A 57671-nucleotide genomic window follows, 5' to 3' on the forward strand; every position below is an offset into this window, starting at 1 on the left:
TTATTTTCGCTGCAGTCAAAGATTTCTACAAAAAAAGTGCCGAGAAAAATTCTCGACACTTTTTTGTTATGGATAAATACGATTTAACAAACGTGGGAATGGAATGGCTTCACGCACATGGTCGATTCCTGCAATGAATGTAATCGTCCGTTCAAGACCTAAACCAAAACCAGCATGCGGCACTGTCCCATATTTACGCAAATCTAAATACCAAGAGTATTCTTCTTCATTCAACCCTGCTTCACGAATTTGTTCTAATAAGAAATCATAATCTGTTGCCCGTTCTGAGCCACCAATAATCTCCCCATATCCTTCAGGTGCAATTAGATCGGCACAAATGACGACATCTTCGCGAGTTGGATGTGGTTTCATATAAAATGGTTTGATTGCTTTTGGATAATTCAAGATGAAAACAGGCCGATCAAAAGAATTAGCGATAAATGTTTCATGAGGTGAGCCAAAATCATCGCCCCATTCGATATCCTCGAAGCCATTTTTCTTCAATAATTCAACGGCATCATCGTAAGAAATCCGCGGATAAGGAAGTTTTGTGTAATTCTTTAAAGTATCTTTGTCTCGTCCTAAAACATCTAAAGCATACTCACAGTTGTCTAGAACACTCTGTACCAAATATGCAACATACTGCTCTTGAACTTCTAAACTTTCTTCTTGGTGCATAAAAGCCATTTCTGGCTCGATCATCCAAAACTCAATCAAATGACGGCGTGTTTTTGATTTTTCAGCTCGGAAGGTCGGACCAAATGAAAATACTTTACCTAAAGCCATCGCAGCTGCTTCCATATACAATTGACCGCTTTGAGAAAGATAGGCCTTTTGATCAAAATAATTTGTTTCAAATAAATCGCTAGTTCCTTCTGGAGCCGAACCAGTTAAAATCGGCGGATCTACTTTTACAAAGCCATTGTTATTGAAAAATTCATAGGTCGCACGGATCACTTCATTACGAATTAACATGATTGCGTGTTGCTGAGACGAACGCAGCCATAGATGGCGGTGATCCATTAAGAAATCAACCCCATGTTCTTTTGGCGTAATGGGATAGTCATGACTTTCACCGATTACTTCGATCGCTTGGACACCCAATTCGTAACCAAATTTTGACCGTGTATCTTCACGAATTTCACCGGTTACGATGATGGATGTTTCTTGTGTCAATTCTTTAGCTAAATGAAAGACTTCTTCTGACACGTCATTTTTCACAACAACTGCTTGGAAATAAGCTGTCCCGTCACGTAATTGTAAAAAAGAAATCTTACCGCTTGAACGTTTATTTGCGACCCAAGCACCAATTTTTACTGTTTCGCCAACATGATTCTTGGCATCAATGATTTGAATTTGCTCCACAAATGTCTCTCCTAACTTTATTTATCCCGAAATGATGGCTTACTTCTTACTATTTTCAATAAAGCGGCGAATCCGTACAACGGCTTCTTCCAAATCCTCCATACGGGCTGAATAACTCATCCGTACACTATCAGAAGATCCAAAACCTTCACCAGTTACTAGCGCAACGTGTTCTTGTTCTAACAAATCATTTACCCAAGTCGTGACATTGTCATATCCGCCCATCGCCATCGCCTCTTGGATGTTTGGAAATAGATAAAATGCGCCTTGTGGTTTTTTCAATTTGAAACCAGGTAGATCAGCAACTTTAGGATAGATCGTATTTAACCGATCTTCAAATGCTCGACGCATTTTTTCAGCAGTTTCTTGTTCACCTGCCAATGCTTCAACTGCAGCTGTCTGACTAACAGATGCTGGATTGCTAGTCGCTTGAGAAGCAATCGAAGTCATGGCACCGATGATTTCAGCATTCCCAATCGCATAACCGATCCGCCAACCAGTCATCGAATAAGTTTTTGATACACCATTGATGATTACTGTATGATGGAAAATCTCGTCAGATAAAGAAGCAAGATGTTTTGCTTCGTTTCCATTATAAACAAGATGATCATAAATATCATCTGAAACAATCAGTAGATCATGGCCCACGGCCCATTCGCCAATTTCGCGCAATTCATTTTCAGTATAGATCATCCCAGTTGGATTTGATGGTGAATTGATAATGATTGCTTTGGTTTTTTCTGTTCGGGCTGCTTCTAATTGATCAATTGTAATCTTGTAGTCATTGCTTTGTTCCCCTTTGACAAAAACAGGATTACCTTGCGCCAGTTTCACTTGTTCACCATAACTGACCCAATAAGGAACAGGGATGATTACTTCATCGCCAGCATCCAGAATCGATTGAAACAACGTATACAAGGCAAATTTGGCCCCGCTGGTCACAATAATATTTTTTGGTTCAATCGTCAATCCATAATTTTTCTCAGTGAAATCAACAATTGCAGACTTCAATTCTGGCGTACCACCAGATGGTGTATAGAAACTGACTTTGCCGCTTTTGATCCCTTCAACCGCAGCTTGTTCGATATTTTCTGGAGTAGTGAAATTTGGTTCTCCGACTGTCAGATTAATGACATCCAATCCTTGTGCTTTCAATGCTTTAGCTTTGGCAGTGGCTGCTAAAGTGACGGACGGTTCTAGGTTTGTTACACGTTGAGATAATTTCATGACTGATAACTCCCTTACCAAGATTTGTTAGATTTATTACATTTTTTTGATGACTTTGATTGTCTTGCCGTCATCGAATGCCAGCAAATAATAATAGATTGCACCTTGCTCGTCTTTTGCGGTGATTTCCCAAGTGGTTTGCTTACGATAGATTCCTAAATTTGCTTTTTCAAAAATCAGATTAGGATGCTTTTTTTCAAAAGTTTGGCTCACTTGTTCTTTCGTCAAACCAGCTTTTTGATCCAATACACGGATTTTTTCTCCAGATTTTGGAACGATTACAATGATTGCATCCCCAGCACTGTTCTCACCGGTCACGGTAAAATACGTTTCTTCACGGTTAAACCAATAAAATTGGTCTACCGTCTTTAAATCGGCATATTTTTCTGCCATTTGCACAGCTTCTCTTTTGGCTTGCTGCATCGGACGATTTGATCGAATAAAGATCATCACAGATCCCACGATAATGATCAATAAAAAAGTCACGATTCCCAACAGCCACCGATTGAGTCTTTGTTGTCCTGCACTATTCGTATCCAAAATCATCCTCCTTCCAGACAAGCTACATTATACCAAAATACCGTCTCACCCTCATTAATTCTCTTCACTTTTGTCAGAATTTAAAAATTGGGCGGTCTCAAGTAAAATCTCTGCTAACGGTAATTGTTTGACTGGCAATTCTTTTGGTAATGCTTTACGCAATTTATCACTGTATTTAGCCGTGATGAATCGTTGATCCAATAAAAGCATAACACCCTTGTCTTTTTCAGAACGAATCAATCGTCCAAGTGCTTGGCGTAAACGCAACGAGGCATGGGGAAGTGCTTCTTGGAAAAAAGGATTGATCCCAGCTGAGGCCAAAAATTCATTGCGTGCTTTGACTTGCAGACGTTGAGGATTTTCAAATGGCAAGCGTGTAACAATTAAAATTTGCAGAACATCCCCAGGCAAATCGATGCCTTCCCAAAAGCTGTCTGCGCCAAATAGCAATGCATCTTTTGACAATAAAAAACGTTTCAATAATTTTTCGCGACTGCCACCAATTCCTTGAGCCAAGACATCTCTGCCTTCATTCAATAATGGCGCCCGGACTCGTTGATATACTCGATTCAAAATATCATGAGAAGTAAACAACACTAAAATAGGCCGTTGCTGGGTCTGGGCCATTTTGCGAACGACGGTTGCTACGTACTGTGCGTATTGATCAGGTGAAGATGTCTGAATACTGATCCCTTCTGTTGGTAGGTAAATCCTCGCTTGTTGCGCATAATCATACGGGCTGCTGATAATCTTCAACGCTGCTTCAGGAATTCCCCAACGTTTAGCAAAGTAATGCCGATCACTTCCTATTTTTAACGTCCCGCCTAAATAAAGAATCTGCTGATAACGCTCATACCATGCCGTTTCACTAATCATTGCAGCTTCCAGATCTTGGACTTTAAATGTTTTACGATTAGGATTGAACCAATGGATATATCTTGCATCCCATTTTTCACAAAAGGTCTCAAAAGCTGTTTTTTGTTGCAATAACTCGTCTAATAAAGCTTGAAGATCACTCCAGTGAGCTTGTTCTTTGATAGTGAACGTTTCTTTATATTGGAAGAAATACGTCTGCAGCTGTCCACCAAGTGTCAACGCATCTTGATACAATAACTCAATTCGTTGCAACACTTGTTCTCCTACTAAAGATAATTGATCAATCTGTTCTTTTGTAATCAATCCTTCGTCTACAATCGGGAACGTTTCTTTGAAGAGTTGATAAAAATCAGTTAGATCTTCATTCAACTCTTGCAAGACATCTTGGAAGACCTCCAGCGTATGTTGTGTCTGCTGATCTTTTTGGACGAGTTCTTGCCAAACAAGAAATTGCTGATCTTCCCATAAATGATTGAATCTTCGTTGAATCGTTATAAAATTAAATTGTTGCGTACTGGTTCTTTCTAATACATGATTCAAATGATGGGCTTCATCAATAATCAAGTAAGAACTTTTAGGCAATTGTCGTTCTCTTCGCTGATCTTCTTGTGCCAAATATGCATGGTTGGTGACGATCAAATTACTTTGTGCCAATTTTTCTTGTCGATGACGAATAAAATCGGCTTGATAAAAGGGACTATTGGCATTTAATGTATGCGTCCCTAAATGAGCAATTTCTTGCCAAAAAGGATGGTTCAAACTTGTCATATTCAACTCGTCGAAATCCCCGGTTTCAGTTTGTGTCAGCCAAACAAGTAGCGCCATTTGATAAAAAGTATATTGTTTTTGTTCTGATTTTTTTTCAAAACTTTGATAAAAACGATCCAGATCAATATAATGACGGCTGCTCTTCATCACCACCGCTTGCAATGGTTGATCCAATATCCGGTTGATTAGCGGCAAATCATGATTTAGAATCTGTTCTTGCAACAATAACGATACGGTACTGACTACAAGCGGATCTTCCGGTGTCGCTAAAAAACTCATCGGCAATAAATACCCCATCGTCTTCCCAATCCCGGTAGCGGCTTCTACTAAAACATTTTTATGGTCCTTTTTATTAAAAAAATCGAATACTAAGTTCATCAACCGAGCTTGTTCTTTACGAAAGTCTAATTCACCATGATAGATTTTTTCCTTTTCTTTACGAGAACGAGGATAGGCCTTCTTTCCAAAATAATTTTCAGAAAAGAGCGGGACATGCTTTTTACGCAGGGCTAAACCGTGAATAATAGCTAAATCTTTTGATAATGGTTTAGGATCTGCTTGCATTTTCACCAAACAATCTTCTAAATACTCTTTCGTTTGAAAAGCCATCTGGTCAGCTGTCGCGATGATCTTCTCCAGTGTGATAATCGGCAGCTCTATGATTTTTTTTTCTAAATGCAGCAACAGTTGGGCCGTTACATCTGCATCACTATCCGCTTGATGAGGATTTTCATGGGTTAGGTGCAGTTCTTGTGCTAAATCTTTTAAGCGAAAACTCAAAGAAGTAGGCATAAAGACTTGGGCCAATTCTACTGTATCGATACCAGGAATCGTTAGGGACGCCAGCCCGCATCGCTGCAATTCATTACTTAAAAAGGGATAATCAAAATGAATATTATGCGCTACAAAGACTGTATCTGCCAATAAATTGGCGATTGTCTGCGCCACATCTTCAAAATAAGGAGCTTTTTTGATCCGCTGATTGGTAATCCCAGTCAACGTTTGGATTTGTGTTGGGATATTTTGGTCTGGATTGATATCTGTCGAAAAATGAGTCACAATTTTTCCTTCTTCAATTAATACACAGCCAAATTGAATGATTCGATCCGTCTTTGGGTCTGTTCCAGTCGTTTCAATATCCACGACTGCATAACTTTTCTTCACATTCGCCCTCCTTTCTCAAACTAATGCATCTGCTTTTTAATATGAAAAACAGTTATTTTCATGAGCTGTATTTCTCAGTAACAAGAAGACGACTTGCTTATCCTCTTCCTCACGCATTATATCTGAATAGTACCACTTTCTACAAGAAAGTTCTTGGTTTAACCCGCTTTCCGTAATCCGTGAACAAAAAAAAGCCAGATGCTTTCGCACCTGGCTTAGAAGTCTACTAATTAAGCTTTGTTAACGTTTGTAGCTTGAGGTCCACGTTGGCCTTCTTCTACGTCAAAAGTCACTGCTTGACCTTCTTCTAAAGTTTTGAAGCCGTCACCTTGGATAGCTGAGAAATGTACGAATACGTCATTTCCGTTTTCAGCAGTGATAAATCCGTAGCCTTTTTCTGAGTTGAACCATTTTACTGTACCTTGTTCCATGTTAAACATCCTCCTAGGATAAAAATTAGTTTGTAATTACTTGAATGGTGAAATAGGAAAGATGTTGTCTGAAACAAACTTGCCAATATTACCGTACAAAAACTACAATTAGAATTATAGCATACATTAAGCGATAACACTAGGTTATCGCTTAAAAAGTTTTTTCTTAATCAATTTGAAATATTTAGCACTTAATAACGCAATACCGCCAACAAACTCTTCTCATCTGGCGCATCTTTTTGATCTAAAACAAAGACTTGTCCGCCATTTCTGATAACATTTTCAGCGATCTCATTCAAAACTTGACGACGATCGTATTCAACATCTGGGTCTGCGCCAAAACCATTCGTCAAATTAGATGTTGCAATAAATAAATGGGAAATTTTCCCTTCTTTTGCAGCCGGTACGATATCGACTAATTGATCCACAAATTTTCGATCGATTAGTTTTTGATAGGACTGTGTTTCCGCTTCTGTTAACTGATCCGTGATTTTTTGCGTCGCTTTTTTGATGTCATTAATTGTTACTTGTGCTGGCGAACCGCTGATTGCTGCTTTATCTGAATAATAAGGATTTTTTGCGACTTTTTTAAATTGAGTCTGATTTTCTGGTAAAGCAAATAGATACAGCGGGAGTTGGTCTGGATTGTCTAAGTCTTTCAAGAAATTATCGACAGCTTGGTAGTAATTCACCCAATCGATTTCAACTTCTTCATCTTTAGTGTTCACACCATGGAAGCTTCCGGTTTCTCCGCCACGAGCCGAGACATTTAAATTCCCGCCGGTCAATTCATCTCCCAGTGCGGTCACCATATCTTTTGGTGCATCTTCTGGAAGTTCGATTGCAGTGACTTCTTTGTTACGAACAAAATAAAGCTTCATCGAATCACGATTTAACGCCATCAAATAATATGGATAGTTGAATTGAGTATTTTTGATGATCGCTAATAAGTACGGCAGATCACTCACGTAATACTGGTCATCGACTGTGATGCTCAATCGATGAATATATGCTGCATCAGCGGTTAAAATCACCGCAGCACTTTTTGTTCCGTTACGCCAAAAATCACCATCTGCTAATAATTGATCAATTTTTTCTTGGAATGGTTCAAAGCTGTGATCAGTGTATTTTTTTTCAAAGCGTCGTTTCGCTTCTTTAGCAAAGTTTTTAAACATGATTTGGTCTTTTTCAACAGCTTGATGCCCATGGTGTGTGTTCAACATAAATGTAATAAACGGACCTGTTGCTTTTTCTGAAGTCAATTCAGTTAGTAACTTTTTACTGATATTTGCCATAAATGTACCCTCCTATTTAGATCTTCCAATTTAAGTGTAACATAGCTCTTAAATTCCTCGAAACAAAATGCAACCCTTACATTATGTAAATATAAAGAAAATTTCTACAGAAAATTGCATAAGTTTTTTCTAATTCATTTCTTAGCGATTAACAAACAGCCATTCATGAACTTAAGACGTATTTGTTTTATCATGAAAATATACCAATTATCCCGAATTGGTTTTTCATACTTACTCCTACCAAGAGTAAATAACAACCTTCATTTCCACCATAGTGACGGCTATGGTGGTTTTTTGTTCTTTAAAAATCAGCTGCTTTTTAAAACTCTGCTTCTAGTCGATTGATCTGCCTAAGATTTCTTTTCTTCAATAAAAAACCGGCTGATTTCTCAGCCGGTTTTTTATTGAATTGCTGCTTTTCCCGTTTCTCTTGTGCGAATCCGTATCACTTCTTCAATCGGATAGACAAATATTTTCCCGGTCCCGCATTCTTCGGATTGACAGATTTCCAAAATCAGTTCAATGACTTGCTTTACTTCTTCATCAGCTAAGATAAAACTCACTGAGACTTTAGGTAATAGTGTTGTGATAACCTCTTGTCCTCGTACATGACTTTTTTGGCCTTTTTGCAAGCCACAACCTAAAACTTGGCTGACCGTCATCCCATTGATGGTCACTTCTTGATCGATAGCCGCTTTTATTTCCTCTACCTTTTCTTGTCTGATAATCGCTTCAACTTTTTTCATTGCGCTCTCCTTCCGTTACTTTCTAAGAGTCCATCCCCATAAATGTTGGATAAGCATTTTCAGCATGTTCGATTTGGTCTAAGCCTAATGCTTCTTCTTGTTGTGAGACCCGAATCGGTATAAATCTTCGAATCAGCGAGATGATCAAGTAACTAGCGATACCTGCAAAAAACAGCGTAAACAGGACACTTACGATTTGTGCGATGAATAGCTGCGTCTCCCCATAAATCAAGCCTGTCCGCCCACCCAGTGACGGATCAGCGAAAATCCCCGTTGCAATACCACCAAAAATTCCGCCGACACCGTGACAGCCAAAGGCATCTAATGCATCATCAAAGCCCAGTTTTTGCTTAATGACCGCAATAAAGTAATAACAAAATGGACTTACTAACGCACCAATTAGAATACTTGACCAGATCGATACAAATCCTGCACCAGGTGTAATAGCAACTAGTCCTACAACTGCCCCTGTACACGCACCGACAACTGTTGGTTTACCATTTAAAACTTTTTCAATCAACATCCAAGACAACATTGCACAAGCAGCGGCAGTATTTGTCGTAATGACCGCATGAATGGCTAATCCATTTGCTGCTAAAGCAGATCCCCCATTAAAACCAAACCAGCCAAACCATAAAAGCCCTGTCCCTAAGACAACAAAAGGAATATTATGCGGGCGATAATTACCGATATGATATTCTCGACGACGTCCCAATACGATTGCTAATACTAATCCTGAAATTCCCGAACTGATATGAACAACATTCCCACCAGCAAAATCAATCGAGCCGATTTTATCAAGAAAACCACCGCCCCAAACCATATGAGCCATCGGAAAATACACGATAACCAACCAGAGGGCGATAAATAAGAAAATTGCTGAAAAACGCATTCTGCCAGCCACTGATCCCGTCAAGATAGCAGTTGTGATCAAAGCAAACATCATTTGAAAAAAGGCAAAGAGTCCTTCTGGAATCCCCTCTCCTTTTACCATCGAGACATTGTTAAAAAAGAGTTTGTCTAAATTTCCAATAAAGTTACCGTCACCACTAAATGACAATGAATAACCAACCGCCACCCAGATTAAAGAAGCCAATCCCATCGTACAAATGACCATCATCATCGTGTTCAAAATGTTTTTCCGCCGTTCCAATCCGCCATAGAAAAAAGCTAATGCGGGAGTCATAAGAAAAACGAATCCTGAACAAATCAAAATAAATGCACTATTTGCTGCCATCGAACCACTCCATTCTATTTATGTTATGTATTCTAACATTAAATTAAAATTAAAAAAGTGTTTTAAGCAGTTTTTATCATCTTTTTCTAATTTAATAACTTTTTGTGTTATAAAAGTTCACACGAAAAAAGCAGGAAGAAGTTCTCCTGCTATAATTCGTGGTATTCTTTGTACACTTCTTGTTTTTTCAATCCATGTCGTTTTGCGATTGATTTGATTGCTTCTTTCGAAGATTGACCAGCTAAGATTAATGTTTCTACTTGTTCTTTCAATGTTCCTTCAAAAACTTCTTCTTTTTCAACTTCCTCAGCACCAGAGACTAGCAAACAGCACTCACCTTTTAATGGGTGCTCTGTTACGTACATAATCAGTTCTTCTGCAGTTCCTCGCAAGTATTCTTCGTACACTTTCGTTAATTCCCGACAGACCACTACCTCACGATTGCCAAAAATCTCTAAAATATTTTTGAGGGTCTCTTTTACTCGGTGAGGAGATTCATAAAATATCATTGTCGCTGTTTGGTTTTTTAAGTCAGTCAACTCTTTTTTCTGGCTATTTTTTTTTCGTTGTAAAAAACCATAGAAATAAAAGGGTTGCGGCAATAAGCCTGAAGCAATCAGTGCGGTCATTCCCGCTGTAGCACCTGGCAGCGCAACAACTGGGATATCTTCTTCAATACACGCTACAACAAATTCATGGCCTGGATCGCTGATCGATGGCATCCCGGCATCGCTAACTTGTGCGATTGAGTTGCCATTTTTTAAAAATGCTACTAATTCTGGGATTCTTTCATTGTAATTATGTTCGTGTAAGCTTTTTTGCGGTACCTTAATTTCAAAATGATTCAATAACTTCTGTGTATTGCGTGTATCTTCACTGGCGATCAATTCAACCGTCTGCAACGTTTTGACTGCCCGAAACGTCATATCTTCTAAATTGCCGATTGGCGTTGGGACTAAGTATAATGTGCCGACATCTTGTGCAAAACTTTTTTGGATCTTCACAGCTGTTTTCCCTCTTTTCCTGTGATTTATTTTGTCTCCCTTTATCTAATCAATTGGTGTTCTTAGATCAAGAAACTTACAAAAAAAGCAGGTGTGACAAGTTGTCATACCCACTTTTTGAAATAAACAGTATTTTAGAAGCAATACTTTTTGTCACAACGGTTACTTTTGCTTGCTCTCGCGATAGATGACATCTAAACAAAACGCACAAGGTTCGTCTTGCTCCCGTCTAGAACCGTAGAGTAAATTGCAAACGTGAAAGCCATCTTCGTATATTTTTTCAAGATTTAATCGAGATTCCGATAATTCTTGTCGTTCATCTAAGACGGGGGATTTTTTTTCATCAATGGCACGAATGCGTTCCCGCAAGCGTTCATTTTCCATTTCTAATGTGGTATTTTTTTCAACGAGTTCCAGCAATGTCTCTTTCATCGTGACTAGATCTTCAAGATTTTTATGCATGTCTTGTTCTAATTGATTCAAGCCATCATACAAAGAACGACGATCCATCATGCCAGATCACCTGCTTCAACTAATTCTTGAAAATCAAAATCAACTGTTGCATCACGACCGAACAATCGAACTTTCACAACTTGACTTAGTAAGTTCAAGCCGATCACTTTTCCTCGTCCTTCCGGTGTGTTAATCTCTTTTCCATAGTCAGGCATCGCTTTTTTAGCCGATTCATACTCACTATTTTCATATTTCAAACAACACATCAAACGGCCGCAAAGTCCGGAAATCTTTGTTGGATTCAATGATAATCCTTGTTCTTTTGCCATTTTGATAGAAACAGGAATAAAGTCGCCTAAAAAAGTCGAACAACATAACGGCCGACCACAGGGTCCGATACCACCGAGAATCTTGGCTTCATCCCGCACACCGATTTGGCGCAACTCGATCCGCGTACGGAAAATTCCCGCCAAATCTTTGACCAACTCACGAAAATCTATGCGGCCATCAGCAGTGAAATAAAAGATCATTTTACTGCGATCATACGTATACTCCACTTGGATTAATTTCATCTCTAAGTTATGAACACGGATTTTTTCTTTGGCAGTTTTAAACGCTGCCTCCGCATCTGCTTCATTTTGCGCTACTTTTTGTAATTCTTTGTCTGAAGCTTTATGTAAAATATTTTTTAAGTCATCAGACAGATCTTTTTTTGAGATCTCTATTTTTGGAATTGCCACTGTCGCAATCTGGTGCGCCTGCTGTGACTCGACCAAGACTTTATCATTATAAAAATATTCGTTTTTACCTGGCGCATAATAATAGATACGGCCAGCGTCACGAAAACGAACACCCACAACTTCAACCATGGTTTTCCCTACTCTCTTAAATAACGTTAAGCAAAAACGATGTGCAACGTTATTTGTTCTGCGATATTTTGAAATGACACGTTCGCTTCTAGTTTCTGACTGGCTGATAAGACTTCTTCTAACAAGCGGTTGTAATTTTCTAAACCTGACTGTTTCTGTCCCATCACTTGATTGCGTTTTTCTTTCACAAAATATGCCAACAACTCAAAAGCAAATTGTTGTTGTATTTTATCTTTAAACGTCTTCACCAATTTTTTTTGAACATAGATAAACGCTTGCGGATCATTTTTTTCGAGATAATTAAACCATTGAATAACAGCATCTCTAGCTTCATTAAACCATTCATCTTTTGATATTTCAACAGCTTTTCCATAACTATTTGTTAAATTTGCTAAGAGTTCCGCCGTTTTTGCTGGGATTTGTTCTGCTTCTAATCGAGCCTGCAACCGTTTGGTAGACAGACCTTGGAAATGGATGATCTGACAACGGGAGCGAATCGTTGGCAAGATTTTCCCTAACGATTGGGTCTCTAAAATAATCATAAAATTAGCTGGCGGTTCTTCTAAAAATTTTAATAAGCTGTTTGCTGAGCTTACATTCATTTTCTCTGCTTGATGAATGATCACGACCTTCTTCGCAGATTCAAAACCGCTTTTGGCTAACTCACCTTGCAAAGCACGGATCTGATCGACTTTAATAGACTGGCCATCCGGTTCAATCTCGACTACATCGGGATGATCTTTACTAGCAATCCGCAGACAATTATTGCATTTTTCACAAGGCATTCCATCTTGCAATGCCAAACAGAATAGGTGTTTTACAAACCATAACGCCAATTCAGCCTTGCCAGTCCCTTGGTCTCCTTCAAAAAGATAAGCATGGGCCAAACGCCCATGCTCAAAACTGTTTTGTAGTTGGCGAAAAACGATTGGCTGAATTGTCTGAAGTTTTTGCGCTTCGTTCATCTTAATATTGATGGAAGCCTTCGACTGGTAAGACAAAGACGGTTGCGCCGCCGACTTCAACTTCAACCGGATAAGGGACTTGTCCGTCTAAAGAGATGTCTAATGTCACAGGTGTTGTAACATATTGTGTTCGTGCTTGGCAAGTTTCTTTGATCAATGCCAAAGCATCTTCCACACGTTCATCCTCAATCCCAATGATAAATGTGCTATTGCCTGCTTTCAAAAAGCCACCAGTGGAAGAAAGTTTTGTTGCTCGAATATTGGCGTCAATAAATTCATTGGCTAAGCGGTTAGAATCTTTGTCTTGAACGATTGCTAAAATAAGTTTCATAGTTGGCCACCTCTCATGATTGAAAATAGTTTGGATAACGCGTCAACAACTCGTAAAAACAATCTCTCACGACTTCGTCTAAACGTTTCCGAGCGTCGATTTTTATAATTCGATCGGGATTTGCGTCTACCAATTTTAAATACGCATGACGTACCCTCTGATGAAATTGTAACCCTTCTGAGTCCAAACGGTCAATTTGATTGGTCCGATTCTTCATGATTCGTTGCAACCCGGTATCTGAATCAATGTCTAAATAAAGCGTAACATCTGGAATTGTCCCTTCCACCGCAAACTCATTGAGCTTAGCCACTTCTTCGATACCGATCTTGCGACCAGCACCTTGATAAGCTAGCGAACTGTCGGTAAAACGATCACACAAAACGATTTGATCCGCTTCAAGTGCCGGCCATACTTTTTCGACAAGATGCTGCCGCCGTGCAGCTGCGTATAGCAACGCTTCTGTTCGATCATCCATTTGATCATTGCCGGGATCAAGGATCACGTGACGAATTTTTTCAGCGATCGGGATGCCTCCAGGTTCTCTTGTTTTGACGATAGCTCTTTTCGCCGTTAATTGTAATCTAGGATATAGCTCATCCAGCACACTGGTTTTACCCGCGCCATCTGGTCCTTCAATCGTAATAAATAATCCACTCACGTTTTTGTCCTCCAAAATCATTATGCTCTCATCTATCTTTAAAAAAACACCGCGAAATATTTATAATTCACGGCGTCCTTCCACTGCTTTTAACAAGGTAATCTCATCAGCATATTCGATATCGCTACCGACGGATAATCCATGGGCTAATCGCGTCACTTTGATCCCAGCCGGTTTGATCAGACGTGACAGATACATCGCAGTGGCTTCACCTTCTGTCGTGGCATTTGTCGCAATAATGACTTCTTTGATTTCATCATCATGCAGACGTTTGATTAAAGGTGCGATATTGATGTCTTCTGGTCCAGTCCCTTCCATCGGTGACAATACCCCATGAAGTACATGATACAGACCGTGATATTCACGAACTTTTTCCAGCGACATAACATCCTTAGGTTCTTCCACAACTAAAATCGTACTGCGGTCACGAGTAGTATCTGAACAAATATCACAGGGATCTTCCTCTGTGATATTTCCACACACGCTACAAAATCGAAGATCACGTTTGACACTAATCAATGAACGTGCAAATTCATTGACTGCTTCATCTTTCATATCAATCGTGAAAAAGGCCAAACGAGTCGCAGTCTTTTGTCCGATACCCGGCAATTTCATATAACTTTCAATCAGTTTAGCAATCGGTTCTGGATATTGCATTTCTGTTCATCCTCTCTGAACAAAGTCGCTTACATTCCAGGAAGTCCCTTTGTATATTTCCCCATTGTTTGATCTGTCTCTTTTGTAATTTTTGTAATTGCGTCATTGACTGCTAAGACAATCATGTCTTGCAGCATTTCAGGATCTTCTGGATCAATCAATTCAGGGTTGATCGTCATTGCCTGCATTTTTTTATCACCAGTGAATGTTACTGTGACCAAATCATTGGTTGAACTTCCAGTGAATTCTTTTGCATTCAATTCATCCTGAGCTTTAACCATCTCTTTTTGCATTTTTTGCATTTGTTTCATCATGCCTTGCATATTTCCCATTCCACGCATCATTTTCTTATTTGCTCCTTACTCTTTAATCATTTTTTATAGTTACTAAATCGCCAAATAGACTTTTTGCTTGTTCAACGACCTCGTTGGTTTCTTCTGGTACCAGCTTGTTTTCTGTCTCCGCTTCTTTTGCTACAGAGTGCCCATGTTGCTGACTGACAAATGCTTGGCGCAACCGAGGCCAGCTTTCACGGGTAATAAAAACGAATTCAGGTGTATAATCTCTGATTATCATACTTAAACTGTTTTGCATATTCAAGCGCAATTCATCACTGCCATCTGCTCGTTGACAAACAATCTCATAATCAAAAGCAATCAACATCAACTCAGGACCGGCTGCTACCGGCTCACTGGCTTTTAACATAGCTCGCTGTGTGACTGGCAGTGCCATCAATAAATCTTCCCAAATATTTTTTACACTTAATAGATGCTCTTTTGTCGCTTCACTTAACACTTGATACACACGCTCAGTCGGCACTCGATAACTGCTAGTGTGTTTTTTTGGTGCTGTTTTATGTTCTTCTTTTTCAACAGTTGGGTTTGCTTTTAATTGCTGCATCTCAGTTTGCAGTTGTTGGACTTGCTGTCTTAATGTTACTAATTCCGATTGATCCACTGCTTGTGTCGATGCAGTTGCAGCTGAATCTGCTGCCGGATTTTTTCCTGTTTCAGCTGGGGATGTTGTCGCTAATTTCACGGTTGCAACTTCCAAATAAACATTGGCGTGATTCGTAAAACGAATCTCATTTTGCGTCTCGCTTAAAATTTTGATCATAATATATAATCGTTCAGAGGCGGTATCCTTAGCTAATTGTTTGAATGTATCTGTCACATAGACAGCTTGAGTGGCTAAAAGTTGCGGTGCTTGTTGATAAATCAGCAAATCGCGACAATACAGCAATAAATCTTCTGTTAAACGCCGCGCTTCTTTACCTTCTGCCAACATATTCTCTAAAATCTCCAAAGCATTGCTGACATCTTGTTTCAGACAAGCACTAATAAAATCATCCATCATCTCAGTAGTCAAACTTCCTGTCACTGCTAGCGCATCGGCTAAAGTGATTGTTTCATTACTAAAAGAAATTGCTTGATCTAAAATACTCAATGCATCCCGCATTCCACCTTCTGCTGCGCGTGCAATGACAGACAAGGCTTGTTCTTCATAAGTCTGGTTGCTTTGTTCCAAAATATAAGCCATCCGTCCAATAATCGCTGGAACATCGATTCGTTTGAAATCAAAGCGTTGCGTTCGTGAAATAATCGTCGCTGGAATCTTGTGCGGCTCAGTGGTCGCTAAGACGAAAATCACATGTTCTTTAGGTTCTTCTAACGTTTTTAGCAATGCGTTGAAAGCCCCAGTAGAAAGCATATGGACTTCATCAATAATATATACTTTATATTTAGCCGCAGTCGGTGCATAGTTGGCGCGCTCACGAATAAATCGGATTTCTTCTACGCCATTATTACTCGCCGCATCAATCTCGATCACATCTTCTTGGCGTCCTTCGGTGATTGAACGACACATCTCACATTCATTGCAAGGTTCCCCGTCAACACTGTTAGGACAATTGATGGCTTTGGCAAAAATTTTTGCCGCACTAGTTTTTCCTGTTCCGCGGGGACCGGTAAACAGATAAGCATGAGACGTTTTCTGTTGTTGGATCGCATTTTTCAACGTCTTTGTGATTGCTTCTTGTCCGACTAAGTCATCAAACCGTTGTGAGCGCCAAACGCGGTAAAGTGCTTGATATGCCATAATTCTCCTCTTTTCTTTCAAAATCACTGCTTTTTATTATACGTGATTTTTTGCAAAAAAACTATAAAAACCAATTGTTAAAGCTAATTGTTTAGCGTCTCTTAATCTGTATAATTGTATCCTTTCTAGTTCAAAAACGCTCTATGGTATAATGAAAAAAACGTTTTTATGGAGGGATATTCATGGGTCTATTTAAAGCAGCAACAAGCAGTCTTGGCGGTGGTCTAGCCGATCAATGGTTAGAAATTATCGAACCAGCCGATATGGGACAAAATACCGTCATGACAAAAGGTGTTGCAGTGCGGCAAAATGATAAACGCGGCAGCAATAAAAAAGGAACAAGTGATGTCATTACGGATGGTTCAGTCATCCATGTCTATCCAAATATGATGATGCTTTTAGTTGATGGAGGAAAAATCATTGACTACACCGCTGAAGAAGGTTATTACACGGTGGAAAATAATTCCGCACCATCGATGTTCAATGGTTCGTTAAAAGAAGCCGTTGCTGAAACCTTCAGTCGTTTCAAATTTGGCGGTGTCACGCCTCAAAAACAACAAGTTTTTTATATTAATTTACAAGAAATCAAGGGAATCAAATTTGGGACGAGTACGCCGCTAAATTATTTTGATAACTTTTACAATGCAGAGCTATTCTTACGAGCCCACGGTACATATTCCATCAAAGTCACGAACCCAATTTTATTTTTTGCTAATGCGATTCCACGGAATATGAATCAAGTCGATATCAGTGATATCAACGAACAATATTTACAAGAGTTTTTGACAGGCCTGCAAGCAGCGATCAATCAAATGTCTGCTGACGGTCAGCGCATCTCTTACGTTCCATCGAAAAGTCTGGAATTGAGTAACTATTTATCCGAAGCCTTAGATGACAGCTGGCGAGAATTACGCGGGATGGAAATCGTTTCAGTCGCTGTTGCGAGCATTTCTTATACTGATGATTCTACAAAACTGATTAACATGCGCAATGAAGGTGCCATGTTGGGCGATCCAGGCGTGCGAGAAGGATACGTTCAAGGTTCTGTTGCTCGCGGAATGGAATCTGCTGGTAAAAATTCGGTGGGGGCCGCTACTGGTTTCTTCGGCATGGGAATGGGAATGAATGCCGGCGGGGATTTTCTCAATCAAGCTTCACAAAGCAACCAGCAGCAAATCCAACAAAATCAGCACGCGAACCAAAAATCAGCAGAACAATGGACTTGTCCAACATGCGGTGAAGAAAATACAGGCAAATTCTGCAGCAACTGTGGTGAGCCCAAGCCTGCTCCTGCAACAGCAGCAAAAATCCAAATGAAATGCAGTGAGTGTAACGAAGTAGTGGACTTAACTAATGGTGTTCCAAAATTTTGTCCCCATTGCGGCAAACCATTCAAAGCAGTTCCGTTAGACTAAAAAATAGCGGTGACAAACATCGAATTTTTACGAAATAGGAGGATCTGCAAATGGCAGATGTACTAACACATCATTGTCCCAATTGCGGCGGTCCTTTAACATTCAATCCAAGTGATCAAAAATTTCATTGTGATTATTGTTTAAGTATTTTTACAGTGGAAGACATTGAACAATTTGAAGCAAAAGAAAAAACAACTGCAGAAGCAACTAGCTCCGAAACAGACAGAGCTAAAGACGTTGATTTGTTCCTTTGCCCAAGCTGCGGCGCTCAAATTGTTACAGATCACACGACCGCTGCAACTTATTGTTACTTTTGTCATAATCCCGTCGTGTTATCAGGCCGTCTAACCGGCGCGTTTTTACCTAATAAAGTCCTGCCTTTTAAAATCGATCGAAAAAAAGCAGTCGATGACTTTTTAACTTGGTCTCAAAAAAAACGGTTTGTTCCAAAAGATTTTTTCAACGAGCAACAGATTGAAAAAATGACCGGCGTTTACTTTCCTTATTGGGTAGTTGACGCTGAAACTGCAGGATCTTTGACCGGTAAAGGCACTTCTCTACGAGTTTGGGTTGTTGGAGACATCGAATATACTGAAACAAAAGTTTATCAGATTTTTCGACAAGGAAAAGCAAAGATCCATCAGCTGACCAAAAATGCTTTGACTAAAAATCTCCAACAGAAAATGGTCGAAGGGGTTCAACCCTTTCCGATTGATCAAGCAGTTGATTTCCATACAGAATATCTAGCCGGTTTCCAAGCAGAAAAACGTGATATCGAAATCACGGAACTTGCAGAGCAGATTGACCATGAATTAACTGAATACACCAAAGACTTATTGCGTGATACGATTGCTGGCTATACGACATTCACCCCAAACAATCAGTCAGTTACTGTCGAAAAACAGGACAATCACTATATGCTGCTTCCTGTCTGGTTGGTGACCTACCAGGATTCAGCCAATAAAACTTATTATTATGCTATGAATGGTCAAACTGGCAAAGTCAGCGGGGTATTGCCGATCAGCAACAAACGTTTAGGTTTGTTTTCAGGTGGAATCTTTTTCGTATTATTGATTATTGCTTTGATCGTGGGGTATTTTATATGAAAAAAATACTTTTATTTATTGGTTTTCTAGCACTATTTTTTCCACTGAAAGTTTTTGCTGCTTCAAACACCATAGATGATCAAGCGAATTTACTGACACCAACAGAACGAACAGAACTTTCAAATCAAGCTGATGCAATCAATCAACAAATCAAAGGTGAGATCTTTATCCTCACCACAAATAACAACACCGAAGAACCTCGAACTTTTGCCAATGAACAATTGATGGCCCGTGTTGGTAAAAATAATAATGGCGCTTTACTTTTATTAGATATGAATCAGCGAGAAATTTATTTAACGACCTCTGGCAATATGATCGATTATGTGACGGATAAACGGCGTGAACAACTTTTAGACGATGTAGAAGCTGCCATGAGAGTCGGAGATTACTCTCAAGCAGCCTCGGATTATTTGACCAATATTCAAAAATTCGTAGACGCCGGTATCCCAAGTGGCTCTTATCGTATCGATGAAGAAACTGGGAAAATCACTTATTACAAGTCAATCACTTGGTTGGAATTGACAATCAGTTTGATCGTTGCAACAATTGCAGCAGTCGGATTCTTTCTTTTTATTCGTTTGCGCTACCAATTAAAAATCGGAACATATCGTTATCCTTACCGGCAAAACGCTCAATTGGATCTGACCGAACGACAAGATCAACTCGTCAATTCTTTTGTTACGACACGGCGAATCCCCAGACCTTCCAAACATAACGGCGGTGGCGGTAGTACGACAAATTCCAGCGGCGGCGGAACCTTTGGCGGCGGTGGACGCGGTTTTTAACTAACTATTCATTAAAAATTCAACACCAGAGTTTGAAATTTTAAGAAACTCTGGTGTTTTCTTGTGCTTTCTTGAATTTAGCTAATGATTTTGCTAAACTTTCAAGGTTAATAGAAATAAAGGAGCGTATCGATGAATAAAAAGAACAGATTCCCTCTTATTTTGGTTGTGCTGGTGCTTTTTTTCCAAAGTCTCATAGGAATCACCGCTCAAGCTGCAGACGAATTCACAGTCAAGGCAGATGCGGGATTTGCTATTGATGCTGATTCAGGGAAAGTCTTTTTTAATCAGAACGGAGATACCCCAAAAGGCATTGCATCGATTACTAAAACAATCACGGCCTACCTTGTTTTAGATGCGATTAAACAGCAAAAAATTACTTGGGAACAAGAAGTACCAATCTCAGCCTATGCTGAAAAATTAAGTACCGTCCCTGATTTATCTAACGTAACTTTAGTCCAAGGACAGAAATACACCGTCAGAGATTTATTTGAAGCTCTGATTGTCCAATCGGCTAATGCTTGCGCTGTTGCTTTAGCAGAATTGATTGCAGGCAATGAGCACACCTTTGTTGATCAGATGCGCGAGCAATTGATCAAATGGGATATCAAAGACGCGACTATCATCAACTCTTCTGGTTTGAGCAATGTATTTTTAGAAGATCAGATTTATCCTGGGACTCAAAAAAATGATGAAAACTTGATGTCTGCTCGTGATGTAGCCATCGTAGCACAGCACTTGATCAAAGATTTTCCTGAAGTTTTAGAGGTTTCTAAGATCAAAGAAAAGAAATTCGCTCCAAATACGACTCACCCTGATGAAATGAAAAACTGGAACGTCATGTTATTTGATGGGCCAAATTACAAAGCTGGTGTCGATGGTCTGAAAACTGGAACCACTGATCTGGCAGGAGCGTGTTTTGTTGGAACAATCCAAAAAGATGGGCGTCGAGTGATCACAGTGATCTTAAAGGCTACTGATCAGGAAAAAGATGAGAATGCTCGGTATGTTGAAACGAGTAAATTGATGGATTACTGTCTGAATAATTGGAGCCAACAAGATATCATGGTCGCAGGTCAAGCACCAAGTGATCAAAAAGAATTGGCTGTTACTGACGGCAAACAAAAAACAGTCCCTTTAGCTATGGAATCGACTGTACGACTATGGATCCGAAAAGACATGGATCCGAAAAATCTGACCTTTAAAACGACTCTAAATCACTCATTATTAGACAATGCGGCAATTAGTGCGCCCGTTTATAAGAGTGAGAAAATTGGTCATGTTACCGTCTCATTGACTCAAGACACACTTGGTTACGTTCAAGCAAACGAAGGTGCTTCAACAGAACTTATCACCACAAAAGCAGTAGAAAAAGCCTCTACCTCGGAATTAATCTGGCGAAAAGTGGTTCATTCAGCTAATTCAATTTGGAAAGTTACTGCTCAAACAGCTAATTCAATCTGGCAAGTTATTGTTCAAACAGCTGACTCGGTTTGGCAAAAAACGACTCAGCTATTTAACTAAAAACAAATAAAAAACTTTCGACGACTGTCGAAAGTTTTTTATTGTGCTGTAAAAGGAAAGTACAACTCTACTTCACCTTCTGCAAAATGCGGCAAGTAGTGCTCCTGAATCGCTCCGGCAAGAGTCACTTTCTCTAAGGGAAAAATTTCACCCAACATTAAATTTGTCGCTGCTTCGATTTTTTCTGCACTAGCCATCACTGTCAAATAACTCATAGGCGGCAATTCCCAACGAACCCACCCTTCAGGAGCTTCGATCGTTTCAGGTACTTGGACGCCTGCTAAGTAGCGTCCTTCTTCTTGCCAAGGCGCTAACCAGTCTTGACCATCACTCATCAATCCCCACAAATGTAGTTCATTGATTTCTTGATCGTTTAAAACCTCAGTCAATTCCTCAAAATGAACATTCACTTGATCCCATAATAACGGGACCCAAGATGCGCCTTCTTCTGCCAAACCACGTCCTTCTTTACCAATGACAAAAAGTGTTGGTAAATCTACTCGATTGACTCCTTTGATCTTCATCCAACTCCTCCTTACCTATAATTAATCCGCTAACTCAAGATTAATTTTACTAATCTTTTCTAATAAAACCAACTAATCCTTCTTAGCTGCCTATTTCCTACTTTCTTTGCTATACTAAAAGTATTCCAAAAAGCTAAATGATTGCTCGACAACATTGTAGATAACTGGAAAATCGGAATAATTTTTTATGAAATTATTTACTTCTAATTTAGGAAAGATGTGATAAGGTGGATATACCACGAGATTTACTGGCTTTAGTGATCTATTTGATTGTTTTGATAGGCGGTCTGGTTCGTTTCAAACACAAAAAATTTAAACACTTTTCATTATGGACTGGTCTGTTTCTAGTCCTCTATTTTTGTGTACTTGAAATCCAGAATAAAACTTTCTTTATTTTGATTCCGCTCTTCTTTTTTCTTTTATTTTGCTATTTCTATTTTAAAGAAAAGTGTCGCTTACGAAACGGCTGGCTGCTGAATCTCTTCCTCATCAGTTTTATGGGTTACGTAGCACTTGTTACATTTTCTTCTATTTCTTTGATTGGAATAGGAATTCTTGCGATTTTGACTCTGCTGCTCTTTTTAACAGTACTATTTGGTTTATATGCTGCAATTATTTTTTTGATTGGTAATAGTTTCATTGTTTTACGTCACGAATCTCGCAGACTGCCAAATCTTTTGACCTTAATTTTAGCTTTAGCCATTCTCGCTTTAGTGATTTTACAAACTTTTGGCCCTAAAATTTTCCCTGGATGGGCAGTTATCTTATTATCGATTCCAACAACGATCGCCTTTTACTTTTTTGTTGTCTTTTGGAATTTTTTATCCATCTCACTGCTTTATCAGATTAACCAGCCAAAATACAATCAAGATTTTGTGATTGTTTTAGGTGCTGGATTGATCGATGGTCGAAAAGTGACCCCGTTACTAGCCAAACGAATCGACCGAGCGATCCAATTTTATCGCAAACAAAGTGAAGAGACTTCCTCCCCGCCGCAACTTTTAATGTCAGGTGGGCAAGGTTCCGATGAAAAAATCCCTGAAGCACAAGCGATGCGAGAGTACGCACTAGAACAAGGGATTCCTGCTGAAGACCTACTTATGGAAACTCAATCTACTAATACCTTAGAGAATATGCAGTTTAGTAAGGAAATTATGGATCGGAAAAAGCCAGCTGGCTATCATGCGATTTTTACTTCTAACAACTATCATATTTTTAGAGCTGGGATGTACGCTCAAAATGTCGGATTAAACATCGACGGAATCGGTTCAAAAACCGCTCGTTATTATTTGCCAAATGCCTTTTTAAGAGAGTTCATTGCCGTAGCATTAATGAATAAACATCTTCATCTTATTATTTGCGGATTGATCACCTTAGGCTTTGTTGCGTTATCCTTTGTCAGTTATTTCTTTGTTCGCTAAAAAAAGAACGCCAAATTGGCGTTCTTTTTTATTCTGCTCGTAAAGCAATTGCGGCATCTTTTTTCGCTGCCATTCTTGCTGGGATATGTCCGCCGATCATCGTTAATACAGTCGAAACAAGGATCAAAACAATGCCGTGAACAGGATTTAATTGTGCGACATTTTTTAATTCTGTCATATTATACAAGATCGCATTGATAGGGAACGTTGCTAGATAAGCAATCACGACTCCTAATGTTCCTGAAGCAACTCCTAAGATACACGTTTCTGCATCAAACACACGCGTAATATCTTTTTTACGTGCACCTAGAGCTTTCAAGACACCGATTTCTTTTGTCCGTTCAATGACCGAAGTATAAGTGATAATACCAATCATAATCATGCTGGTCACAAGAGAAATGCCCGCAAAAGCTACTAACACATACGTAATTGCATCCATCAAACCACCAGTCAATTCTGTCATCGTTCCAGCTAGATCTGTATAGATGATTTTATCTTCTTTTTGCTTGCCTTTATTGTAAGCATCCAGATAATCTAAGATTTTGTCTTTATCTTTGTAGTTGTTTGGATAGATCATGATATTGCTAGGGATGCTATCGCCGCCTAAATAAGCAAGCGTACTGTCTTTTGTTGCGGCATCCAATTTTTCATTGGTCATCACATTTGTCTCAGTTTCTTTTTGCGCTTTCACGATTTCAGAATCTTTGTTATCATTCACGATTTTAGCAGTCAGTTCGTTGCTATAAGCGATCCCTGGTGCTAACAAGTTCATCGTTGATGATTGTTTCACTCGTAAGATTCCTGCGACTTTCAAGACTTCATTTTCCGCATTAGCATACATTGCTTGGTAATCATTATTTGGAATAAAATTGCCCGTTGGTAACTTTGTATAATACTCATTGTTGTTGATTAATTTAAATTCTGTTCCGACAATTTTATCAAAATCTAGCTTGTCGCCATCTTTTACATCAAAACCTAAGTTTTTCAACGAATTGATATTGGTACTATTATTGGCATCTACAATCAATACAACATCTGTATCGGCTTTCGGATAAGATCCTGACAACAGCTTATAATTTTCTGCTAAAAAGTTGCCTGACTGTTTATCTAACTGTGTTGGAAAAGAAGAGACTCCCATTCCCGTCATACTAGACATGGCACTCATCATAGATAGACTGCCATCTGATGCTTCATTAGATAGTTTTACTGGTTTGATTTCCCCATTTATATCGCGTAAAAGATTCATTCCCACCACGCGAGTAAAACCAATATTATTACTTAGTTCCGGATTAATATCGTTGATGTAATCTACATACTCTTGATCGATTTTATTCGTGTGCTGTGCTTTGTCTTCATCACTGATTTTGGCAACAATCTTATTTTTATTTTTTTGACTTGTTTTAGCCGCCTTGTCTGATCCGAGTGCCTGATTTTGATTGGCTGTTTGATCAGTTGTTGTTTTAGCAATCGTAATAGGATATTTCGCCATTGCCTCAGCTTGGGTACTGTCAATTTGTTTTTGAAAACCACTCGATAAGGAAAGCACGATCCCGATACTGATAATCCCGATACTTGAAGCAAATGCCGTCAAAAATGTCCGGCCTTTTTTAGTACGTAAATTATTAAAGGAAAGTTTCAATGCCGTCGTAAATCGCATTTTCGTACGCTTCAATTGAAAATCTTCGCCTTTTTTCCCTTCGATATGAGGATTAGAATCATCCATAATCTTACCATCAGAAAATTCAATGATGCGATCGGCATACTTATTGGCCAGTTCAGGGTTATGGGTCACCATAATGACCAATTTTTCTTTTGACAATTCTTGGATCAGATTCATAATCTGAGCACTGGTCTCGGTATCCAAAGCTCCTGTTGGTTCATCACAAAGTAAAATATCAGGATCATTGGCTAACGCTCGTGCGATTGCAACTCGCTGCATCTGTCCACCAGAAAGTTGATTCGGTTTTTTATGCATATGTTCGGCTAGACCGACTCGCTGCAAGGCTTCTTCTGCACGGTGTTTTTTTTCTTCTTTTGACACACCGCTTAGTGTCATCCCAAGCTCCACATTTTCGATAATGCCCAGATGACTGATCAAATTGTAGCTTTGAAAAACAAAACCAATCGAATTGTTACGATAAGCATCCCAATCGGCATCTTTAAACGTCTTTGTTGACGTGCCATCGATAACCATGTCACCTGAATCGTAATTGTCCAATCCTCCAATCACATTCAACATCGTCGTTTTCCCAGAACCACTGGCTCCTAAAATCGCAACAAACTCTTGTCGACGAAATGAAACAGATACGCCATCTAGTGCTTTGGTCGTTGTATCCCCAACATGATAGTGTTTCTTTATGTCTTTTAACTCTAACATCGTGTCACCTTTTCTCTATTAATTTACTTTACTAAGATAGCATGGCATTATTAACTCAAAATGAACGAAAATTCATAGTAGGTTCATAGTGATTTGCTACTATTATTGAGCAAAAAGGAGGGCAAAGCAAATGAATCGGATACTTATCGTAGAAGATGATGAAAATTTATCATTACTTTATCAAACAGCGTTAAAAAATGAACATTTCGAAGTGTTTCCTGCAGCAAACGGTATCGAAGCCTTAGAAATTTTGGACAAACAATTCATTGATTTGATCATCAGCGACATCATGATGCCAGAGATCGACGGATATGAACTAGCCGAGAGTCTACGGGATACAAATTACACGCAACCGATTTTGTTTATTACAGCCAAAGATTCTTTTGAAGATAAAAAACGCGGCTTTACAATCGGCGTTGATGACTATATGGTAAAGCCAATCGATGTGAAGGAAATGATCTTGCGGGTAGAAGCCCTACTGCGTCGAGCACAAATTGTCCATACTAAAGAGCTGGTCGTCGGTCAGACTCGGCTGAATCAGGAAACTTATGAGATTATCAGTGCTGGTGTCAAAGAAACACTGCCTCAAAAAGAATTTCTACTTTTATATAAATTATTGGCTTATCCCAACAAGATCTTTACACGCCAACAATTGATGGATGAGATCTGGGGCATGGATTCTGACACAGATGAACGGACAATTGATGTTCATATCAAACGATTACGGACACGTTTAGAGAGTACTTCAGATTTTTCAATCGAAACGATTCGCGGATTGGGTTATAAGGTGGTCATCCACTCATGAAAAAAAAATTATTTCCTCAACTTTGGATGTATTTTGTCGCTATCACTTTTTTACTGATGGTGATCGTATTGACGGTCTTTGTCTGTCTGCTGTTTCTCATCAATCATTTTCATTTATTATCACCAGAACGTGACGACCATCTTTTTCCCTTTTATTTCATCATCTTCTTAAGCTTAGTCATCGGTGCTGTTCTATCAATTTTTGTCGGTAAACGAATTTTGCAGCCGATTGGTGATCTGCGCCAGGCGATGAGTAAAGTGGCCAAGGGCGATTTTTCGATGCAGTTGGAAGAAAAACATCAAATAGAAGAGGTTGCAGAACTCTACCATGATTTTAATGTCATGGTAGAAGAACTTAGTAGTATCGAAACTTTGAGAAACGATTTTGTTTCAACTGTTTCCCATGAATTCAAAACGCCCTTAGCAACGATCAAAGGCTATGTACAACTTTTACAAAATGAGGCCTCTGAGAGCGAACGCCAAATTTATTTAGAACGTATGTTGGATGGGACCCAGCAACTGACCCATTTGACGGAGAATATTTTGAAATTAAGCAAACTTGAAAATCAAGGAATCGGACTAGACTTTCAGATATTTCGTTTAGATGAACAAATTCGTGAAGTAATTTTATTTTTACAACCGAAATGGGAACAATTAAATCTGACTTTAGATCTGACCTTGCCTCGCACAGAATATTACGGCAATGAAGAATTTCTTTATCAAGTGTGGTTGAATCTAATGGATAATGCCATTAAATACAGTCAAAAAAACGGCAGTATCCATATCCACTTAACAAACGATGCTCTAGGACCAACCATCATTATTTGTGATGAAGGAATCGGGATGACTAAGGCAGTCACTGATCGGATCTTTGATAAGTTCTATCAAAGTGACACTAGCCGCAAAACTTACGGAAATGGTTTGGGGTTAGCTTTGACCAAACAAATCATTTTACTGCACCATGGAACCATCCAAGTCAAGAGTACACCGGAACAAGGCAGCAGTTTTAAACTATTTTTGCCAAATGACCCAAAAAATTCATAATTATTTGGGAGAAAAAACAAATTAATTCATTATTAGTTAATATTTCTTTTGTAAGCTATGAATAACTTAAAAAAGGAGTGACCTATATGATGGAGAAACAAAAAGTTACCAAATCGGTGTACTTTGTAGAAGAAACACAAAATATCGAAGGTGCATACGTTGAAGTGAATACACTTTTTGTTGCTGACAATCAAAAACAAGCAACTGAGGTCTATGAAAAGTTAGTCAAAGAACAGCCAAAAAAATCATTTGGTCTTTTATTAAATGAATACACCATCAACGCAGAAGGGGGCTTTTTTTATAATCTATTCAAATCATGGAAAAATCTGCCAGCTGAGTTTTATCGTAAAATGCAAGTCTTGACGTATCGTCCGATTGCAGAATATCAAAATTAAAGGACTGCGGCCAAATTTGGCCGCAGTCCTTTAATATAAGGCTTCAAGTAGTTCTTAGTAAAAAATACAATATTTCCTAAGTTTTTGTTTGATGTACTATTTTTTAAATCAACGACAATAAAAACACAGCGGCTAATCCAGTAATGACTGAGATCGCCATCGAACGAGTTTTATACGCCACTCCAGCTACTAAAAACATCGCAATGATTCGGACATTGCCGATTAGTTCGAATTGATTGTCACTGATGAATACATCTTTAAATACTAGCGCCGCAAATAATGAGATCGGTACATATTTCATCCAATCACTAAACCATTGAGGGACTTGTCGTTGCGAAAAATACAACATGGGAAAAAGTCGTGGTAAATAAGACGCACCAAACAGACATAAAATCAGCAGCAATAAAGAAGTATCACTCATGATGGACCTCCCCGCCAGTCAGATCATAATGATCCGGCCCATCGTTTGTATTGGTATCTGCTGTTTTACGTATCCGTTCAATCAAGTAACCCACAAACGAAGCCAATAGCGTCGCTAAGATCAAACCAAAAGTATTTTTAAAGACCAACATAAAAACAATCGCTAGACCACCTGACAGCAAACCGGTAATCAATAACAAACCGTTGTTCAACTGCATCATAAACATAAAAATAAACATCGCAGTCAAAGCAAAATGAACCAATTCTGTATCAACGTGGATGACTGATCCAAAAATCGTACCTATTACTGTACTTCCCGTCCAAGAAGCCATCGAAAACCAATTGACCAACAAGGCTTTTTTACGATTCCACTCAGGATCAGTAGAATATTTCAAATAATTTACTGCATAGTTCTCATCATTCATTGACTGCGAGAATAGTGCAATAAATGATCGTTTTTCTTTTTTAAAAAATTGTGACAAGCTGGAACCTAGTAATGCGTAACGCAGTTCCAAGAAGAAAACCATTAAGATTGTGGACACAAATGATGCATGAACACTTATCATCGAGACGACTAAAAATTGCGCGCCTCCTGAAAAAACAAGTATCGAAAGCAAGGCTGTTAAACCGATGTTAAATCCTGCCTTTTGCAAAAGCATGCCACATGCTAAGCCGACTGGGATATAACTAAAACAAAGCGGCATAGCCGCGTATAACGCCTCTAACCATGGTGTCCTTTTTTTTACAGGCATGGTATGTTCTCAATTCCCTTCACGTTCACAGGATAAAAAGCATTTTCATTCTAACACATTCCTGTAAAAAAGATAATATTCACTGAATCATTTAATCTTGGCTGGTTTTTTTCTAATCATTCGTAAAACCAGTCTAATTTATTCTATTTATGAGAATACTTCTACTAGAATGCTGATTAACACGAATTATCTTTTCACCTTAAACATAAACATCTGTTTTAAACAAATAAAAAAAGGAAAGTTTTAAAATTTTCTTATGAAAACTTCATGTACGTTTTCAACTATTTCTTTTTTTCAACACTTGTCGAATCATTCGCAGATCACGAGCATCGATGGTGGAACGAACTTGCACTGATTTGGCATAGTGTGTGGGTAGATTGGATATGGTCAAATCTGCCGCTTCTTCTGTTTGAACAAATTTGATTCGATAGTCATTACTCAAACCGGCAATCAACGCTTCTTTTTGCATCGCTTCAAACGCATCACCCAGATCTGATAAGATGTGCACTTTTACGATGGGACGATAGGCTAAATAAGAAACGATTGTGTTAGCCAACAACAGTGAAAAAACCTCCGTTATCTTAGGATTACGCGGACTAATCTCAGCAAATAATTTTTTGCTGAAAAATGAAAAATCTGCCATGTATTGCGGGGCTGTTTTTTTCAGACGTATTTCATCTACTATCGGGAAGATTCCCGTCAATGCGTGGACTTCTAACAAGTAATGATTAAATAAAAACAAATGATTCAGCTGGTCAGCAACCTTTTTTTTCTTTTCGATTGAAACAGCAAACGTCTCTTCAAATAATTTAAGCCAGATAGCACTTTGTTCCACGGCTTTTTTTTGAACGGTTGGCGGAATGATCACCAAAGTTTTATTCTCACTTAATTCAAAAAAGAGCGGGAAAAGATTCAAGAAAAACAATAACATCCCCCAGTCATCTTGCTGCCAATGACTAAACAAAGAGGGAGCTTCATAAGCTGGACGCACACTGCTTTCATAAGTAGGTTCGACCTTAATCCGGCATTCAAAAATAAATAACAATACCCCTAATTGACTTCGTTGAACATTGGTAAACTCAAAATCAAAAAGAGCCGCTAATTGTTCGATAGGATAAAACATCTGCTCTTCAACTTCCCAAGGCAGTTCCTTGATGCCCCGATAGATTGTCCAAAGGTATTGAAAAAAAAGATACCGAATTTGATGTTCGGGTCCAATAATTCGAATCATTGTGCCTTTTGTTAGCCACAGACCCAACGGTGCCAAATTTTTTTCCAATTTATGAATATTTCTACGCAAAGTCGATGTACTAATAAAATGTTCCTCACAAAAAATGCGTATATCTACCTCTCCTAAAAGCAATAGATCCTCAAAAAAAGGCGCAAGAATACTTTGTCGAATAACTGCACTGAACAAACGTTGTAAGGGAAAGTCTGATTTCCGATTAAGCAGTGCCCCGTAATTTCGATGTTTTTCTAAAGAAACATCGGAGAAACTTTGGATGATTTTTTGCAAATGATCCAAATATTTTTGGACAGTATTCACATTTAAGCCGCTTGCTTGGGCCAGCTCTGCTCCACTGCACCAGTCATCTCGTTGTTCCAACAACATTAAAAGTTTCAGTTGCCCAGCTATTTCTTTAGTAAACACCCTATCCCTCCATTGTTTTAATTATTAGTTTCAGCTGACTGAAAAATCGACATGCCTTTTCGATTTCCCACGTTATAATCCTAAATAGTTTATTTTAGGAGGAGAAAAATGAAAAAAATTATTTATTGTCTTGTGGCTCTTTTGTTTCTTTTTCCAATGACTACAATTGCCACTTCAAATCAGCCGACACCTGCATCCATAGATGTTAACACTATTAATGTCTCATCCGCTGATCAAAACGTCAACTCTGGAAGTGTTGATGTCACTCCCGGAGAGCAATTACAATTGCATGTTTCTTTCAATTATACCGGTGGAGCCATTACTGATTATTCGGCTACGTATCTCAAAATAGATGCTGGTGATTTTAATGACGTTATCCAGCAAGTATCCCCTCAACATTTTGAGAAAAGTACGGATACACAAGCATTTACCAATGCTACACTCTCAATTTCACCAACAATCAAAGTTGGCACTGTTATTCCGGTAAAATTTACTATCGTAGGACCTGATATTAATAGCGTCAGCTACCAGACGATCACTTTTACACTCGTTGATTCTTCAACTTTGCCAAGTTCATCGACTGATTCCAGTTCGTCAATTGATTCCAGTTCGTCAATTGATTCTAGTTCGTCAATTGATTCCAGTTCATCGACTGATTCCAGTTCGTCAATTGATTCCAGTTCGTCAATTGATTCCAGTGAGTCGACTAAACCTAGTTCATCAACTAAGTTAAATTCTATCAATGTCCCTAAATCGGGAGCTAATGAGTCAAAAAAATCGTTGAAAAGTAACTTCTCAACTACTAAAAAAATACCGCAACTCCATTGAACCGAATAGTAAAATTTTTACCAAAAACTGGGATGGAAAACTCCTCGCTTATTTGGTTAGGGCTTGGTATAACGAATGTTATCGCTGCGGTTTATCTGTTACGTAAAAAATAATCGTGAAACTGTTTGCCTATTTTCTGAAAAAATATGGTAAAATAGTCAGCGAAAAGAGTTGAGTTACAGATGGATAATAGTTTTCATGAAAATCGTTCAGTCGGTCTGCTGCTGACTTTTATTGGCGGTATGCTCGATAGTTATACATATATTCGTTATCAAGCATTTGCTTCTGCTCAGACAGGTAATTTGATTTTAGCAATCATTCAGGCCTACGAACGAGAATGGAACATGGTTGGGAAAAAATTACTTTCCACCTTATTCTTTTTTATTGGTATTCTTTTAGCAAAATTTATGATTGATTATTTCAAAAGAAAAGAGCTGCATTTTTGGCGCTTGTTCCTGCTTTATTTTGAAGCAGTGATCTTTTTTGTGATCAGTTTGCAATTTTTACAGCCTCATCCAGCGATTATTACGATCATGATTGCATTTACCGCTGCAATCCAATGGATCTCTTTTGATAAGATTAATGGTCTTGCTTATACAAACCTGTTTACGACAGGTAATTTAAAGGGCGTAGCAACCAACCTTTATGACTACTTGAGTACTAAAGATCACGGAGCAAAGACCCGTTTTATCCACTTCCTTTTAGTCGTTGTGGCATTTATTGCTGGAGCTATTGTCTCAGTTTTTGCTTACCGAATACTGAAAACGAAGGCGATTTTGATTATCGCTGGATTGTTTCTTTATTTAGCACTTTCTGAAACATTTTTGGTTTGGCGGTTCCAACGAAATACGAATATCTTGCAAAAAAAATAAGAGATTTATTGAGATCACAAAAAATATCCGAACGGCAGCTGTCGTTCGGATATTTTGTTTTCTCTTTTTCTATCTTTGATTAATGGGGGAAGAAAAACATTCTTAAAATCATTCCCAGATAAAAGATCCCCATAACCATACCGATGATAATCAATCCCTTATCCACTTTTGTTTCGGGGATCACTCGCGTCAATCCATGATAGACACAAAGACCTAAAAATCCACCACTAAAATTCATTAGCAAATCTGTCACATCGGTTACTCCAATTCCTAAAAGAAATTGTAAGACCTCAATAGTCAGTGAAAATGTAAAAATAAACATGCTTTTCTTTATAAACGGCAGATTCTTTGCTGAGATTCCTAAAAGAACACCCAATGGGATAAAAATGATTCCATTTAAGATGATTTCATTCAAGACGATTTTTCCATCCACAACGGCCGATCCTTGAAAAGGAATGAGATTGACCGAACGGGTTGGATGAGCAATACGGGCTGCGATATCAGAAAAAGATAATGAGAATTTGAATAATAAAATCCAAATCAATAGTAGTAAATAAATAACAAGCAAGATTTTGCTCAGCTTTTTACTGACCATTTCTTCTCCTCCTTGAAGAATTTATTTAATGAACGATCCCGTTTTTTTGATCCAGTCTGGTTAGTAAGTAACGTTCATCCATATTTTTTATTATAAAAAATATCCTGCTGGTTTTTATCGGACAAAAGACTGATTTCATTACTTATTTCGATGAAATCCGGCTTTGATCTCGATAAACTCTTGAAATAAACGAAAAAGTTGAAACAACATGGCCCGCTCTTCAAAAGCTTGACGATCCTCTGGTAATTTTTTCTGTTGGTAACGCTGATCAAGTTCAGCAATTTTAGTTAAAATCTCTGAGCCGTCATTCTCTTCTGCCAATGTTTGCGCCGTAAATTCAAATAGCTCTTGCAGTTCTTGTACATCATCAGGTGAAGCCTGTAATTGATTCAATAATTGCAACATATCTGACACTACATTTAATTGCAGACGACGCATCGCAAAATACTCAAAATAATAACTATTTCCTGAGAAAAAGCGATTCTCTTCAAATTCTTGAGCGCGAATTTGGGCCTTTTTTATAAATTCTCGTAAAGACAAACATTCGCTTCGCAGTTGCCCGTCTTGATCTAATTGATTTAAACTGTCCGACATTTTACTCAACATTTTTTTTAGCGAAATTTCTACTACCGCCTGATCTTCTTGAATTTTTTTCTCGGTATTGGGCATATAGAGATTTACCGCCAAGGCACAACCGACCCCAATAAACATCAACAAATATTCATTAAAGACTAAACTAATCGGCATGGCACCAGCCACTAAGTAATGTGTGACTAAGACTGAACTGACCGCGATTCCTTCGGTCAGATCAAATCGAATCGATAAAGGAATGAAGGCTAAAAGATACAAACCAAAAACCAACGGATGAAACCCAAAAAGAAAGAAACAACCAGCTGCGATACTTGTTGCAAGTGTTAAAGAAAAAAAGCGATTGATAGCTGTCTTAGCAGTGGAACGCTTCGTATTTGTCACGGTTAAAATCGCAATAATCGCTGCCGAAGCAGCTGATTCTAGCTGAAAACTACTAGCAATCAATAGCGCAATTGGCGCTGCTGCTGCTGTTTTGATTGTCCGTAAGCCGATTTTCATTTGTCATCCTCCCTATTTTTATTAAAAGTTGTTGCTGTTTCTGATTCAAATGAGACATTTGATCCATCTCTTCCTTTAAATTCAAATTATTAAAACTATTAAGAGCTTACCTTAAAATCGCTTTTAAAAAAAGTCGCAACTTCTTGGATTATCTTGTATAGTAGATACGATGTGCATATACTTATCGACTAACTGATCATTATGTAAAAAAGGAGAGCAAAGATGGAGAGTTGGCTTTTTCTAGGCGTCATTTTATTGATTGCCTTTCTTGCAAAAAATCAAAGCCTTTTGATCGCGACGATCGCGATCTTGATTTTAAAATTGATTCCTGCTTCGGATAGATTGTTGTCCGTTTTAAATAAACAAGGGATCAATTGGGGCGTTACGTTGATCTCAGCGACGATCTTAGTCCCCATCGCAACCGGGGATATCGTTTTGAAAGATCTTTTGAACACCTTGAAATCACCGCTTGGCTGGGTAGCGACGATCTGCGGCGTACTTGTAGCAGTTCTTTCTGCAAAAGGAGTCGGATTGATCAATCAATCGCCTGAAGTTACTGTTGCGTTAGTTTTTGGGACGATTATGGGCGTGGTTTTCCTAAAAGGAATCGCAGCAGGACCAGTGATCGCTGCCGGTATTACTTATTGTATCATGCAAGTGATTCAAATCGTGACTGCTAAATAGAACAGACCTCTAATTCTTTTTAAAGCGATTAGAGGTTTGTTTGTATCTTGTAAAAATCTTTTGTAAGATAGAAATGAATGGTTCGGCTATTATTACAAGGATACTTAGGAGATGAAAGCCATGCGCGAACAGACTAAGACTGCCCGTTTACGACAGATTATAAAGATCCTCAATCATTATCATGTCGTAAAAAATATCACACAACAAAAAAATCCAGCTGATGTTCGCAGTGCTTTTGAAGAATTAGGGCCGACGTTCATCAAAGTTGGGCAAATGATGTCGGTACGAACAGATATTTTCACTTTGGCTTTTACTAAGGAATTGCGCAATTTACAAGACGATGTGAAGACGGATTCTTTTGCTTCTGTAAAAGCCTTAGTTGAAAAAGAATTAGGACTGCCTTTAACAGAAATCTTTGACTCATTTGATGAACAACCTTTTGCCTCTGCTTCGATTGCACAGGCGCATCATGCACGTTTAAAAAATGGACAATCCGTTGTCGCTAAAGTACAACATCCCGGGATTGCCGCTGAAATTGAATTGGATCTATCTTTGTTTGAAAAGGCGATTCCTCTTGCTAGCTGGGTTCCTGAAAGCAATGTGATCGACCTGAAACACATTTTAAAAGAGATCCGCGAGTCTTTGCAAAATGAATTAGATTTTCAAAAGGAACTGCTGCTAGCAGAAAAATTCTATCGCTTGAATGATGGCTGGAAAGAGATTCGTGTACCGAAAATGGAAGCCGCTTACTCTACTAAAAAAGTCATCATCATGGATTTGATGCCTGGCACGAACTTAAAAGAGTTAATCAGTGCCCCAGATGATACACTTGTCCAAGAAAAATTGACTTATAAAGAACTGAAAAAAACGGTCAGTGAATTATTGATTGAACACTTCATGAAAGAAGTATTTGAGGATGGATTTTTCCATGCTGACCCCCATCCAGGCAATATTTTACTCCAGCTGCTGAGTGATGAAGAAAATCAACAGACTGCTCCAGTAAATCAAACCAAACGCCAAGGCACGATCGGTCACGTTCCATATACAATCAACTACACTAAAAAAACAGCCCTGCGTCCGTTTCGTTTGAATTTTATTGATTTTGGAATGATGGGGACGCTTAATCGCGAGATGCAAGCGAAGATGAGCAATGTAATCATCGCAATTTACAGTAAAGACAATCAACGGATCACTAACGCTGTACACGCAATCTGCAAACAAGTCGGTAGTTTTGATGAAGAGAAATTCACATATGAATTGGATGATTTTTTGAACCGTTATTTGAATCTACCGGTAAAAGAGATTGATCTGCAAAAGGTATTCTCACAAGTTGTTGTCATTTGTCATGACAACAATCTCCAAATCGATGACTCCGCAACGATGCTGATCAAAGCATTTGGTACGTTAGAAGGCGTTATCGAAGATCTCAATCCCGATCTATCTTTGTTTGAAGTTATTGCACCTTTTGCCCAAAAATATTTTATCCAACAACTGAATCTAAAAGACGAACTGCAAGAAACAGGGCTGGATTATTTATCCACCTTAAAAGCTTTACCAAAGATTCCTTCCCACGCACTGAATGTGCTGGATACTTTTGCTAAAGGAAAAGGAAAATTAAATCTCGAATTGAAAAACCAACGAACTCTGTTGGAACGTGCTGAAGCGATGGTCAATCGCTTAGTCATCGGCTTGATACTCTCTGCTTTAGTCATTGGCTCGTCGATTCTAGTCCAGACATCGCCAAAAGGACATACTTTGATTTCTAATTTAGGAATCTTTGGTTATTCTGTCGCGGCACTTTCGATCCTCTTTTTGATCCTTGAAAGCCTCTACCGCCGTTACCGCAAATGGAAAGATCGTTAGCACATTAAGCTATGACAGCTGTCATAGCTTTTTTATATAAATAAAATCTCTTTCAAAAAAATTACATACCCTCTTATCCTCGAATGATTCAGTGACTCTCCTTCTGAGCAGATTGATTTACTTAAAACGAGGATTATTTTATCATTTTTATATAAACTATTTTATTTTTTTGATTAAAGGCGGTGTGTTATGAATAGAGCTTATAAAATACTCTTAATTCTTTTTTCACTCGTACTACTCTCCATTTTTCTTTCTGTTATCACCATTTATTACTTCATCGCTTCACATTCACTGACTTTCGATTCAGTGCAACAATTTGTACTGACAAATAATTATGCTCAACGTTATTTATTTTGGGTGAGTGTGATCTTTGCCGCTTTAACAGTAATTGCGCTCTTAGTGATTTTATTTTATCCAAAAAAAGTCACTAAATTTATCTTACAAGAAAAGCGCGGACAATTATCTTTAGACAAACGAGCGATTGAAGGGTTTGTTCGAACAAGTATCAAACAGGAAGATTTTATGGACAACCCCAAAGTACATGTTACAGCCACAAAAAAGAAGTTGAATGTGCAAGTTCGCGGGCAATTGAAAAAGACTTCTGGTTTAATCGGTCAAACAAATCATTGGGCTCAAAAAGTAGAAACAACAATCCATAATTTATTAGGCCCTGAAGAAAAGGTAACGATTCAAGTGACACTCCAAACATTTGAACCTGTTCCAACAAAAACAACGATGACTCGGCCACGAGTAGAATAGGAGGGACAACGATGCAAGAATTTTTGACCCGGGAAAAACTACCTGTGATCTTTGGCATCATTGGTTTCATTTTAGCCGTTCTATTTTTTTCTATCGGCTTTTTCAAAACAATTTTACTCATCTTGATCACGACCTTTGGGGTAGTCATCGGTATTTATCTAAAAAACAATCATATTTTAGATGATTACTTAAAAAAATAAGAAACCTGACTTCAGAGTTTCTTTACAAAACAAATATACTCAAAAGGAGCGAAACTATGGAAAATACAACAATCAAACCAACCGAATCAACAAAAGAGATCAATGGTGAATTGACTTATGAAGACAAAGTCATTCAAAAAATTATTGGAACTGCTTTAGAAAATGTTGATGGTCTATTGACCGTAGACGGTGGTTTCTTCTCTAACATCAAAGACAAATTAGTCAATAGTGGAGATATGACTTCCGGCATCAGTACCGAAGTCGGCAAAAAACAAGTTGCCGTAGACATGGATATCATCGCCGAATATGATAAAGACATCCATGTTATCTATGAACAAATGAAACATTTGATTGCAGAAGAAGTTCAAAAAATGACTCACTTAGATGTGATTGAAGTCAATGTCAATGTAGTGGATATCAAGACTTCCGAAGAATACAAAGCAGAAAGCAAAACTGTCCAAGACAAAGTTACCAGTGCTGCTCACACGACTGGACAATTTGCTTCAGAACAAACAAATCGAGCAAAAGACATCTTGAACAGTCAAACAGATAAAATCAATGATGACTTAGAAACAGAACCACGAGTTGAATAATTTTCTAATTAATCGATAGGATAAAAAAACAGCTGGGATATGCATCCTAGCTGTTTTTTTCTATATCTTGATAAGCTAAATAATTTCCATAAGTTGTTGCTGCCTTGGTTCCTTTTACAATCGCTTGTCGAACAGCTTCGACTGCTAAAATCGAGACTGCTTCAAAACTTGCTTCAATTTGATTGGCACCTAGAACAAACAATGTATCCCCGTCATATGTCGTGTGAGCTGGACGAATCGCTCGAGCGATCCCATCATGACTGATATCGGCTAATTTATTCATCTTAGCTTTCGAAAAAGTCGCATTCGTCATTACACAACCAATTACCGTATTGCCATCAAAAAGTGCTTGCTCATTTTGATAATGTTCAAGAAACAACTGTTCAGAAAAACCAACACGACTCTCACCAGGTTTACGAGCTCCCGCAATGATTTTGCCGATTGTCTCATCATAAACATCTCCAACGGCATTGACTGCGATCACAGCCGTTACCCAAAGTTTTTCATGACGCATCGTGTGCAGACCAATTCCGCCTTTCATGGCATTTTTTTCACCATTGATTGTACCAACGCTGCAGCCTGTTCCTGCTCCATAATTTCCAGATTGAAAAAGTTGCCCACTAAATGCCTGTTCACATGCTTTACGTCCTGCTTGACTATCTGGACGAACATCTGATTGTCCGATCCGAAGATCAAATAGACTTGCTCCAACAACATTCGGAACAAAAGTAATTCCCATATCTCGTCCAATTTTATTTTCTTCTAAAAATTCTACTACTCCAACATTAGCAGCCAAACCAAATGCACTGCCTCCCGATAAAGTCACTCCATGAACAAATTTCCGATTGTTTTCTGATTTCAACGCATCTGTGTCTCTAGTATTCGGTGAGCCACCGCGGACAGAAACACCGCCAGTTACTCCATCTTCACATAGAATCACAGTACACCCAGTCATTGCTTTTCCATCGGTATATTGTCCAATCCGAAAAAATTCTTGATATTCTTCCACGTTGCTTCCTCCGACGATTTTTTCTTGTCTAAAAGTAGTTTAACTTTTGAGTGATTATTTTTAAATAGAAAAACGTCCTTTTATTGACTGCGTGCAGATTCCTTATCACTGACCTTCAATCAATAAAAATTTTTTATAAGCGATTGATTACCTCATCAACATTTTTGATTGTCACTGAGATGGTCCCGTCAGGATTATTGATAAACTCGATTAATTCGGGATTTCGATACACTTCTAGTGGGACGATTAATTCGATACCATTGGATAATTTCAATTTTTGTTTACCATATTTTTTTTCAGTGATCTCGCGAACTTCTCGCAAAAGCGGGGCTTGATCGACATAACCTTTTTCCGCCACTTCTTCTTGAAAAGCCAGTTGTGCCGATACATTGTCTTTGAAAACTTTTTGAGCGACGATTTTGGCATCGATTTGACCACTTTCTTCCACCACATCATACACTGCTTCTTTTACATCAGCGATCACATCATGTTTTTGATTTTCAAATTTTGCCCCGATTTTTTCTGCGGCTTTTTTAATAACTCGAACATTTTCTTCCAACGAAGGTGCCGGGCGGCTTTCAATCACTTGCGTAGAAAAATACAAACGTTTTTCACCAGAAAAAGGATATTTTTTCTCGATCAACTCATAACTCAGATTGCTCAAATGAACAACGATACCTTCGTCGGCTTTTTGTGATTTATTTGATAACAATGCGCGGTGTAGGATCAATTCATTTTTTAGTCCTTTTTCATCTGAATCGACTAGATGAGTATATCCTTCATGATAATTTACTTTTAAAAAAGCAAGATACATTTGCGTGTCTTCTTCATACAAAATAACAAACGCATCCGCACTAGGAGCCTCTTCACTTTCTTTATACGCTTCATACCAACGCGTCACGATTTTCTCACTAGCTGGTAAAAAATCATGTTCTGCTTGTTGGCTCAATAATGCGAAGTGTGAATCTTCTGTCAGTGTCCCGGTTTTTGTTTGTGCCGAAGATAATTTCTGCACTTTTTTTGTTAAATAGTCTCGAATATAGTCCTTCGTCAAATCCAACTCGCTCTGACTATAAATTGGATCTCCTGATTCTCGATCAATGATATGAAGGGCGGCTTTTTTTAAATAGATATCCATTTGTTTCCTGCTTTCTAGCTGAATTCTTTCATTTCTGTAGAACAAAACAAGAGATTTATTGTTTTTTTCTACAGTTAGTTTCTTCATACTGCAACTAGTTTCAATCCAAAGAGCTAGTAGCAACCTAACTATCATACACAGGAAACCAGCGATTTAGCAACTATTGTTTCAGTAATAATTCGCCGTCTTTCATTTGATAGATTTTATCGCTCCACTGTGTCATCCGTTCATCGTGAGTGACCATGACGATCGCTTTGTTGCGTTCATGGGCCTCTTTTGCTAAAAGTTTTACTACATCATATGCATGATCCGAGTCGAGGCTAGCGGTTGGTTCATCGGCTAAGATTAATTGCGGATCATTGAATAACGATCGCGCAATCGCGACGCGCTGCCTTTCACCTCCGGACAATGCTTTAGGGTATTGTTCACGTAATTCCCAAATGTCTAAAGATTTCAGCAACGCGTCAATTTTTTCCGGATTTTTTTCTTGCTCGATTTTTTCTACTAACTGAAATTGTTCTTGAACTTTTAGAAAGGGAATCAAATTAGCGCTTTGTAAAATAAAACCGATCTCTTTGAAACGTGCCTTTGATCGTTCTTTTTCATTCATTTGACTAAAATCTGAGCCATTGATGATGATTTTGCCTTCCGTTGGTGTTTGCAAGCCGCCGGCAATCGTTAAAAAGGTACTCTTTCCTGAACCAGATGGTCCGATCACACTGACAAATTCTCCTTTTGCAACAGCAAAATCAATCTGCTTTAATGCAGTGACTTCCGTGTGTCCGTGACCAAATCGTTTAATAATTTTTTCCATCAGCAAAACATTCTTCATCTTATTCTCCCCCAATCGCTGTTACTGGGTCTACTTTTGTTACAGTACGCATTGAGAACAATCCGCCCAGCATCGCAACAAAAACTAAGATCACACTGTACAATAGCCATTGAGTATGATGGATTGCAAAAGGCATCGCACTTGGTAATACCAAACTGGTAAGGATACTCAATCCAACAGCAATCACAACACCGATTATTCCTACGAGAAATGCTTGTGCTAAAATCGAACGTACTAAATAACTCGTCGCTACTCCTTGCGCTTTCATCACACCAAAAATCGCCGTTTTTTGCAGTGTAATTACATACATAAAAATCCCAATGATTGCCGTCACAACCACAAATAGAAAATAAATCATCGTATTCAACGTCAATTTTTCTGGCGTATAGCCTGGAATATTTTCAATAAAAGTTGCTGGAGTCATTTTTTCCAATTTGGTTTGGCCTTTTTGCTGTGTGATAGTTGTCTGGCCTTTTGTTGCAATCATATTGATTGGTTCCGCTCCACTAGAGTGATCCCCATATTTCAGTGTTTTGAACGCGGTCGGATTTAAATAGATCACTGGAGCGATTGTGTAGGTCGTTGCTTTGCTGATACCTACGATTTTCAATAGTCGATCGTTGATTTTTATCAACTGATTCAAGCGATACCCTTCTGATAATAGATTTTCAGATACGATCATTTCATTATTTTTTTGATACAGACGCCCTTGAATGATCTTCGGTACGACAAAAGAAGCATTGGCTGTCCCAAAAATCGAAACATTGGTTTTTTCGCCGCCGCTTTTTTTCTCAATTGCCGTCCCATAGACGCCTATTCCTGCTTTTTCTTTGGCAGTCACTCGATTCATATCACTTTGTTGTAATTGTGAAGCATTGACAACTTTATTACTGTCTTCTGACAAAATAATCGTAGTTGCCTCCCAATCATCGATTGCTTTACGATTGCCGTCAGCTAATCCGTTAGCTAGTCCCGACAGCATAAAAACTACATACGCAACTAGAATCATGATTCCTACGATCAAACCGTATCTCAATTTCGCATAGCGAATTTCTTTCCAAGCTAAAAACATTTTGCTCACCCTTCCTGAAACTAGAATACACTTCCGGTGACAAAATGTCACCAATTATGTTTCTATGCTATAATAGAAAAAAGCAGTGTTAGGGGGTGCCAAATGCCTAAAAAAACGTTTCTAAATCTACCAAAAACACGTCAAGCTGAGATCCGCGAGTTGCTATTGACTATTTTTTATGAAAAACCTGTCAGTCAAGTTAAAGTCAGTGAGATCGTAGAGGCGTTGCAGATGTCGCGTGGGATTTTCTATAAATATTTTGAAGATTTGAATGATGCCTATGATTATTTGATCCACTTTTATGCTGGTGAGATTCACAGCGAGATTATCACCTATATGACAAAACAAGAAAGTGATTTTTTTCAAGGAATCGAAGCCTTTTTATTACTCTATGTCGACTTGGATCACTCTTCTTCTCGTTATCGTCAGTTAGTATTGTTGGCACAAAACAGTCATCTTTTTTCCTATCGTTCAGCGGATGAACATGGGATCACTGCATGGAAACAACTTTTAGCAGAAAATCAATTTGTGATGTCCACAGTGGAGGAACAAATTAGTTTTTTATATTTTTCAATGAAATTAGTTATCGATTCGTTGACAGATATGTTGGCAAATCACTGGGGAACAGAAGAGTTGTTAAAAGATTTCCGTTTTAAGACTCGTTGGCTGTTTGAAGGAATCAAAAAACGCTGAAAAAATTTCAGCGTTTTTTTACTTGATTGATTTAATAATATTGATGGTTTTTCTCTTGGATCTGTTGCTTCAAAAGTTCCATGAATTCTATTTTAGTCAGTTGTTTGACCCCATCACTGCCATGTTTGCGTACTGCAAAGGTCCCTTCTGCCAATTCTTTGTCACCGATTACTAAAATATAAGGGATTTTCCGCAATTCAGCTTCGCGGATCTTTTTGCCTAATTTCTCATTACGTAGATCTTTTTCCACCCGAATTCCAGCAGCATGAAATTCTTGGAATAATTTTTCCACACCATTTTTATGTGTCTGAGCAACACTGAGTAAGGCCACTTGTTTAGGCGCCAGCCAAAGTGGAAATGCTCCGGCATAGTGTTCAATCAAAATTCCTAGGAAACGATCCAGTGAACCAAAAACTGCTCGATGAATCATGACTGGTTGCGCTTCTTGATTATTCTCATCTATATAACTTAAATCAAATTTTCCTGGCATTTGGAAATCCAATTGGACAGTCGCACATTGGTGACTGCGATTCAATGCATCTTTAATATAGATATCGATTTTAGGACCGTAAAAAGTGCCATCCCCCTCGTTGATATTGTATTTATACCCAAGGTCTGTCAACACTTTACCTAGTGAGGCTTCCGCTTCATCCCACAGCTCAATCTCTCCCATAAAATCATCGGGACGAGTCGACAATTCGACCGCATATTCAAACCCAAAAATCTTATACACTTCATCAATGATTTTTAAAGCTAATGCAATCTCTTGTTCGATTTGATCGCGCCGAACAAAAATATGGGCATCATCTTGACAAAAGGTTCGGACTCTAAGCAAGCCGTTCAATGCCCCACTAAACTCATGACGATGAACTTGGCCAAATTCAGCCATTCGCATAGGCAGATCCCGATAAGATCGCTTGCGATCTTTGAAGATCAAACAATGTCCTGGACAATTCATCGGTTTTAATGCATAGTCTTCATCTGCTACTTTTGTAAAATACATATTATTTTTATAATGATCCCAATGACCAGAACGTTCCCATAAACGCTGATTCAAGATCAACGGTGTTTTAACTTCTTTGTAATCATATTTTGCTTGTAACTCACGCAAAAATTTCTGTAATTCATTACGAATGATCAGTCCATTTTCTAAATAAAAAGGCATTCCTGGTGCTTCTTCAGAAAACATAAATAAATCGAGTTCTTTCCCCAATTTTTGATGGCTTCGTTTTTCTGATTCTTCCAAATAATCCAAGTGAGCTAACAGTTGGGCCTTCTCAGCAAAAACGACCCCCGTTACGCGTTGCAGCATTTCATTATCTGGATTTCCTTGCCAGTACGCCCCAGAAACTTTCAATAATGAAAAATAGTTCGCCGCAGCCACTTCTAGTGCAGCTGGTTCAAGGAAAAATTCTGTCACATCTCCAAAAGAATAAACAAAAATAATCCGATCATCTGCTAATTCAGATAACGCAAAAAGTTTCAATTCATTGTCTTTGAAGACTTCTTTTGCTTCTGATACAGTCAATGCCGTACTTTCGATTTTCGCATCTGCCTTGATTTTCTGTTTCATATGATGTTCCAGATCTTTTAAAATCAATGCACTTAACGGCTTATCTACTCGCAGATCAATCCAGATTGTTTGATCTTCACGTTGTGATTTTGCAAAAAGAGCCTCTGGATAATTAGATTTGATCGCCTCTTCCAGTAAAAGACTGACCAATTGACAAATGGCTGTCGTCCCTTCTGAAGTAGAGCAGTCATAAAAAGCAATCTCTGAATTTTTTTTGACTGGAGTTGATAAGTCAACAAGCACGCCATCAATACTGCCAACAACTGCTTCTTCCAGCAATTGATTTTTTATTTCAAACAAGGTGGTATTTTCTCTCACCTTTTGTTTGCTTCCATCCGGTAAAACAATTTCGATTTCTTTTGACATTCAACTCAACTCCGATCCGCTTTTTCACTAAAAAAATTATTCTTGCGTACCTTTTCTTAATTAATTTTAACAAAAGGATGGATGGGTTTCCAATAAAAAAACGTCCCTATAAAATAGGGACGTGAATAAACGTGTTACCACCCAAGTTTCCAAAAAGTTCAGCCTTTTTGGCTCATAAGATACATAACGAGTATCGATCGGACCGTTTGCGGCCACTCAAAGGGAGTAATCTATTTTTCGCAATCAGAAGCTTCCAGCCTCGGCTTCTTTCTCTTGTGATGACTAATAAAATCAGATCATATCCTTCTCATTGCATTCAACTATTGATTAAATCATAGACTGGCTAAAAATGTTTGTCAACGCTTTTGTACGCTTATTCATTTGATTTTAAGGCATCGATCATATTAATATGCCGCAAGCGAAAATGTGTAGCAACCATGACGATTGCTGAGAACAAAATCGTTAGTCCGCCAGAAACAAGATATGCCCCGGGACGAATGACCAATGGGAAGGTGATGGATTCCATTGACGCCTGATCCAAAATAAATTTGGTCAAAATAATTCCCAGACCGTAACCAAATAAAATACCCAAGAAGGTAAAGACAAAGTTCTCACGGAAGATATAAGAAGTAACTTCTCGATCATAAAAACCTAACACTTTAATTGTGGATAATTCGCGTAAACGCTCAGAGACATTAATATTCGTTAGATTATACAACACAATAAAAGCCAATAATCCCGACAAGACTACAAAGATCCACACGATTCCATCAAGATTTTCCATTGAATGTTCTTGTGTTTTGATCTGAGTAGACATAAACGAAGTATTCATTACTTGTTTTGTGCTCAAGAGTTTCTGTGCCAATTTTTTTTCTTCCGTTTTAGTCATTTTTTGACTCTTTAACAAATAGCTGTTCTTGATAAATTCTTTCGTGCGAACTTGTTGATAATATTCTTTTGACAAATAGAGGAAATTCCCTAAATAGTTATCAGCAATTTCAGCGATTTTTACCTTGAAAGTCTGCTGATCTTCATCATAAATCGTTAACTGTTCTCCTTTTTCTAATTCAAACAGCTCAGCCATTTTTTGTGTAATCACAACACCGTCTTCTGGTAATTCGAATGTTTCACCACCGGTTTTCAGATGAAGATAGTTTTCAAATTTCTGGCGATCTTCTGGTACCATCATCGTTAATTTTTGATTGGCTTGGCCTTTTTGTTTTAATTCGACTGTCTGATTCATGGTAGCCAAATAACTTGTGATTTTTTCATCCTGAGAAATGACTGAACTTACTGCAGCATAATCCGGCTGTTCTTTCAACGTAACGGTCGCCCCATAATCAATAATCGGTCCAAATTGTTTATCTCCAACAGAGCCGATAGAATCTTTCAATCCTACTCCTGCAACCATCAAAGCCGCACACCCCGCAATCCCGATTACTGCCATGACCATCCGTGACTTATAGCGAAAGAGATTCCGATAACTGACTTTTGAATTAAAACTCATTCGTGACCAAATTGGAGTGATTCGTTCTAAAAAGATCCGTTTTCCAGGTTTTGGTGCCTTGGGTTGCAAAAGTACTGCCGGTTTTTCATGGAGTTCTCGTAATAAGACAAGTAATGCCGCACCCAAACTAGCAAACAAAAAGGCAATCGTTGCTTGAATGATTGGACGTGCTAAATAAAAAGCTTGTACTCCTGGGAAATTATAGCGGTCGCTAGAAAGAACAAAAATCAAACGCGGCAACGTATGCGTCCCAATTAAACTTCCTAAAACAATTCCCAATGTCGCAGCTGATAAAGCATAAATAATGTATTTGATTGAAATTTCAAAACGGGAATAACCTAATGCTTTCAGCGTTCCAATCTCTCGCCGATTCTCTTCGACCATTCGAGTCATCGTTGTAAAGGTAATCAATGCCGCGATAAAAAAGAAAAAGATGGGAAAGACATTGGCAATCGCCGCGATACGCTCAGAAAGATCACCGTATTCTTGAAACCCAGGATTATCGGCTCGCTGAGTATACGTATAGCTAGGTGTTTTTAGTTCATGGAGTTCTTTTTCACTTTTAGCAATTTCTTCTTGGGCAGACAATAATTGTTCCCGATTGCCGTTGAGTTCTTTTTGTTGTGCTGCTAATTCGGCTTGAGCTTGAACCAATTGAGGATTCGGAGCTGTCTGAGACTGCTGCTCCAGCTGCCTTTGGGCCTGATCCAATTCTTTTTGACCAGCGTCAAGTTTTGCCAAGTTAGCTAGTACTTCTGATTTTTGGGGCAATAATTTCTTCTCAGCGTCCCTTTTGATTTCTATCAATCGTTCTTTAGGACGATCGGCAAAGATTTCTTCCGTTTTTTCGACGTTTTCATCCATTGTTTTTTCATAATCTTTACCGTAAGTCTCTTTGTTTTGAACATTTGTAAAGCGAACATAAAGTACCGATTTGATGTCACCGGAAAAATTACTCTCTGGTACGTAAGCAAAAAAATCTACACTGCCATTGCCAATCGTTGAAAGACCACGTTCTTCTGTATTGATATAGAGTGGTGACTGAGCAAAACCTACAATTTTAAACTTTTTCCGCTCCAACTGATCTGGCTGATCGATTTGAAATATCTGATTTAACCGATAACCTTCTTTTTGGGCTTTTTCGTCTAAAATAATTTCATTTTTCTGTTTAGGCAGGCGGCCTTTTTTTACGATCAATTGATTTTGTTGATTTTTTTTAGCATAGGAATACAATTTGATGACTTCGTTTTTCTCATGATCGGCATAAAACAGCTGATAACCACTTTCAACTTGCGCATGTGGAATCTTTGCTGCTAACTGTTCGTCTTCTTTTGTCAGACCACCGGTTGAAACAATCTGCAGATTAGCTAATTTTTGTTTATCCACGTATCGGCTGGCTGAATGATTTAAGATTGGACCAGTAGCTTTAATCCCCACATACAATAAAGTTCCTAATAAAATAATTAAAACGATCGCAATAAAACGACCTTTTGAGTAAAAAATTTCGCGCAAACTTGCCTTTAGATATGTCTTATTTTTCATCTATCTACTCCTGTTTTTTCGTCCACTTCATTCTAACACAAATTTTTTTCATATCTGGCACGAAAATTTCTGACTAAATAAAAAAAGACGACGCAAAAAAATTTGCGCCGACGATTATTCCTAGCTAAGTAAGATGTTCTTATCCAGAAGTTACTCGTAAATACCTAATTTTTAAATGAATGAATCGGTGCTGGGATTCGTCCACCACGAGCAACAAAATCAGCAGAACCAGCTGAATTGACCGCCATCACGGGTGCTCTTCCTAGTAATCCGCCAAATTCCACCATCTCACCAATCTTTTTCCCTTTAGCTGGAATGATCCGTACAGCAGTCGTTTTGTGATTGATGACTCCAATTGCTGCTTCATCTGCGATCATCGCTGAGATACTGCTGGCAGGTGTTGCGCCAGGGATTGCAATCATATCTAGTCCCACTGAACAGATTGCAGTCATCGCTTCAAGTTTTTCGATTGATAAAGAACCGTTATTGACCGCGTCAATCATTCCGGCATCTTCAGAAACTGGAATAAATGCGCCTGACAAACCTCCCACATGGTTGCAAGCCATCACGCCGCCTTTTTTCACAGCGTCATTCAAAAGTGCTAACGCAGCAGTTGTCCCATGCGTTCCGACACTTTCTAATCCCATTTCTTCTAAAACATGCGCCACTGAATCCCCGACTGCCGGCGTGGGAGCTAATGAAAGATCCACAATCCCAAATGGAACATTTAATCGTTCAGAAGCGATTTTCCCTACCATTTGTCCCATTCGCGTAATTTTAAATGCAGTTTTTTTCACGACTTCTGCGACTACATCGAAGGGTTCTCCTTTAACTTTTTCTAAGGCACGTTTTACTACACCTGGTCCACTGACTCCAACATTGATGACACAATCTGCTTCACCTACGCCATGGAAAGCTCCAGCCATGAAAGGATTATCTTCTACTGCATTTGCAAAAACAACAAGCTTAGCACACCCTAAATCCGATGCCTCTGCTGTTTTCTTTACAATCTGCCCCATATGTGCGACTGCATCCATATTAATCCCCGCTCTTGTTGAACCAATATTAACTGAAGCACAGACAAAATCTGTTTCTGCTAATGCTTGTGGAATCGAATCAATCAAAATCTTATCGCCGTGTTGATAGCCTTTTTCGACTAAAGCAGAAAAACCGCCAAGGAAATTTACTCCCACAGCTTTAGCCGCTCTATCCAATATTTTGGCAAATTTCACATAATCAGTATCCGGTGTTGCGGCAGCAATAATACCGATTGGTGTGACCGAAATCCGTTTGTTGATGATTGGAATCCCATATTCCGCCTCGATTGCTTCTCCTACTTTAACTAAATCTTGTGCTTTAGTTGTAATTTTTTGATAGATTTTTTCACATGCGCGATCACTGTCACTATCAATACAATCTAACAAAGATATTCCCATCGTAATCGTTCGAATATCTAAATTCTCCTCTTCAATCATTCGAATCGTTTCCAGTATTTGCTTGGTTTCCACGAACAGACCTCCTTATAATTTATGCATCGTATCAAAAATTTCTTGGTTTTGGATACTGATTTTCACACCCAATGTCTTACCTAATTCATGAAGCTGTATTCGGGCTTCTTCAAAATCAATAGTCGTATTAGACAGATCTACTGACATCATCATCGTAAAATATTCCCCCATGATTGTTTGAGAAACGTCAAGGATATTGATTGTTTGTTCCGCTAGATTTTGACTGACACCAGCGATGATACCAACTTTATCTTTTCCAATAACTGTTACTACGCCTCGCATTTGCATAACTCCCTTCAAATAATTGTTTTTCATTATAGCATAAAGATGATAAAACAATTAGATTTTTATTATTTAATCAGGATTTTTCTAATCAAACGTTCGTGTTTTGTCGATTAGTCATTAAGTTCTTTAGCCTGTTTTTCCTAGTGTGTATTATTTAAAATAATATTCTGCAAAAATTGAGTAGAAAGTATAGCTTGGCAGCGTGATGTGTGCTCTTTCTACTTTACTTCTAGATTTACCAGCATTATGCTTTAAAAAAAGGAGGTTTTTTAATGGAACTTTTTGAAACAATGATCCAACATACTTCTGTCCGCTCATTTACAGCACAAAAATTAACATTAGAACTAAAACAGCAATTGATCTTAGCGGCTCAAAGTGCTAGCAGTTCTAATTTTTTACAAGCCTTCTCAATAATTGCGATTACCGATAGCAAAAAAAGAAAAACAATCGAACAGCTCGCACATTTTTCTGTCGACAATGGAAACAATGGTGAATTTTATGTTTTTGTCGCTGATTTAAATAAGCATGCACAAGTCCTGGCTCAGCATAATGAGCCCAGCGATCATTTACGAACCATAGAATCGCTGATCGTAGCAACAATTGATACCACTTTGGCTGCCCAATCAATGGCTGTCTTTGCTGAATCAGAAAAATTAGGTGTCTGCTACGTTGGCGGGATTCGAAATGATTTGTTCAAAATAAAAGAATTGCTTGATTTACCGCCATTGACTTATCCGATATTTGGTCTGTTCATCGGCTATCCTGCAGAAAAAAATGAAGTCAAACCGCGCTTGCCTATCGCTGCAATGCTCGGGACCAATACCTACCGTGCATTGACTCCTGCATTGATTGCTGATTATGATAAAAAAATGGCGGCTTATTATCAGCAACGCACAACAAATAATCAACAAGCTGTGTGGTCAGAAAAGGTTCGACACCATTTTGACTCCCCACGCCGCCAAGATACTGGCGATTTTCTAAAAGAACAGGGATTTCTTTTTTAAAAATCAGCTCAAGATACTAAAAACCCTCTAAGTTAGCTGTTGAACTAACTTAGAGGGCTGATTTTTTATTTATTTGTCAAAACAATTTTTCCTTTGGCGTGATGAGTCGCACTCAATTCATGAGCTGACCTCACACCTGACTCTGTAAGTGGATATACCTGTCCGATGATACTCTTGACTTTTCCTTCAGTCATTAAATCGGCAATCTCTTGTAATTGTTTTCCATCTGGCTGTAACCAAATACTTTCTGCTACTGCAACAGTCTCAGCTAATTCTTCTGCTGGTTTATTGACGATTGAGATCAATCGGCCATTTTCAGACAATACTTTAAAACTATTCGTCTGTACATCGCCGCCCATTGTATCAAAAACTAAGTCGACATTTGACAATACTTCTGAAAAATCCGTCGTATGGTAGTCAATTACTTGATCCGCCCCAAGTTCTTTTAACAGTGCATGATTTTTTTCACTTGCCGTAGTGATCACCGTTGCACCTGCATTTTTAGCTAATTGAATGGCATAAATTCCCACACCGCCAGCTCCTGCATGAATCAAGACTGTTTCACCAGCAATCAATTTCCCGTGAGTAAATAATCCTTGATAGGCTGTTAGACCCGCTAAAGGAACGGCCGCGGCTTCTTCAAAGGAGACTGATTCTGGTTTGCTTGCTAATAAATGAACATCAACGATTGTATAATCAGCATAAGTTCCAAAACGAGTCGTCTCTGGTCGAGCAAAGATTTCTTGTCCTACATGCCACTTAGTCACTTTTGAACCGGTTGCTACGATTTCACCCGCAACGTCCCATCCTAAAATAATTGGAAAATCCCAGGGCATCATTTGTGCCAAATAACCTTCACGTAGTTTCCAATCAATAGGATTGACTGATGTCGCCTTTACTTTGACTAATACTTGCTGCTCACCTAACTCAGGTAACGATACGTTACTTTCTTTCAATTGGTCTGCATGACCATATGCTTCAATGACAATTGCTCTTGTTTCCATTCGTACATCCCCTTTCGTCTTTGTCATTATAAAAGGACAAGCAAAAAATCGGAAATGATTTGTTTTGAGCTATTCATTTCTCTATCTGACAAAAAAAGACTGTAAACCTCGTCTGTAATTAGACGTTATTTACAGTCTAGATTTATTTCATAAATCAGTGATCGTTGTTCCTTCGCCAAAAATCACTTCCCAATCACCAGTAAAATCACTGACTGCTTGAGCGATTGATGGCATTGCCAACGCTTGTTGAATAATATCCACGCCCATTGTCGCTGCTTGGCTGCCATTTTCTAACGCTGCATTGACTTGACCGACATTTTTGAAACTAGCAGCTAAAATTTTTGTCTCACTCTTTGTCCGAGCAATTTCTTCTGCCATTTCAAAAATTGCTTCACGAGGGTCGATGTTCAAGTTTTCCATTCGGTTAAAATAAGGCGCGATATAATCTGCCCCTGCAGCGATCGCTAAATATGCTTGAAATTTTGTATAAATCGCAGTCGCTGTAACATTGACCCCACGACGTTTCAACTCTTTGATTGCTTTTAACCCAGGTTCATTTACAGGAATTTTGATAAAAACTTTTTGATCAATCTTGGTTAAAATAGTTTCAGCATCTTGAATAATCCCCTCATAATCAGTGGCGACGACTTGCACATGCAGCGAGCGGTGTTCACCGATGATACTGCGAATATCTTTCATATGTTGGAAGAAATCAATCTTTCCTTCTTTTTTTACAATAGAAGGATTTGAAGTCACACCGGAAATCGGTAAATAGTCAGTAAATTTTTTGATATCTGTAATATTGGCCGTATCTAACATAAATTCCATTAAAAAAACTCCTTTACGCTTTTCTATAGTTTAAGCATAGCACCTTCACGAAATTATTTCCGCATGCTCTTTCTTAAATAGCGTAGAGATCCTTCTATCGCGCCGTTTATAAAAAAATATCGTCAAGCAATCGCACAGATGTGCATTTTTTACAAAAAAACTACTTTCGTTGATTTAATCGTAAAATTTCTTGGGCGGTCTCTTGATCGGTGATCACTGTTTTTAAGTAACCTTTTTTTAATAATGGAACGATCGAACGAGCCTTAGAAATTCCACGAGCAATCCCAACAGATTGAGGAACATCCGCTAATTCTGTTAAAGACAAACCGATTGTCCGCTGATTTACTCCACCGTTTAATTCTTTTCCATAACTATCGTAAAATCGACAGCAACAATCTCCGACTGCTTCGCGCAGCTTCAGCTCTTGGTAATCTGCAGCTGACAACAAATCACGCCATTGACTTTTATGGTAACTTAACGGACCACCGATTCCTACAATAACTAAATCCAAGCGTTTCCAATATTCTTTTAACTCATGAAAATATTTAGAATTAAAGATTCCTTCTGCTAATGCTTTTGTTTCCTGGATTACCGTTGCATTTACAAACAAACTATCTCCATTTAGTTTGCGCGCCAACTCATAGACCAAAGTATTCACATGATAGCGTGAATTGATATGGCTTGGTCCGCCAACTACCGGGACAACTGAAACATTCGCTAATTGTTTTGGTTCGATTTTACTCACTGCTTTTCCGACACTGGCCCCCCAAGACAATCCTACCACCATATCATCGGATAACTGCCGTCTAAGCCAAGCACCCGCGGCAGCTGCCAGTCGTTCTTCTTTTATTTCTTCACTAGAGTCATTTTCTGTCGGGACTAATTCGACAGCGGTCAAACCAAATGCCTGTTTCATTTGTTCCTCCAACTCAAATAAACTCGGATCAAAATGATTGATCTTGATTTCTACAATACCGGCAGCTTTGGCTTGGCTCAACATTCGACTGACTGTCGTACGATAAATTGCTAATTCTTTAGCGATCTGCGCTTGGGTCAATTCTTGTTCATAATACATATATGCTACTTTAGCTAATAATTTTTTCTTGTCTTCTTTCATCTTGGATATCCTCCATAAAATTTCTTTTACTATTTTAACAAACTATTATTTACTGTGTTTCATAAAGCGTGTATGATTATTAACTAATCTAAAAGAAACACTCAGATTCGTAAAAGAAAGCAAAAAGAATAGATACATATTAATCAAGGAGGGAACACTATGTCTGCTGAAGCTGTTAAAACATTTTTTTCACAATATGGTCTAGCCGATAAAATCCAAGAATTTTCCATTTCCAGTGCTACAGTCGCACTTGCTGCTCAAGCATTACACTGTGCGCCAGAGCGCATCGCAAAAACATTGTCTTTCAAACAAAAGAAAGCTCAAAAAACTATTTTGATTGTTGCCGCTGGAGACGCTAAAATTGATAATACAAAATACAAAGCTGCTTTTAGTGAACGTGCCTTGATGTTGAAGCCTGAAGAAGTAGAACCGATTGTTGGACATCCAGTCGGCGGAGTTTGTCCTTTTGCAGTCAATGCTGGTGTCGAGATTTACTTGGACGAATCTTTGAAACGCTTCGAAAGCGTCTATCCTGCCTGTGGCAACTCAAACAACGCCATTGAATTGACCATTACAGAATTGGAAAAATATACGTCATTTAAACAATGGATCGATGTTTGTAAAAATTGGGCGTAAACTTAACGTGACTTATTGCTTCACCTTTTAAATGATTCCTTGTTCGATGATTCGACAGTTGGTTAAGTATGTTTCTAAGATCGTCTTCACTTCAGGTTGTTCAATAGTCTCTTTTTCAAATTGAAAGCCTACTAATAACGCACGTGTTGTCTTTTCAGTGATCATTCCTCTAGTTGAATCAGCCGTTGGACTGCCAAATGCTCCAGTATCATCTGTTAAGACTAAGAGATTTTCGATGTTAACAGATTTATTTCCGATTCCTACATAGTATTCATCAGCTTGGCCAATGGTCAGTTGGATAGAATCAGCTATTTTTGCAAGATCATAAACACCAAAAGGGAGTTTCCATTTTAAAGAGAAATAATTATTTAAATCTACGAGTGCATTGATCTGATAAAATCCCTTTTGCTGAACAACACGGCGCCATAAACTGTCCGATGACGGTCTAAAACGGGCGGGATCTTTTCCTAATGTTCGATAAACTTTTTTGGTTGCGATGATTTGCGGATTTTCTTTGATAGTTTCTAAGGTATCCTGTGTTTCAATTTTTTTAAGTAGTGGATTTAATTTGTCCCGCCAAATTTTTTCATTATACGCTTCATTAGTAAACTCAATGACGCTATAGGCCAAAGATACTTGACCGTTTATTTTTGAATCAATTGTCAATTTCATCTTCTTCTCCTCCATTTTTCTTCCTAGTTTAACCGATTTCATTATAAAGCAAAAGGTTACTTATTCCGAAAAGTCTTCGTTATAATAGAACTACGAGAAGGAGGATGCCCTATGAAAATTACCTATCATGGACACTCAGTTCTATCGCTTATCATGAATGACGGACAAAAATTATTATTTGATCCTTTCATCACAGGAAATTCTTTGACTGACTTGACCCCTGAAAAAGTACAAACTGACTGGATTTTAGTTACCCACGGACACAGCGACCACATTGGCGATATGCTTTCAATTGCCAAACGCAACGATGCTACGATTATTAGTATCGTGGAAATCTGCAATTTTGCTGAAAAGAATGGTGTGAACAAAACACATGGCATGAACATCGGCGGGTCATTTGATTTTCCTTTTGGTCAAGTAACAATGGTTCACGCACAACATAGTTCTGGTTATGAAGTTGAAGGACAAATGCTTTATATGGGAGAAGCGGCGGGTTTTATTTTACAAGCTGAAGGAAAAACTATTTATCACGCTGGCGATACTTCCTATTTTGGCGACATGGCATTTTTAGGAGAGAATTTTGACATCGATCTTGCTTTTCTACCAATCGGTGATAATTTTACGATGGGACCTCACGATGCAGTAATTGCTGCAAAGTTGCTGAAAGCTAAACAAGTCGTCCCGATTCATTACAATACTTTTCCAGTTATCAACCAAGATCCGGAAGCCTTTATCACCTTATTACCAAAAAACATCGGTAAAGTGATGCACGTTGGCGAAACAATCGAACTTTAAAAAAGATCATGCTGATAGTTATCGGCATGATTTTTTTAGAATGGTTTCAATAATAATTGCTGGATTTCCTAACTAATTTGCGTGAATTACCAGAAATAGTTATCATTGCGTATTTTATTTTTTTATGGGAAGATAGATCGTATTTTGTGATCAGAAAGGAGATTTCCGTGGATTACCGAAATAAACCACCCTCATTTACTCGAAAGAAAATATATGCTTGCAATGATTTATTAGATTTTCATATTTTTTGTAGAAATATGGATATTCCAGCAATCTTCTAACTAAAAATAGAAATAGATTCATAGAATTAGGAGTCCTTTACATGATCGAGGAAAAGAAAAGTTTCATCTCATGGCCTGTGCTTGCCATGATGTCGTTTGTCACCGTCATCGGTTTTGATGACATTATTTATAATTTTGCCAACCAAGGTTTAGGAGTGATCACTTCTTGGATAATTTTACTGCTATTATATGTGATTCCTTATTCTTTGATGGTTGGACAATTAGGCTCTGTCTTTAATCATGAAGGCGGCGGCTTAACTTCGTGGGTACGAGGAACAAGCGGAGATCGATTGGGATATTTCACTGCTTGGACCTACTGGGCAGCATCAATCCCTTACGTTGTTGATACTGCTAATGCTGTAGTCGTTGGCTTTGGTTGGTTGGTCAATGGAAATGATTCCATGGAAGACAAGATGTCCAACTCGATGTTTGCTTTACTGACTTTCTGTATTTTTCTAGCCTTTATTTTTTTACAACGCCATTTTAAGAGATCATTGGAAGTATTGAGTACACTAGGTGGCGGCGCGATGTTTATCATGGCACTCTTATTCGTCTTTATGACTTTTGCCTCTTTGTTTATGCCAAATGGACATATTGAGACGCAACCGATGAATCTTGGGGCTGTTATTCCCAAATTTGATCTTCATTATTTGACTACGATTGGCTTATTAATCTATGCCATCAACGGGGCAGAATTAGTTGCTCCTTTTGTGACACGGATGCGCAAACCGCAACGAGAATTTCCTAAAGCGATGATTATGCTCACTATCATGACAATCTTTTTGACCGTCTTTGGCTCGTTTTCTCTAGGGGTTTTCTTCAATGCCCATCATTTGCCCAATAATTTAAAAATGAATGGTTCTTACTACGCTTTTCAACGTTTAGGCGAGTTTTTCCATTTAGGTAATACTTTGATGTATGTTTTTGCTGTAACACAAATCATTTATATGTGTGCTTTGCTGGCCGTTTTGTTAGATGCTATGACACGAATGTTGATTTCAGATACCGGAAAACGATTCATGCCGAAAGCATTAACAAAACTAAATGCTGAAGGTTTGCCGATCAATGGTTACATTTTAACAACTGCTTTAAGTGCTTTTATCTTATTATTAGGTGTCTTCTTACCTGAGATGAACGACATCTTCAACTGGTTGTTAAATCTTAATGGCATCATCTCTCCTGGCGTGACTTGTTGGATTTTTTATGCTTTCATTCGTATTCGATTAAACAGTCAAACATTCCAATCTGATTATGTCTTTATCAAAAATGATCGAATGGCGGTCTTTGTCGGCAGTTGGTGTTTAGCGGTCACTGTCATTGCTACCTTATTCGGGATTTTACCGCAAGATGCTCCGTATGGTTCTAGTCTATTTTGGCATGAATTGATTATCAATATCGTCGGAATCGTCGTCTTGATCGGTTTAG

Annotated in this window: 57 protein-coding genes (1 of these 57 cut by a window edge); 21 read left to right on the plus strand and 36 right to left on the minus strand. The window is 38.4% G+C overall.

The features are described 5' to 3' along the window. Positions 1–66: 66 nt before the first annotated feature. The 17 genes from asnS to dnaX all read right to left on the minus strand — a co-directional run bounded on the left by asnS (position 67) and on the right by dnaX (position 16683). Positions 67–1365: an asparagine--tRNA ligase gene (asnS, locus tag P7D84_RS00540; RefSeq protein ID WP_137602940.1), complete on the minus strand. Its 1299-nt coding sequence runs from the start codon at positions 1363–1365 to the stop codon at positions 67–69. A 39-nt stretch (positions 1366–1404) separates the two neighbouring features. Then, on the minus strand, positions 1405–2592 hold the full coding sequence (locus P7D84_RS00545) for a pyridoxal phosphate-dependent aminotransferase (protein WP_137602939.1): 1188 nt from the start codon (positions 2590–2592) through the stop codon (positions 1405–1407). 36 nt (positions 2593–2628) lie between these two features. Next, entirely contained in the window at positions 2629–3132 is a 504-nt protein-coding gene (locus P7D84_RS00550; RefSeq protein WP_311804667.1) for a cell wall elongation regulator TseB-like domain-containing protein, read from the minus strand. 54 nt (positions 3133–3186) lie between these two features. After that, positions 3187–5940 carry an ATP-dependent DNA helicase DinG, 3'-5' exoribonuclease type gene (locus tag P7D84_RS00555; RefSeq protein WP_311804668.1) on the minus strand — a complete coding sequence of 918 codons (2754 nt, stop codon included), beginning with the start codon at positions 5938–5940 and terminating at the stop codon, positions 3187–3189. Positions 5941–6170: 230 nt separating this feature from the next. Next, the gene (locus P7D84_RS00560; protein ID WP_010745638.1) at positions 6171–6371 is read right to left on the minus strand and encodes a cold-shock protein; all 201 of its coding nucleotides are present in this window, start codon (positions 6369–6371) and stop codon (positions 6171–6173) included. Positions 6372–6562: 191 nt separating this feature from the next. Continuing rightward, positions 6563–7666 carry a baeRF6 domain-containing protein gene (locus P7D84_RS00565; protein ID WP_137602936.1) on the minus strand — a complete coding sequence of 368 codons (1104 nt, stop codon included), beginning with the start codon at positions 7664–7666 and terminating at the stop codon, positions 6563–6565. A 401-nt stretch (positions 7667–8067) separates the two neighbouring features. Then, on the minus strand, positions 8068–8412 hold the full coding sequence (locus P7D84_RS00570) for a P-II family nitrogen regulator (protein WP_137602935.1): 345 nt from the start codon (positions 8410–8412) through the stop codon (positions 8068–8070). A gap of 22 nt (positions 8413–8434) precedes the next feature. Beyond that, entirely contained in the window at positions 8435–9649 is a 1215-nt protein-coding gene (locus P7D84_RS00575; protein ID WP_311804669.1) for an ammonium transporter, read from the minus strand. 149 nt (positions 9650–9798) lie between these two features. After that, the gene (rsmI, locus tag P7D84_RS00580; RefSeq protein WP_137602933.1) at positions 9799–10653 is read right to left on the minus strand and encodes a 16S rRNA (cytidine(1402)-2'-O)-methyltransferase; all 855 of its coding nucleotides are present in this window, start codon (positions 10651–10653) and stop codon (positions 9799–9801) included. A gap of 162 nt (positions 10654–10815) precedes the next feature. Continuing rightward, entirely contained in the window at positions 10816–11163 is a 348-nt protein-coding gene (locus P7D84_RS00585; RefSeq protein ID WP_170999753.1) for a DNA replication initiation control protein YabA, read from the minus strand. Next, the gene (locus P7D84_RS00590) at positions 11163–11975 is read right to left on the minus strand and encodes a PSP1 domain-containing protein (protein WP_137602931.1); all 813 of its coding nucleotides are present in this window, start codon (positions 11973–11975) and stop codon (positions 11163–11165) included. Before P7D84_RS00590 ends, P7D84_RS00585 begins: the two co-directional genes overlap by 1 nt. Positions 11976–12001: 26 nt before the next feature. Continuing rightward, on the minus strand, positions 12002–12940 hold the full coding sequence (gene holB, locus P7D84_RS00595; protein WP_311804670.1) for a DNA polymerase III subunit delta': 939 nt from the start codon (positions 12938–12940) through the stop codon (positions 12002–12004). A gap of 1 nt (position 12941) precedes the next feature. Continuing rightward, positions 12942–13271: a cyclic di-AMP receptor DarA gene (gene darA, locus P7D84_RS00600; protein ID WP_010740793.1), complete on the minus strand. Its 330-nt coding sequence runs from the start codon at positions 13269–13271 to the stop codon at positions 12942–12944. Positions 13272–13284: 13 nt separating this feature from the next. Continuing rightward, entirely contained in the window at positions 13285–13929 is a 645-nt protein-coding gene (gene tmk, locus P7D84_RS00605; protein ID WP_311804671.1) for a dTMP kinase, read from the minus strand. Positions 13930–13989: 60 nt separating this feature from the next. Next, positions 13990–14586, minus strand: a complete 597-nt coding sequence (gene recR / locus P7D84_RS00610) for a recombination mediator RecR (protein ID WP_137602928.1) — start codon at positions 14584–14586, stop codon at positions 13990–13992. 29 nt (positions 14587–14615) lie between these two features. Continuing rightward, positions 14616–14930: a YbaB/EbfC family nucleoid-associated protein gene (locus tag P7D84_RS00615; RefSeq protein ID WP_137602927.1), complete on the minus strand. Its 315-nt coding sequence runs from the start codon at positions 14928–14930 to the stop codon at positions 14616–14618. A gap of 22 nt (positions 14931–14952) precedes the next feature. Then, the gene (gene dnaX / locus P7D84_RS00620) at positions 14953–16683 is read right to left on the minus strand and encodes a DNA polymerase III subunit gamma/tau (protein WP_311804672.1); all 1731 of its coding nucleotides are present in this window, start codon (positions 16681–16683) and stop codon (positions 14953–14955) included. Positions 16684–16865: 182 nt separating this feature from the next. Between dnaX and P7D84_RS00625 the strand changes: the two genes are divergently transcribed. The 4 genes from P7D84_RS00625 (at position 16866) to P7D84_RS00640 (ending at position 21513) form a co-directional block, all read left to right on the plus strand. Beyond that, complete coding sequence (locus P7D84_RS00625) at positions 16866–18098, plus strand: SPFH domain-containing protein (protein ID WP_311804673.1); 1233 nt, start codon at positions 16866–16868, stop codon at positions 18096–18098. A gap of 50 nt (positions 18099–18148) precedes the next feature. Beyond that, positions 18149–19204: a TFIIB-type zinc ribbon-containing protein gene (locus P7D84_RS00630; RefSeq protein WP_311804674.1), complete on the plus strand. Its 1056-nt coding sequence runs from the start codon at positions 18149–18151 to the stop codon at positions 19202–19204. Beyond that, complete coding sequence (locus P7D84_RS00635) at positions 19201–19989, plus strand: TPM domain-containing protein (RefSeq protein ID WP_311804675.1); 789 nt, start codon at positions 19201–19203, stop codon at positions 19987–19989. Before P7D84_RS00630 ends, P7D84_RS00635 begins: the two co-directional genes overlap by 4 nt. 132 nt (positions 19990–20121) lie before the next feature. Next, positions 20122–21513, plus strand: coding sequence for a serine hydrolase (locus P7D84_RS00640; RefSeq protein ID WP_311804676.1), 1392 nt, complete (start codon positions 20122–20124; stop codon positions 21511–21513). A gap of 38 nt (positions 21514–21551) precedes the next feature. On the opposite strand, the gene P7D84_RS00645 is transcribed toward P7D84_RS00640, so the two are convergent. Continuing rightward, positions 21552–22037, minus strand: a complete 486-nt coding sequence (locus P7D84_RS00645) for a GyrI-like domain-containing protein (RefSeq protein WP_311801209.1) — start codon at positions 22035–22037, stop codon at positions 21552–21554. A 227-nt stretch (positions 22038–22264) separates the two neighbouring features. On the opposite strand from P7D84_RS00645, the gene P7D84_RS00650 reads away from it, so the two are divergent. Next, a complete protein-coding gene (locus P7D84_RS00650) occupies positions 22265–23458 on the plus strand; it encodes a YdcF family protein (RefSeq protein ID WP_311804677.1) in 1194 nt (397 codons plus the stop codon). A gap of 28 nt (positions 23459–23486) precedes the next feature. On the opposite strand, the gene P7D84_RS00655 is transcribed toward P7D84_RS00650, so the two are convergent. Next, positions 23487–25835 (minus strand): ABC transporter ATP-binding protein/permease, encoded by a 2349-nt coding sequence (locus tag P7D84_RS00655; protein ID WP_311804678.1) that lies wholly within the window; start codon positions 25833–25835, stop codon positions 23487–23489. Between the two features lie 130 nt (positions 25836–25965). Between P7D84_RS00655 and P7D84_RS00660 the strand changes: the two genes are divergently transcribed. The 3 genes from P7D84_RS00660 (at position 25966) to P7D84_RS00670 (ending at position 28078) form a co-directional block, all read left to right on the plus strand. Then, positions 25966–26640: a response regulator transcription factor gene (locus P7D84_RS00660; RefSeq protein ID WP_311804679.1), complete on the plus strand. Its 675-nt coding sequence runs from the start codon at positions 25966–25968 to the stop codon at positions 26638–26640. Continuing rightward, positions 26637–27683: a sensor histidine kinase gene (locus tag P7D84_RS00665; RefSeq protein ID WP_311804680.1), complete on the plus strand. Its 1047-nt coding sequence runs from the start codon at positions 26637–26639 to the stop codon at positions 27681–27683. Before P7D84_RS00660 ends, P7D84_RS00665 begins: the two co-directional genes overlap by 4 nt. Positions 27684–27769: 86 nt before the next feature. After that, positions 27770–28078 carry a hypothetical protein gene (locus P7D84_RS00670; RefSeq protein WP_137602916.1) on the plus strand — a complete coding sequence of 103 codons (309 nt, stop codon included), beginning with the start codon at positions 27770–27772 and terminating at the stop codon, positions 28076–28078. A 103-nt stretch (positions 28079–28181) separates the two neighbouring features. Here P7D84_RS00670 and P7D84_RS00675 read toward each other — a convergent pair whose 3' ends face one another. From P7D84_RS00675 to P7D84_RS00685, 3 genes are all read right to left on the minus strand, one after another. Next, entirely contained in the window at positions 28182–28499 is a 318-nt protein-coding gene (locus P7D84_RS00675) for a branched-chain amino acid transport AzlD family protein (RefSeq protein ID WP_137602915.1), read from the minus strand. Continuing rightward, entirely contained in the window at positions 28492–29250 is a 759-nt protein-coding gene (locus tag P7D84_RS00680; protein WP_311801212.1) for an AzlC family ABC transporter permease, read from the minus strand. Before P7D84_RS00680 ends, P7D84_RS00675 begins: the two co-directional genes overlap by 8 nt. 277 nt (positions 29251–29527) lie before the next feature. Further along, positions 29528–30901, minus strand: coding sequence for an AcpB/EbpR/MafR family transcriptional regulator (locus P7D84_RS00685; RefSeq protein WP_311804681.1), 1374 nt, complete (start codon positions 30899–30901; stop codon positions 29528–29530). Positions 30902–31009: 108 nt separating this feature from the next. Between P7D84_RS00685 and P7D84_RS00690 the strand changes: the two genes are divergently transcribed. The 3 genes from P7D84_RS00690 to P7D84_RS00695 all read left to right on the plus strand — a co-directional run bounded on the left by P7D84_RS00690 (position 31010) and on the right by P7D84_RS00695 (position 32601). After that, complete coding sequence (locus P7D84_RS00690; RefSeq protein WP_311804682.1) at positions 31010–31729, plus strand: hypothetical protein; 720 nt, start codon at positions 31010–31012, stop codon at positions 31727–31729. Continuing rightward, complete coding sequence (locus tag P7D84_RS13815; protein WP_376716029.1) at positions 31726–31842, plus strand: LPXTG cell wall anchor domain-containing protein; 117 nt, start codon at positions 31726–31728, stop codon at positions 31840–31842. Before P7D84_RS00690 ends, P7D84_RS13815 begins: the two co-directional genes overlap by 4 nt. Before the next feature lie 69 nt (positions 31843–31911). Continuing rightward, a complete protein-coding gene (locus P7D84_RS00695) occupies positions 31912–32601 on the plus strand; it encodes a YoaK family protein (protein WP_137602911.1) in 690 nt (229 codons plus the stop codon). Between the two features lie 79 nt (positions 32602–32680). Here P7D84_RS00695 and P7D84_RS00700 read toward each other — a convergent pair whose 3' ends face one another. Continuing rightward, positions 32681–33196 (minus strand): VanZ family protein, encoded by a 516-nt coding sequence (locus P7D84_RS00700; protein WP_311804683.1) that lies wholly within the window; start codon positions 33194–33196, stop codon positions 32681–32683. A 138-nt stretch (positions 33197–33334) separates the two neighbouring features. Next, a complete protein-coding gene (locus P7D84_RS00705; protein WP_311804684.1) occupies positions 33335–34285 on the minus strand; it encodes an aromatic acid exporter family protein in 951 nt (316 codons plus the stop codon). Between the two features lie 222 nt (positions 34286–34507). Between P7D84_RS00705 and P7D84_RS00710 the strand changes: the two genes are divergently transcribed. The 5 genes from P7D84_RS00710 to P7D84_RS00730 all read left to right on the plus strand — a co-directional run bounded on the left by P7D84_RS00710 (position 34508) and on the right by P7D84_RS00730 (position 38384). Beyond that, complete coding sequence (locus tag P7D84_RS00710) at positions 34508–34969, plus strand: DUF441 domain-containing protein (RefSeq protein WP_137602908.1); 462 nt, start codon at positions 34508–34510, stop codon at positions 34967–34969. A 120-nt stretch (positions 34970–35089) separates the two neighbouring features. Further along, entirely contained in the window at positions 35090–36832 is a 1743-nt protein-coding gene (locus P7D84_RS00715) for an ABC1 kinase family protein (protein ID WP_311804685.1), read from the plus strand. Positions 36833–37021: 189 nt separating this feature from the next. Further along, entirely contained in the window at positions 37022–37591 is a 570-nt protein-coding gene (amaP, locus tag P7D84_RS00720; protein WP_311804686.1) for an alkaline shock response membrane anchor protein AmaP, read from the plus strand. A gap of 11 nt (positions 37592–37602) precedes the next feature. Further along, the gene (locus tag P7D84_RS00725) at positions 37603–37791 is read left to right on the plus strand and encodes a DUF2273 domain-containing protein (RefSeq protein WP_311804687.1); all 189 of its coding nucleotides are present in this window, start codon (positions 37603–37605) and stop codon (positions 37789–37791) included. A gap of 56 nt (positions 37792–37847) precedes the next feature. Beyond that, the gene (locus P7D84_RS00730; protein WP_311804688.1) at positions 37848–38384 is read left to right on the plus strand and encodes an Asp23/Gls24 family envelope stress response protein; all 537 of its coding nucleotides are present in this window, start codon (positions 37848–37850) and stop codon (positions 38382–38384) included. A gap of 46 nt (positions 38385–38430) precedes the next feature. Here the strand turns inward: P7D84_RS00730 and P7D84_RS00735 are convergent, their stop codons facing one another. The 4 genes from P7D84_RS00735 to P7D84_RS00750 form a co-directional block, all read right to left on the minus strand. Then, the gene (locus P7D84_RS00735) at positions 38431–39393 is read right to left on the minus strand and encodes a P1 family peptidase (protein WP_311804689.1); all 963 of its coding nucleotides are present in this window, start codon (positions 39391–39393) and stop codon (positions 38431–38433) included. Between the two features lie 133 nt (positions 39394–39526). Continuing rightward, the gene (locus tag P7D84_RS00740; protein WP_311804690.1) at positions 39527–40531 is read right to left on the minus strand and encodes a nucleoid-associated protein; all 1005 of its coding nucleotides are present in this window, start codon (positions 40529–40531) and stop codon (positions 39527–39529) included. A 160-nt stretch (positions 40532–40691) separates the two neighbouring features. After that, on the minus strand, positions 40692–41363 hold the full coding sequence (locus P7D84_RS00745; RefSeq protein WP_311804691.1) for an ABC transporter ATP-binding protein: 672 nt from the start codon (positions 41361–41363) through the stop codon (positions 40692–40694). Between the two features lies 1 nt (position 41364). Further along, complete coding sequence (locus tag P7D84_RS00750; RefSeq protein WP_311804692.1) at positions 41365–42435, minus strand: ABC transporter permease; 1071 nt, start codon at positions 42433–42435, stop codon at positions 41365–41367. Positions 42436–42537: 102 nt separating this feature from the next. Between P7D84_RS00750 and P7D84_RS00755 the strand changes: the two genes are divergently transcribed. Continuing rightward, positions 42538–43128: a TetR/AcrR family transcriptional regulator gene (locus tag P7D84_RS00755; RefSeq protein WP_311804693.1), complete on the plus strand. Its 591-nt coding sequence runs from the start codon at positions 42538–42540 to the stop codon at positions 43126–43128. A gap of 31 nt (positions 43129–43159) precedes the next feature. Here P7D84_RS00755 and thrS read toward each other — a convergent pair whose 3' ends face one another. The 4 genes from thrS to P7D84_RS00775 form a co-directional block, all read right to left on the minus strand. Continuing rightward, a complete protein-coding gene (thrS, locus tag P7D84_RS00760) occupies positions 43160–45067 on the minus strand; it encodes a threonine--tRNA ligase (protein WP_311804694.1) in 1908 nt (635 codons plus the stop codon). Positions 45068–45440: 373 nt separating this feature from the next. Continuing rightward, positions 45441–48116: an ABC transporter permease gene (locus tag P7D84_RS00765; protein WP_311804695.1), complete on the minus strand. Its 2676-nt coding sequence runs from the start codon at positions 48114–48116 to the stop codon at positions 45441–45443. Between the two features lie 164 nt (positions 48117–48280). Further along, positions 48281–49624, minus strand: a complete 1344-nt coding sequence (locus tag P7D84_RS00770) for a PFL family protein (RefSeq protein ID WP_311804696.1) — start codon at positions 49622–49624, stop codon at positions 48281–48283. A gap of 12 nt (positions 49625–49636) precedes the next feature. Further along, positions 49637–49906: an ACT domain-containing protein gene (locus tag P7D84_RS00775; RefSeq protein WP_311804697.1), complete on the minus strand. Its 270-nt coding sequence runs from the start codon at positions 49904–49906 to the stop codon at positions 49637–49639. A 275-nt stretch (positions 49907–50181) separates the two neighbouring features. Between P7D84_RS00775 and P7D84_RS00780 the strand changes: the two genes are divergently transcribed. Next, positions 50182–50913 (plus strand): NADPH-dependent oxidoreductase, encoded by a 732-nt coding sequence (locus tag P7D84_RS00780; protein ID WP_137602894.1) that lies wholly within the window; start codon positions 50182–50184, stop codon positions 50911–50913. A 65-nt stretch (positions 50914–50978) separates the two neighbouring features. Here the strand turns inward: P7D84_RS00780 and P7D84_RS00785 are convergent, their stop codons facing one another. The 3 genes from P7D84_RS00785 to P7D84_RS00795 all read right to left on the minus strand — a co-directional run bounded on the left by P7D84_RS00785 (position 50979) and on the right by P7D84_RS00795 (position 53862). Then, the gene (locus tag P7D84_RS00785) at positions 50979–51917 is read right to left on the minus strand and encodes an NADP-dependent oxidoreductase (RefSeq protein WP_311804698.1); all 939 of its coding nucleotides are present in this window, start codon (positions 51915–51917) and stop codon (positions 50979–50981) included. A 147-nt stretch (positions 51918–52064) separates the two neighbouring features. Next, positions 52065–52745 (minus strand): fructose-6-phosphate aldolase, encoded by a 681-nt coding sequence (locus tag P7D84_RS00790; protein WP_137602892.1) that lies wholly within the window; start codon positions 52743–52745, stop codon positions 52065–52067. 160 nt (positions 52746–52905) lie between these two features. Then, positions 52906–53862, minus strand: a complete 957-nt coding sequence (locus P7D84_RS00795) for a sugar-binding transcriptional regulator (RefSeq protein WP_311804699.1) — start codon at positions 53860–53862, stop codon at positions 52906–52908. Between the two features lie 159 nt (positions 53863–54021). Between P7D84_RS00795 and P7D84_RS00800 the strand changes: the two genes are divergently transcribed. Next, positions 54022–54498 (plus strand): YbaK/EbsC family protein, encoded by a 477-nt coding sequence (locus P7D84_RS00800; protein ID WP_311804700.1) that lies wholly within the window; start codon positions 54022–54024, stop codon positions 54496–54498. Between the two features lie 27 nt (positions 54499–54525). Here the strand turns inward: P7D84_RS00800 and P7D84_RS00805 are convergent, their stop codons facing one another. Further along, complete coding sequence (locus P7D84_RS00805) at positions 54526–55170, minus strand: B3/B4 domain-containing protein (protein ID WP_311804701.1); 645 nt, start codon at positions 55168–55170, stop codon at positions 54526–54528. A 111-nt stretch (positions 55171–55281) separates the two neighbouring features. Here P7D84_RS00805 and P7D84_RS00810 point away from each other — a divergent pair, with 111 nt between their 5' ends. Both P7D84_RS00810 and P7D84_RS00815 read left to right on the plus strand, forming a co-directional pair. Then, positions 55282–55965: a metal-dependent hydrolase gene (locus P7D84_RS00810; RefSeq protein ID WP_311804702.1), complete on the plus strand. Its 684-nt coding sequence runs from the start codon at positions 55282–55284 to the stop codon at positions 55963–55965. Positions 55966–56287: 322 nt separating this feature from the next. Continuing rightward, positions 56288–57671 carry the 5' portion of an APC family permease gene (locus P7D84_RS00815; RefSeq protein WP_137602887.1) on the plus strand. Its footprint extends 56 nt past the window's final position, so 1384 of the gene's 1440 nt are visible here — the first part of the coding sequence; the start codon lies at positions 56288–56290; its stop codon lies beyond the right edge, outside the window.

It is taken from the genome of Enterococcus dongliensis, assembly GCF_031927985.1.
In the GTDB taxonomy this organism is placed as follows: domain Bacteria; phylum Bacillota; class Bacilli; order Lactobacillales; family Enterococcaceae; genus Enterococcus_A; species Enterococcus_A dongliensis.

What these genes read in the sequence shown, in the direction of transcription:
- P7D84_RS00645 (WP_311801209.1), bottom strand. Translation starts at nt 22,037, where the DNA reads ATGAAGATCAAAGGAGTCAATCGAGTAGATTTACCAACACTTTTTGTC.
- P7D84_RS00590 (WP_137602931.1), bottom strand. Translation starts at nt 11,975, where the DNA reads ATGGTTGAAGTTGTGGGTGTTCGTTTTCGTGACGCTGGCCGTATCTAT.
- P7D84_RS00640 (WP_311804676.1), top strand. Translation starts at nt 20,122, where the DNA reads ATGAATAAAAAGAACAGATTCCCTCTTATTTTGGTTGTGCTGGTGCTT.
- P7D84_RS00665 (WP_311804680.1), top strand. Translation starts at nt 26,637, where the DNA reads ATGAAAAAAAAATTATTTCCTCAACTTTGGATGTATTTTGTCGCTATC.
- P7D84_RS00710 (WP_137602908.1), top strand. Translation starts at nt 34,508, where the DNA reads ATGGAGAGTTGGCTTTTTCTAGGCGTCATTTTATTGATTGCCTTTCTT.
- P7D84_RS00725 (WP_311804687.1), top strand. Translation starts at nt 37,603, where the DNA reads ATGCAAGAATTTTTGACCCGGGAAAAACTACCTGTGATCTTTGGCATC.
- P7D84_RS00660 (WP_311804679.1), top strand. Translation starts at nt 25,966, where the DNA reads ATGAATCGGATACTTATCGTAGAAGATGATGAAAATTTATCATTACTT.
- P7D84_RS00575 (WP_311804669.1), bottom strand. Translation starts at nt 9,649, where the DNA reads ATGGCAGCAAATAGTGCATTTATTTTGATTTGTTCAGGATTCGTTTTT.
- P7D84_RS00730 (WP_311804688.1), top strand. Translation starts at nt 37,848, where the DNA reads ATGGAAAATACAACAATCAAACCAACCGAATCAACAAAAGAGATCAAT.
- P7D84_RS00785 (WP_311804698.1), bottom strand. Translation starts at nt 51,917, where the DNA reads ATGGAAACAAGAGCAATTGTCATTGAAGCATATGGTCATGCAGACCAA.
- P7D84_RS00680 (WP_311801212.1), bottom strand. Translation starts at nt 29,250, where the DNA reads ATGCCTGTAAAAAAAAGGACACCATGGTTAGAGGCGTTATACGCGGCT.
- P7D84_RS00675 (WP_137602915.1), bottom strand. Translation starts at nt 28,499, where the DNA reads ATGAGTGATACTTCTTTATTGCTGCTGATTTTATGTCTGTTTGGTGCG.
- P7D84_RS00790 (WP_137602892.1), bottom strand. Translation starts at nt 52,745, where the DNA reads ATGGAATTTATGTTAGATACGGCCAATATTACAGATATCAAAAAATTT.
- P7D84_RS00615 (WP_137602927.1), bottom strand. Translation starts at nt 14,930, where the DNA reads ATGATGCGTGGAATGGGAAATATGCAAGGCATGATGAAACAAATGCAA.
- P7D84_RS00570 (WP_137602935.1), bottom strand. Translation starts at nt 8,412, where the DNA reads ATGAAAAAAGTTGAAGCGATTATCAGACAAGAAAAGGTAGAGGAAATA.
- P7D84_RS00775 (WP_311804697.1), bottom strand. Translation starts at nt 49,906, where the DNA reads ATGCGAGGCGTAGTAACAGTTATTGGAAAAGATAAAGTTGGTATCATC.
- P7D84_RS00625 (WP_311804673.1), top strand. Translation starts at nt 16,866, where the DNA reads ATGGGTCTATTTAAAGCAGCAACAAGCAGTCTTGGCGGTGGTCTAGCC.
- P7D84_RS00755 (WP_311804693.1), top strand. Translation starts at nt 42,538, where the DNA reads ATGCCTAAAAAAACGTTTCTAAATCTACCAAAAACACGTCAAGCTGAG.
- holB (WP_311804670.1), bottom strand. Translation starts at nt 12,940, where the DNA reads ATGAACGAAGCGCAAAAACTTCAGACAATTCAGCCAATCGTTTTTCGC.
- P7D84_RS00630 (WP_311804674.1), top strand. Translation starts at nt 18,149, where the DNA reads ATGGCAGATGTACTAACACATCATTGTCCCAATTGCGGCGGTCCTTTA.
- P7D84_RS00800 (WP_311804700.1), top strand. Translation starts at nt 54,022, where the DNA reads ATGTCTGCTGAAGCTGTTAAAACATTTTTTTCACAATATGGTCTAGCC.
- P7D84_RS00705 (WP_311804684.1), bottom strand. Translation starts at nt 34,285, where the DNA reads ATGAAAATCGGCTTACGGACAATCAAAACAGCAGCAGCAGCGCCAATT.
- thrS (WP_311804694.1), bottom strand. Translation starts at nt 45,067, where the DNA reads ATGTCAAAAGAAATCGAAATTGTTTTACCGGATGGAAGCAAACAAAAG.
- P7D84_RS00750 (WP_311804692.1), bottom strand. Translation starts at nt 42,435, where the DNA reads ATGTTTTTAGCTTGGAAAGAAATTCGCTATGCGAAATTGAGATACGGT.
- recR (WP_137602928.1), bottom strand. Translation starts at nt 14,586, where the DNA reads ATGCAATATCCAGAACCGATTGCTAAACTGATTGAAAGTTATATGAAA.
- P7D84_RS00745 (WP_311804691.1), bottom strand. Translation starts at nt 41,363, where the DNA reads ATGAAGAATGTTTTGCTGATGGAAAAAATTATTAAACGATTTGGTCAC.
- P7D84_RS00560 (WP_010745638.1), bottom strand. Translation starts at nt 6,371, where the DNA reads ATGGAACAAGGTACAGTAAAATGGTTCAACTCAGAAAAAGGCTACGGA.
- P7D84_RS00765 (WP_311804695.1), bottom strand. Translation starts at nt 48,116, where the DNA reads ATGAAAAATAAGACATATCTAAAGGCAAGTTTGCGCGAAATTTTTTAC.
- P7D84_RS00695 (WP_137602911.1), top strand. Translation starts at nt 31,912, where the DNA reads ATGGATAATAGTTTTCATGAAAATCGTTCAGTCGGTCTGCTGCTGACT.
- P7D84_RS00585 (WP_170999753.1), bottom strand. Translation starts at nt 11,163, where the DNA reads ATGGATCGTCGTTCTTTGTATGATGGCTTGAATCAATTAGAACAAGAC.
- P7D84_RS00715 (WP_311804685.1), top strand. Translation starts at nt 35,090, where the DNA reads ATGCGCGAACAGACTAAGACTGCCCGTTTACGACAGATTATAAAGATC.
- P7D84_RS00740 (WP_311804690.1), bottom strand. Translation starts at nt 40,531, where the DNA reads ATGGATATCTATTTAAAAAAAGCCGCCCTTCATATCATTGATCGAGAA.
- P7D84_RS00780 (WP_137602894.1), top strand. Translation starts at nt 50,182, where the DNA reads ATGGAACTTTTTGAAACAATGATCCAACATACTTCTGTCCGCTCATTT.
- P7D84_RS00565 (WP_137602936.1), bottom strand. Translation starts at nt 7,666, where the DNA reads ATGGCAAATATCAGTAAAAAGTTACTAACTGAATTGACTTCAGAAAAA.
- darA (WP_010740793.1), bottom strand. Translation starts at nt 13,271, where the DNA reads ATGAAACTTATTTTAGCAATCGTTCAAGACAAAGATTCTAACCGCTTA.
- P7D84_RS00545 (WP_137602939.1), bottom strand. Translation starts at nt 2,592, where the DNA reads ATGAAATTATCTCAACGTGTAACAAACCTAGAACCGTCCGTCACTTTA.
- P7D84_RS00690 (WP_311804682.1), top strand. Translation starts at nt 31,010, where the DNA reads ATGAAAAAAATTATTTATTGTCTTGTGGCTCTTTTGTTTCTTTTTCCA.
- P7D84_RS00805 (WP_311804701.1), bottom strand. Translation starts at nt 55,170, where the DNA reads ATGAAATTGACAATTGATTCAAAAATAAACGGTCAAGTATCTTTGGCC.
- P7D84_RS00810 (WP_311804702.1), top strand. Translation starts at nt 55,282, where the DNA reads ATGAAAATTACCTATCATGGACACTCAGTTCTATCGCTTATCATGAAT.
- dnaX (WP_311804672.1), bottom strand. Translation starts at nt 16,683, where the DNA reads ATGGCATATCAAGCACTTTACCGCGTTTGGCGCTCACAACGGTTTGAT.
- P7D84_RS00655 (WP_311804678.1), bottom strand. Translation starts at nt 25,835, where the DNA reads ATGTTAGAGTTAAAAGACATAAAGAAACACTATCATGTTGGGGATACA.
- P7D84_RS00635 (WP_311804675.1), top strand. Translation starts at nt 19,201, where the DNA reads ATGAAAAAAATACTTTTATTTATTGGTTTTCTAGCACTATTTTTTCCA.
- P7D84_RS00795 (WP_311804699.1), bottom strand. Translation starts at nt 53,862, where the DNA reads ATGAAAGAAGACAAGAAAAAATTATTAGCTAAAGTAGCATATATGTAT.
- amaP (WP_311804686.1), top strand. Translation starts at nt 37,022, where the DNA reads ATGAATAGAGCTTATAAAATACTCTTAATTCTTTTTTCACTCGTACTA.
- P7D84_RS00670 (WP_137602916.1), top strand. Translation starts at nt 27,770, where the DNA reads ATGATGGAGAAACAAAAAGTTACCAAATCGGTGTACTTTGTAGAAGAA.
- P7D84_RS00700 (WP_311804683.1), bottom strand. Translation starts at nt 33,196, where the DNA reads ATGGTCAGTAAAAAGCTGAGCAAAATCTTGCTTGTTATTTATTTACTA.